Here is a 57,671-nt window from a genome sequence, read left to right as displayed (position 1 = left end):
CTTTAAACGGCTTCCTACCTGCTTCAGGTCAGTGGTGGCATCGTCCTGCCGATAGGCTACTTTAAAGCCGCTGCCAAAATCAAGGAATTCCAGGTCCTTAAAATCCTGGGCTGCATCAAACACAATCTGGGCGCCACGGAGAAATACTTCAGCATCCAGTATATCGGAGCCGGTATGAATGTGCAGGCCTTTTACCTTAATATTATTAGTTTCGACCACCCGCAGCAGGTGGCGCATCTGCAAAACAGAAATACCAAATTTGGAGTCGATATGGCCGGTCGAAATTTTAGTATTACCCCCTGCCATAATATGCGGATTCAGTCGGATGCAGCAGGGGACCGTATCGTGATACTCATGCCCGAACTGCTCCAGTATACTGATATTGTCGATATTGATGGTAACGCCCAGTTCCACGGCCATCTTTATTTCCTCAAAAGAAACACAGTTAGGAGTATACATAATATCCTTAGGCTCAAAACCGGCCTTTACCCCCAGCCAGGCCTCCTGTATTGATACCACATCCAGCCCTACCCCCTGCTTTTTCATCAGCTTCAGGATATTGATATTGGTAAGCGCCTTCGCGGCATATTTAAAGCGAACATTCAGCCCCTCAAATGCTTCCTGCAACTTATTCAGCTGAGTGGTAATTTTATCGGCATCATATAAGTAGAGTGGCGTACCATACTCTTCACAAATATCCAGCACCTTCAGGCCCTGAATGGTATAGGCGTTATCTTTAATTTCCATGTGTCTCCATTAAGAGGGTAAAGATAAGGGATGTTTCACAAAAAAAAGGAAGGTTTTCCCCTTCCTTTTATTACTGATCTTTTTTAAAGTGCCTTCAAATTACATGCCGGCCTATTTAAGCATAATTTTGCGGCTCAGCATTTGGCCATCCTGGATGATGTGAAGGATGTATATCCCGCTTTCCTGCCCCTCCAGTTCAATATTTTCCTCCAGCCTTCCGTTGGCAGGGGAACTGCTTTTTTCTAAAATGGTGCGGCCGGCGGTATCGGTAAGCCTTAGCTGCACCGGGCTGTTTTCAGGAGCCTCAAATTTTACCCTGAGCTGCCCGTCGGACGGGTTAGGGTAAAACTGCAGGTCTTCCAGCCTTAGCTCCTGCTTTTCCACATTCAGCTCTTCTGCTTCTTCCCTGCTCAGGTTTTCAATAACGATATACTGGCGCTCTTCCCTTAACTGGCGTCTTAACTCCTGCATCTGCTGGCGCATCTCTTGCATTTCTGCCCGCATTTCTTTCTGTGCGGTACGCATTTCCTGCAGGCGTCCATGGCGAAGGCTGTCACGCATTATTCTCATTTCAAAGCGTTTATGCATCATCCCTTCCATGAGCGAGTCCAGCTCTCCTCTGTGGTCCTGCATCCTGAAGAAAGCGACCGAGGGCATTTCCCCTAAAGAATCGCTAAAAACAAAATCTACACTATCCATGCGAATAATGTGGGGAGGTAAAGCGGGGTGAGGAGGAATGGCGGGAAAGGGAATGCTATCGGCAAAAAAGTTAGCTCCTGCACCGCTCTGGTATATAAACACATTTCCATTGCCTCCGCCGGAGTGTTGAGAAATCATTACTTTACTGTTGCCTTTGTTGTGTACCTGAATACGCCCGTCTTCGGCCTCCACTTCAATTCCCAGCTCTTTCAGCTCCGGGTCATTCTCCAGGGCCTCTTCGCTATTATAGGTTTTCTCGATAAGCTTTCCATTGTCCTCTATCCGGACTTTAATGGTGGTTTCTTTTTCCTGGGCATTTGCCTGCAACAGGGCAACAGCCATTAAGAGACTGGTGAGTAAAAAAATCTTTTTCATAGCAATAAAATCAGAATGGTGTATGCATACAAACATAAGCGATTAGCGGCCCGTAAGTTGTTAATGACCAGTTAATTAATGTTAAAGAACGTTAAAAGCGAATTATTCGCCTGTTTTCTACGTATTTTTAGGTCCATGAAGCGGCAAAAAATATATATCCTGATTGCACTGATGAGCCTTGCCCTGCTGGGTCTGATAGCCTTTCAGCTTTACTGGATTCGCAATGCCATTCAACTCAGCGAGCAGCAGTTCGAACAGGAAGTGCAGCAGGCCCTGACCGAAGTAGCCCAGCGACTGGAGAAACAGGAGGTTATTTCCTTATCTGTTGGCTCTTCCTACTCGTTTCGCTATAACAATCATGGAAAAGAAGCCACGGCTGCCCGCCGCGATAGAGAAAGAAAGGGAAGCCACCCAAGGGTACAGATATATAGCCGCCAGGGAAACCCTTACCTGGAACTGATGGAAGATAGCTTGGCCCTCCCTCCTCCTCCCATACCAGATACAGTCCCGGGAGAAAACTTTCCGGAAAGGCCGCCCGTACCGCTGGAGGAGTGGATGTCCTCCCGCCTGGAAAGCTTGCAGGACCGGAGACAGCAACTGGAAGAACAGCTCAGGAATATGGAGGAGAAGAAAAGGATTGCCCGCGACATACAGCAGCACCTGAGAGAGAAGCAGCAGTATGCCAACGTGGTAATCTCCCAGTTTTTCCAGGAAAATGAACCAATAGAGGAGCGAATAAACCAGCAGCAACTCGATACCCTGCTCCATAAAACCTTTCAGGAACATGGCGTGGGGGCTGCCTATGAATATGGCGTTATTAATATTCCGCAACGGAAGCTTGTCTACTATTCTGCAGAGGTGCCGCAGGAGTTAGTCGAAAGCCCCTATAAAGCAGCGCTTTTTCCTAATGACTTTTTTGGAAGCCAGAGCATTCTGGCAGTGAGCTTCCCGAATAAAACAGGCTACCTGCTAAAACAGGTAGGTTTTACCCTTGCTTCCTCCGCGTTGCTGATGCTGACGGTAATTGGCTGCTTTGCTTATGCCATCCATACCATTTTCAGGCAAAAGAAACTCAGCGAAATGAAGAACGACTTCATTAATAATATTACGCATGAGTTTAAAACGCCTATCGCTACCGTTAGTATGGCCTGCGAGGCCCTGAGTGATCCGGAGGTAAGCCAGCAGCCAAACATTCTGCAGCGCTACCTGGGTATTATTCGCGAGGAAAATGTACGCCTGGGCCACCAGGTCGAAAAGGTGCTGCAGATTGCCCGCCTTGACCGGCAGAGACTTGAACTTAAACCAGAGGCCCTCAACGTTCACGAGCTAATTGAACGCATGGCCGAAAAGCAGCAGTTACAGCTGGAGAGCCGGCCAACCGGGAATCGTGGAAGAATACACCTTCAGCTGGAGGCAGAAGATCCCATAATAGAGGCCGATGCTATGCACCTGAACAGCATCATCAGCAATTTACTCGACAATGCCATTAAGTATTCCCCGGGAGAGGTAGAGGTAAAAATCAGCACTACCAATATTCGCCATGGAGCCGGGGAGCCTGCTCTGCAGCTTATTGTGGAAGACAAAGGCATTGGCATCAGCAGGGAAAACCTTTCTAAAATATTTGAGAAATTTTACCGGGTGCCTACCGGAAATATTCACAATGTAAAAGGCTTTGGCCTGGGTCTTGCCTATGTTAAATTTAGCGTAGAAGCGCACAACGGCAGCATCAGGGCCGAAAGCAAACCCGGACAAGGCAGCCGTTTTATTGTTCAGCTCCCCAAAACTCAACCAAATGCAAAAAGCTAAACTGCTCGTGGTCGAAGACGACCCAAACCTGGGCCAGATCCTGCAGGAATATCTGGAAGTAAAGGGCTACGAAACCCGCCTGGCCACCGATGGTGAGGAAGGATTGAAGGCTTACCAGCAGGGGCAATATGATCTCTGCCTGCTGGATGTTATGCTTCCGCTGAAAGATGGCTTTACCCTGGCCGAAGAAATCAGGAAGCAGGACAAACAAACCCCTATAATTTTTTTAACGGCCAAATCGCTGAAAGAAGATACCCTGCATGGCCTCCGCCTGGGAGCCGACGATTACATAACCAAGCCTTTTAGTCTTGAGGAGCTTCTTTTACGCATCAATGCCATTCTCAAGCGGGCGCATCCGCAACCCAACAGGCAACCTGCCAATGCTCCCTTACAGGTAGGGAAATTCACTTTCTTACCCCAGCAGCAGGAGCTAAGGCTGGGCGAAAAACAAATCAGCCTTACGGCCAAAGAAGCAGCCCTGCTTAAAATGCTCATTGAGCACGAAGGACGCACCCTCGACCGGAGCACGGCCCTCAAATCTATCTGGCACGACGATAGTTATTTCAATGCCCGGAGCATGGACGTGTATATTACCAAGCTGAGAAAGATTTTAAAGGAAGACCCGGAGCTGCAGATCATGAGCATCAGGGGCGAAGGATTTAAGCTTGTAAAGCTCAGATAAAATTAGTATATTCCGACTCGAAAACAGGGATTTTTTAAAGTTTCAACAAAGACAACTGTTCCGATCGCTCTCCTGCTGTCAAGTAAGTGCCGTATAAGAAGGAAAGCGAAACCTTTTAGTTATTTTCATCGATAGCCTTTTATAATATTTTTGTTTTATGATAAAAATCATTCCTTCTATATCTGTCATGAAGGGGAAAGTAATACGTGTACAAAAAGCCGACTTTACCCGCGTAACAGAATACGATGTTAATCCGCTCGAGGTAGCCAAAAAATTTGAAGATCATGGTATCGACCAGATCCATATGGTCGACCTGGAAGGAGCCCGCCAGGGGCACCCGGTCAACTATGGCGTGCTCGAAACCATTGCCGGCTATACCAATTTAAAAATTGACTTTTCGGGAGGCATCACTACTGATGGCGATATCAGCAAGGCCTATGAGTATGGCGCCAGCTATATTACCGCTGCCAGTATTGCCGTTGCGCGCCGGGAGCTTTTCGCATCCTGGCTACTCTCTTACGGCCGCGAAAAAATAACTTTGGGAGCCGATGCGCTGGACCGCAAAATTGCCATCCGGGGCTGGCAGAAAGATACTGATATTGATGTAATGGACCATATCGGGTACTTCTACGACCGCGGTCTTAAATATGTAAAAACCACGGATATTGCAAAAGACGGCGAAATGCAGGGACCTTCCTTTGACCTTTATAAAGACTTACTGAATAAATACCCCAGCCTTTGTGTATTGGCCAGTGGAGGGGTTAGTTCAGTTGACGATATTGAACAACTCAACGAACTGGGCATTTGGGCTGTAATCTTCAACAAAGCCTATTACGAAGGAAAGATTAAGCTAAAAGATATCGAGCGTTTTACCCAGCATTACTCGGAGCCAAAATAGAGATTAAGGAAAAAGAAAACAGCAGGGCATGTTTCGGAGCGGAACATGCTTTTTTTATATCAACAAATCTATAGTAGCCGGATAGCCTTCACGGACAATTTGCAAGCCCGGATTATTTTGATATTTCATAAAGGATACAACTCCTTAGCCTTTCATTATTCTGCAGCTTCGGGTGAAGGAATGTCCCAATCTTTTCCATACCTAATTTTTTCATCACCCGTTCCGACCTTTCATTTACGATCGGAGCCATGGAATACACTTTCTTGATTTTTAAGTGATGAAAAGCAAAATGCAAACAAGCTCTGGCAGCCTCAGTAGCATAGCCTTTATTCCACTCAATTTCTTTAAGCCTCCAGCCAATGTCGATACAAGGGGTGAACTCTGCTTCAAAATCCTGCTCAGATAAACCGGTAAAACCTATGAGTTCCTGATTCTCCAGTTTCTCTACGGCAAAGTAACAGAAGCCTCTCTCAGTATACTGAGATTGCATTCTCCTGAGAAAGTTATGGGTTTCCTGTTCAGTAAGGAGGCATGGAAAGAATTCCATCACTTCTTTATCAGTATTGATTTCGGATAAACTCTGGATATCGCTTTCTTTCCAGGTGCGAAAGCCTAATCGCGGTGATTTAAAGAGGTATTCATTCATTTCATTCTGGCGCCTACACCAGCGGTCCTGTTAGACCTTATACAGGCTAAAACAAATTCATCAGAATAGCCCTGGCACCACCATTGTAGTCTGGCGTTTCAAAGAATTCGGTAACACTGAACTTATAGAAGAGATAGTAAAGGAAATTAAAAGACATACTGCTTGACTTCCCTTTTTCTTTCGGCAGATTTACGTTCTTTTTGGGCGCAACAACAGCTTCTGTCGCTTTTTCCGGCAGTACAGTAGCTTGTTCCTGCTTCTTGTTCTGCAGATAGGCGCTATCAGGATCTGTAAGACTAATGGCCTTTTTTTCTCCCTGAGCACCCTTATGTCCGTTATTGGCCTCTGCTAACTGCACGGCCCCAAACAATAAAAATGAGAAGGTGAAGAGGTATAAAAGTTTCATAACCGTACGCGACTTAGTTTCCTGAATCTATTTTAGGTAAAAATACAAAAGGTTCCCGACTTTTCCGATCACCCTGTAATATTTACATGTTAATTATTGTTAAAGATTCACCAAATAATTTTGATGGTATTTTGTCCCAGCCCTAATGAATTCTTTAAATTGAGGCTCACCTACTTATTTTAAAATTTATGGATGACCAATTCATCAGCTGGGAAGATTTTTCTAAAGTAGATTTGCGGGCGGGTACTATTATAAGGGCAGAGCCATTTGAAAAAGCACGAAAGCCTGCTTACAAGCTGTGGGTGGATTTTGGGCTGGAGCTGGGTGTCCGAAAGACAAGCGCCCAAATCACGCATCACTACCAGCCGGAAGTTCTTATCGGCAGGCAGGTGCTGGCCGTGGTTAACTTTCCTCCTAAGCAAATTGCAGATTTTATGTCGGAAGTGCTGGTTACGGGTTTTGCCGATGCAGAAGGACACATTATATTAGCAGAACCGTCGGCCAAAGTGCCAAATGGAAGTAAGCTTCATTAACTGAACCCTACAGCCGGTTGAGTTAATAGCCCGGAAAATTTAAGAAGGCAGAAACTTTTAATTTATTCGTTAGCCAACAATCACCCTCTTTACAACTGCATGATTCATTTTGCCGAGCTGGAAACGATTACCCGTGGAAAACTGCTTTCTGCAGGTGCCAATGCGCCTGTTCAGTTTCTGCTAACGGATAGCCGAAAGCTTATCTATGCCAGTGGCGCTGTGTTTTTTGCCATAAAAGGCGAACGTCACGACGGTCACGCATTTGCTGGCGAAGCATATAAAAGGGGAATCCGCTACTTTGTAGTGGAAGAGGGCGCTGACTTCATACCTGAGCAGTTACCGGAAGCCGGTATACTAGAGGTAAAAAGTGCTGTACATGCTCTTCAGCAGATCGCTGCCCATCACCGGCGCCAGTTCTCTCTCCCGCTGATTGCCATTACCGGAAGTAACGGAAAAACTATTGTAAAAGAATGGCTGGCAAACCTGCTGAGCCAGCACGAGCAGGTAGTCAGGAGCCCGAAGAGCTACAACTCCCAAATAGGGGTTCCGCTTTCTGTATGGCAAATTGCTGCTCCGCACAGTCTTGGCATATTTGAGGCAGGCATTTCCACCACCGGCGAAATGCAGAAGCTGGCTGTTATCCTCCAGCCTCAAACGGGTATCTTTACCAACCTTGGCACTGCCCACAGCGAAGGCTTTGCCTCCCAACAGCAAAAGGCTAAAGAAAAGGCCCTGCTGTTTGCCAGCTGCCAAAAAATTATTTACTGCCAGGACTACCCGCTCATTCACCAGACCCTACAGGCGCTTTACCCACATAAGCAACTAATTGGCTGGAGCCGCACAGATAGCTCAGCGCCAGTGTTTGTTGTGGAGACTCCAACGGCCAGTGGTGTGCAGCTGCAACTTTCAGGCGCGGTAGAGGGTCGGTTCGAGATCCCCTTTAAAGAATCCGCCTCAATTGAAAACTGTCTACACTGCCTGGTTTGCTACCTGGCATTAGGTTATCCGGCCGAAAGTCTCCCGCTTGCGCTCCGAAACCTGCATCGCCTGGCCATGCGCCTGGAACTGAAGCAGGGCATCAACCACAGTTATTTAATCGACGATACCTACAATAATGATTTGGCCGGCCTGCAGGTAGCCCTCGACTTTATGCAGCAGCAAAAGCAACTGTCGAGCAAAACCGTCATTCTCTCCGACCTGCTCCAGACGGGCGTAGCCGATGCACAACTGTACCGGCAGGTGGCCCTGCTACTAAATAACCATGGTATCGACCACCTGATAGGCATTGGACCGGCCATCAGCAAAGCAAAAGAGGCTTTTTCAGATGTTTCAATGAGCTCCTTTTTTTCCAAAACCGAAGATTTTTTACAAAGCAGGCCGGAGAGCAGCATCCGCCACCAGCTGATACTGGTAAAAGGTGCCCGCCCTTTTGGCTTTGAAAGGATTGTGCAAAGGCTACAGCAGAAAATTCATGGAACGGTACTGGAAATTAACCTCGACGCCCTCACCCATAACCTTAACTACTACCGCTCCAAACTCAGGCCCGGCATTAAAATAATGGTAATGGTCAAGGCATTTGGCTATGGCAGCGGGAGCCATGAAATTGCACAGCTGCTACAATACCAGAAAGTAGATTACCTGGCCGTAGCTTATACAGATGAAGGGGTAGGTCTCCGGCAGGCAGGTATTGATGTACCCATAATGGTAATGAACCCTTCGCCGGAAAGCTTCGATAAGCTGGTGGAATACCGGCTGGAGCCGGAGGTATTTAGTTTATCCTTCCTGCAGGAACTGCTGCTCTGGCTAAAGGCCCAGGGGAAAAGCCTGCAGGCACACCTTAAGCTGGACACTGGTATGCACCGCCTTGGTCTTGAAGAGGAAGATTTGGCCGAAACCCGCCAGCTGTTGATTGACAACAGCCAATACCTGCAGCTAAGTGGCATTTTCAGCCATCTGGCAGGAGCGGATAGTCCTGATTTTAATGATTTTTCGCACGAGCAGGCACAGCTTTTTCAACAATTTACGGAGCAGGTTTGCCATGAATTACCGGGGCAGCCCCTCCGCCACCTGGTAAATTCGGCTGGCATCTTACGCTTTCCGGAGTACCATTTCGACATGGTTCGGCTGGGCATAGGTCTTTATGGTGCAGAAGTTAACCGGCAGGAACAGGAGGCCCTGCAGGCGGTAAGTACCTTAAAAACTACTATTTCACAAATCAAAAAGGTAAAGAAAGGGGAAAGTGTAGGCTACAGCCGCAGCGAACGGGCCATGAGAGACACTCTGCTAGCTACTATTGCCATAGGATATGCCGATGGCTACGATCGCCGTTTTAGTAATGGCACCGGTCAGGTACTCATCAAAAACCAGCTGGCTCCCATCATTGGCAGGGTATGTATGGATATGTGTATGGTAGATATTACCGGCATCGACGCAGAGGAAGGTGATGAAGTGATCATTTTCGGGCCGGAAAGGCCGATCACACTCCTTTCCGACAGCATCGGCACTATTCCATACGAGATCCTCACCAGCGTAGGCGAAAGAGTCAAGCGGGTGTTTTATACAGCCTAATTCCCTTAAGCTGGAGGCTTATCCTCCGCAGCCCAGGTTCTTCTTAAAGTTATCGGCATTTAATCCACCAAAACGCTTTTCCTCATCTTCTTCCTTTGGAGGCAGACCATGCTTCTTATGCGGCTGTTCCTGCTTTTGAGCTCCTTTTTGCTGTTCCTGCTGTTGTTGCTCTTTATTTTCGTCGGTATTTCTTTTGTCTGTATTTTCCATACCAGAATCTACGACCGTGCTCCGGAAAGGTTTATGGAAAGCGTGTAAGTTTTACAGCCTAAACAGTGAGAAGCTTTTGAACTACAGTCCACCGCCGGGTGTTTAGTAAATTGTATACGAAGATTTTGATAAGTAACATCTTTCGCTGACATTTGCAGCGCCAAAGAAATGAACATAGTGAAAGCAAGAGGAAAAGGAAGAAGCGTGGCAGACCTTGAATTAGGTGAAAAAGGAATTATAAAGCAGCTTCGCCAGAACCGCTGGACGATTAAGCTCCTTGAAATGGGCTGTTTGCCGGGAACAGAAGTTAGCCTGAGGTTTAAAACCACCTCTGGCGGGCCACTTTGTATAGATGTGTGTGGCCATAGCCTTTCCCTGCGGACGGAAGAAGCCCAGGCACTTTCGCTGGTAGAGTAAACTGTATGTCTGTAAAGTCAAACCCAAAAATTGCTCTTATTGGCAACCCTAATGCTGGTAAATCCTCTTTATTTAACCAGTTAACAGGCCTGAGCCAGAAAGTAGGAAACTTTCCTGGCGTTACAGTAGAGAAGCGTTCGGGCCACTGCAGGCTCGATGAGTTTATGACGGCCAAAATTATCGACCTGCCCGGTGCTTACAGCATTTATGCCCGTTGTAATGATGAAAAGGTTGCAGTCGATATACTGGGCCACCCCCGACACGAATATTTTCCCGACATTTTAGTTTTTATTGCCGATGCCTCTAACCTTAACCGGAGCCTGCTTCTTTTTACGCAGGTAAAAGATCTTGGAGTACCGGTAGTGCTGGCACTAAACATGCTCGACCTTGCCGAACAGGCAGGCATTGAAGTGGACATTGCAAAACTGCGCGATGCCCTGCAGGTACAGGTAGTTCCCATTAATGCCCGCACAGGCGAAGGTCTTGACGACCTGAAGACCCTCCTGGCCAACCCGGTAAAGAAACTGTGCAGCCCGCTCTACGATACGGAACCACTGGCAAAGAAGAGCATTGCTGAAGTAAAGGAGAAATTTGATATTCAAAACTCCTACCAGGCCTACCAGCTCCTGCAACAGGGAGAGGCCTCCACTGTTCTTTCGACTGAAGAAAAAGAGTGGCTACAGCAGCTTAAAAATAAAAGCCGTTTTAGAAGTGCTGACCTGCAGGCCAAGGAAACTTTAGGCCGTCACCGCTTAATTCATCAGCTGGTTCGTAGTGTAACCACTCAAAAGCAGACGGGCTTTCGCCTGCTGTTCGGCAAAATAGACCGCTGGCTCACCCACCCCTCCTGGGGTTATCTTTTTTTTGTGGCCCTGCTGTTTGTGCTGTTCCAGCTCGTTTTTGCAATTGGTCATTACCCCATGCTCCGGCTCGATGCGGTCTTTGCCTGGCTTACCTCTGCAGTTCACGACCTGCTACCAAACGGATTTATCAACAGCCTTTTAACGAGAGGCATTTTACCGGCCCTGGCAGGCGTTTTCGTGTTTATCCCACACCTGCTGGTGTTTTATACCTTTGTAGCCCTTTTGGAAGAATCGGGCTATATGTCGCGTGTAATTATGCTGATGGATAAGCTGATGCGCTTCTTTGGCCTTACCGGCCGAAGTGCCGTACCATTGCTCTCTAATGCCGCCTGCGGTGTGCCGGCCATCCTGGCTAGCCGCGAATGCTCCAGCTGGCGCGAAAAACTGAGCGGCATCTTTATCACCCCGCTTGTTAATTGCTCCAACCGCCTGCCGGTATATATTATTCTTATTGCCCTTTTTGTTCCTTACGAAAACTATTTAGGCATCATTAACCTGCAGGGCCTGGTGCTGCTGGGCATGTACTTCTTTAGCTTTATCGCCGCTGTTTTATCTTCCTGGATTCTTAAGCTGCTGGTTAAAACCCGGGAAGAAGATTACCTGATGATGGAGCTGCCTTATTTTACCAGCCCTTACTGGAAAGATATCTGGAAAATTGTAAAAGACAGCCTCTATGGCTTCAGCCTGCAGGCAGTCCGTACAGTTATCCCTGTATCTGTTATCTTCTGGGCCTTACTCAATTTCAGCCCCACGATGCAGGAAGAAGTGGCCCTGGTTCATAAGAGCGACTTTTCCTTCGCGCCTGCCCTGGAAGATTCACTCTTTTCGCCCGATGCAAGCTATGCCCGCCAGTTGGGCAGCTTTATTGAGCCGGTGGTTAGCCCATTAGGCTTTGACTGGCAGATTGGCCTGGCCATTCTAAGCTCTTTTGCCGCCCGCGAAGCTTTTATCGGCAGTATGGCCACTATTTACAGCCAGGAAACTAATTTTCCTACCCACAGCATTATCGAGCGTATCGAATCAAATGTTAATCCGCATACCGAAGAAGGCTCCTACGCACTGGCCACTGTCTTTTCCCTGCTGGTGTTCTATGCCTTTGCCATGCAGTTCTTTAATATGCTGGGCCGGCTGATGCGCAATGGAAGCAGCTGGTGGGCACCACTTCTGCAACTGGTGTTTATGACAGGCCTGGCCTATATTTCGGCCTATATTGTTTTTCAGGTGTTCTCCTAAAAGGAGATGGGAGACAAGGGACGATGGACATAGGATGTAAGAACCAGAAATCAGGATAGGATAGACTCATAAACCGCTGTTATTTGAGCACTTCGCACACAGAAAATCGCACAACCAGAACCAGGTACGAGGCACCAGTCACTAAACACTTATCCCTACTCCCAAAAATCTAAGCCCCAGCCCCATGCAGATCCATTTTATTTTAGTAGAGCCAGCTGTACCGGAAAATGTTGGTGCCAGTGCCCGCGCCATGAACACCATGGGTTTTCAGTCTCTACGGCTGGTTAACCCCTGCGACCACCTGAGCACAAAAGCACGCATGCTGGCACACGGCTCCAACCACATTCTTGAATCTGCCAAAGTGTATACTAATCTTGAAGAGGCGGCATCCGGAATGGACCTACTCATCGGCACCACAGCGAACCAGCAGCGCACTACCAAGCAGGATTATCATTCCAGCACCGAACTGGCAACCATCTTACAAAGAAAGGCAGGCGGGCTGCAGCACGTGGGTCTGGTATTTGGTCGGGAGGAATCGGGCCTAACCAATGAAGAACTGCTCCTTTGCGATATGGCGACCAGTATACCGCTGGCCGCGCCCTACCCTTCTGTAAACCTGGGGCAGGCGGTAATGATTTTTGCGTATGCACTCTCGCAACTGCAGTCTTCTGATAGCAATGAAAAAGCTGCCAGCACTACCGATGAGGCTTCTTATGGTGCCCTGAAGCAAAAAGTAGAACGACTGCTTACGCTCACCGAAATTGACCAGAACCCCACAAAGGCGAACCGACTGCTGGAGCGGATGGCACTGATTGGGCAAACAGACCTCAACCTCCTTCATACGCTTAGCTCCGCTTTGCTGGAGAAACTAGAAAAACCACGGCAATAAAAACCTTTTTTCCGATCCCGACCTTATTTCATTTCTTCCGGTAGATTATAGATTTCCTTTTGGGGATTTCTGTTCTGGCTCCATTCTTCCGGAATATATAGCTTAGTTTAAAGGCATTTTGCTTATTTTTGGCCCGCTGAATAGCCCTGATACCTATGCAAACCAAGCCATCCGAAATTTTTAAGGAACAGGAAACAAGATTTACCGGCGAAGCCCAGCAACTCGACAAAAAGTACCGGCAGCTATCGCTTTTCCGAATCCTTTCCTTTGCCATCGCCCTTGTGCTCCTTTTTTACCTGGCCAACGAGCGTCTCGACTGGGCCGTGGTGGCATTGGTGGTCCTCTTCCCTCCCTTTTTCTTCTGGCTGATTATTCGCCATAAAAAAATAAAATTTGCCCGCGACATGAGCCGGCTGCAGGCCACTATCAATACCGAAGAGCTCCTCCGCCTGCAAAATAAGCTGAAAGAATTTCCGGATGGGTACCAGTACTTCAAGCCCCTTCACTCTTATCATCTCGACCTCGATATATTCGGCCCCCACTCTCTTTTTCAGCTCATTAACCGAACGGCGAGCCTCAGTGGCGAAAAACTGCTGGCCCGCTGGCTGAGCAAGGCCGCTCCCATAGAAGCCATAAAAGCAAGACAGGAAGCTGTACAGGAGTTGAGCCCAAAGCTTAGCTGGCGACAAACCTTCGAAGCAGCCGGCAGGCACTTTAAGGAGCCCGACAGCAACACGCTTCCGCTCCTGGAGTGGCTTAAGACACCACAGAAGGTTCGCAATAATACCTTTTATCGGGTCGCCTTCTATATTTTCCCAACCATCAGCATTTTGCTCCTCCTGGGTTTTATTTTCTTCGACCTGAATATTTATTTCTTCATCGGCTCTTTTGTACTTAATTTCCTCATAGTTAGCCGCATAATGCCCATAGCCAGTGAAACCCAGCAGGCGACTACTCACAGCGTAAAGGTACTAAAGGGGTATCAGGCCATGATAAAGCAGGTGGAAGACTCCACCTTTTCGGCCCCGCTTCTGCAGCAGCTGCAAAAAACGTTCAGGCATGAAGGAAGCAGCGCATCGGCCAAAATAAAGGAGCTCTCGCAAATACTCGATGGACTCGATGCCCGCACCAACCAGCTGTACTTCCTTCTCAATGGCATTTTTATGCTTGACATTTACTGGATGGTAAGAGCAGAGCGCTGGAAAGAAGAAATGCAGTCGGATATTGGCACCTGGTTCGCGGCCATCAGCGAACTTGATGTGCTTAACAGCATAGCAGGCTTTAGTTATGCCCAGCCACAATACAGCTTTCCGGAGCTACAGGAAGGGCCTCAATATCTGGATATTAAAGACCTGGGCCATCCGCTCCTCCCTGCCGAAAACAGGGTAACCAACGATTTTAAGATGGAGGGCGCAGGAGAAGTAATTCTAATCACCGGCTCTAACATGGCAGGAAAAAGTACTTTTCTGCGGACGGTAGGCGTCAATATCGTGCTGGCTCTAATGGGGGCCCCTGCCTGTGCCTCTCACATGCGGCTTAGTCCTATGCAGGTGTTTACCTCCATGCGAAGCACCGATTCGCTCGAAGAAAGCGTTTCTTCCTTCTATGCGGAATTGCAGCGTCTGCGCCAGCTCCTTAAGCTGGTAAATGCCGAAACTGCACAGCAACAACTTACAGAAGATATGCCCGATACAGCCCACGACCAGCTGTCAACACCCGATGTAGCCGATGAGCTTCCTGTTCTGTTTATGCTGGACGAAGTGCTGAAAGGCACCAACTCGGAAGACCGCCACCGTGGAGCCGAAGCCCTTATTAAGCAGCTGAGCCGCCTGGGTGCCTCCGGCTTTGTCTCTACCCACGACCTTAACCTGGGCCAGATGGCCGAGCATGGAGGCCTTCGCAACTTCAGCTTTAACAGCGACGTGGTAGGCGATAGTATTCGCTTCCGCTATAAGCTGGAACCCGGCATCTGTAAAAGTTTTAATGCCAGCAAACTGATGCAAAAAATGGGCATTGATATACAGTAAGGTACTGATGGGGAAATAAAAAATCTCAATACTCACTACTCAAGACTCATGACTAATCAAAAAGAGCAGTTCAACCAGAATATTCAGTTAGGTGTACTTGGCGGCGGACAGCTGGGGCGTATGCTCATCCAGTCAGCCATTAATTTCAATCTCGACATCCATATCCTCGATCCGGATGCTGAGGCTCCCTGTAAAGACATTGCCACCCACTTCAGCCAGGGTTCTCTTACTGATTATGATACCGTATACCGCTGGGGCCAAAAGCTCGATCTTATTACCATAGAAATTGAGAATGTAAATGTGGAGGCCCTGAAGGCGCTTCAGAAAGAAGGTAAAAAAGTATATCCTCAACCGGAGGTGATTGAGCTTATACAGGACAAGCGAAGCCAGAAGCAGTTTTACCAGGGAAATAATATCCCTACCTCCCCTTTTGTCCTGGTGGAAAATAAAGCCGACGTACAAAAGCACCTCGACTTCCTGCCAGCCATGAACAAGCTGGGCCGCGAAGGTTACGATGGCCGGGGTGTACAAAAGATTGCTTCAGCTGTCGATATCGACAAAGCATTTGATAAGCCGGGACTGCTGGAAAAGTTTGTTGACTTTGAGAAGGAGATCTCGGTGATTGTGGCCCGCAATGCGCAGGGAGAAACGAAGAGCTTTCCGGTAGTGGAGCTGGTATTCCATCCCGTTCAAAACCTGGTGGAGTACCTCTTCGCCCCTGCCTCCATTAGCGAAGCTATTGCCCGAAAAGCAGAATCTATCGCACAGGCAGTAATAGAAAAGCTGGACATGGTAGGCCTGCTGGCCGTAGAAATGTTTGTGACCAAAGAAGGAGAAGTGCTGGTAAATGAAGTAGCGCCCCGCACCCACAATAGCGGCCACCAAACGATTGAAGCCAATATTACTTCGCAGTTCGAGCAGCACCTGCGCGCTATCCTCAACCTGCCGCTGGGCGCTACGGATGCGAAAATACCCTCCGCCATGGTAAACCTGCTGGGTGAAGATGGCTATACCGGTATTGCCCGCTACCAGGGCATGGACGAGGTACTGGCAATTTCCGGCGTGGCGGTACACCTGTACGGCAAAAAGCTGACCAAGCCTTTCCGTAAAATGGGGCATATTACCATAGTGGACACTGAGCAGGAACGCTTAAAAGAAAAAGCAAAACAGGTAAAAGAACTTTTAAAAGTAATTGCATGAGCAAAGCACAGCAAGCAAAAGTAGGCATTATTATGGGCAGCCAGAGCGATATGCCTGTAATGATGGAGGCCGCCGAAGCCCTGGAGGAGTTAGGCGTGAGCTTCGAAATTACCATTGTTTCGGCCCACCGCACCCCCCACCGGATGTTCAAATATGCTGAAGAAGCAAGGGATAGGGGTCTGCAGGTAATTATTGCCGGTGCCGGCGGAGCGGCCCACCTGCCGGGAATGGTCGCCAGCCTCACCACACTGCCTGTCATTGGCGTGCCGGTAAAGAGCAGCAATTCCATCGATGGCTGGGATTCTATCCTGAGTATTTTACAAATGCCAGGCGGTGTGCCAGTGGCAACCGTTGCCCTTAATGGTGCTAAAAATGCCGGCATACTCGCCGCCCAGATTGTTGGGGCTACGGATAATGAGGTTGCCAAGAAGCTGGATGCCTTTAAGGTAAAGCTACGCGAGAAGGTAGAAGATTCTATCGAGAAAGTGGAGAAAATGGGGTACAAAGCGGGTCCAATAGGCTTTAGTTCTAAACGGTAAACAAGGTAGCTGCACCTTACCCTCACCGGCCAGCTTCATTTGAGGCGGGCGCGCAGTGGCAGCAGTTACTTTCCATGACTGAATGGCGCCTGCTCAAAACTTTCAGTGCTCGGTCAAACAAAAAAGCTGTAGCTCCATTAAGCAGGTAAACTGCCGGTGGAGCTACAGCTTTTTATAATTAAGCGCTTACTCCCTACTGCTGCTTTTATGGATGAGTCCTGTTGAAGCACAAGGCCAATGGCCAAAGCAGCTGCCAGTAGTGTCTTTATTTTTGTATCTTCAGTTTCTTTTTAAACGGTTTAAAAGCCTTAGTCTTTTTTATGGAGATTCCTTTATTAACTGATATTGTCATTATCCTTGGCCTGTCTGTAATCGTTATCCTGATTTTTCAACGATTTAAGATTCCAACCATCCTGGGCTTCCTCATTACCGGCTTTATCAGTGGTCCTTATGGTTTAAGTCTGGTGGAGGCTTCTCATGAGGTGGAAATTCTGGCAGAAATAGGAGTTATTCTTCTCCTCTTTATCATTGGGCTGGAGTTTTCACTAAAAAGCCTTTCGGCTATTAAAAAAGCTGTTTTTATTGGAGGCAGTTTACAGGTAGGGCTTACTATTCTGACCGTCGCTTTCCTGGCCGGGCAGTTAGGCTTTGCCTGGGGGCAGGCCATATTCCTGGGCTTTCTCTTCTCCCTGAGTAGTACCGCCATTGTCCTTAAAATTCTGCAGGAGAAAGGAGAAATCAGCACTCCACACGGTAAAATGATTGTGGCCGTTCTTATTTTCCAGGACATTATTGTGGTGCCCATGATGCTCTTTACGCCGCTCATTGCCGGGCAATCGGACAATGTGTTATGGGAGCTGCTGGTGCTGGCAGTTAAAGGGGTGTTCGTCATTATTTTTGTGCTCCTGAGCGCCCGTCTTGTCGTACCGAAGCTGCTGTACTGGGTGGCGAAAAGCCGAAAACCCGAGCTTTTTATTCTTACCATTGTGGTAATATGCTTTGCCGTTGCCTGGCTTTCTTCCTCCCTTGGCCTCTCCCTTGCCTTAGGGGCCTTCCTGGCAGGTTTAATTATCAGCGAGTCGGAGTACAGCCACCAGGCGACCAGTAACATCCTGCCCTTCCGCGAAATATTTACCAGCTTCTTTTTTGTCTCCATTGGCATGCTGCTCGACATGCAGTTCCTGTTTGAGCACTTCCTGGTAGTACTGGGACTCACGGCACTTACCTTCCTGGGAAAAGGGCTCATTGCTTCCTTTGCTGCCCTCGTACTGAGGTATCCGCTGCGTACGGTTATTCTGGTAGGCTTGTCCATCTTTCAGGTAGGAGAATTTGCCTTTATTCTTTCCAAAACCGGCCTTGAAAGCGGCCTGCTTGAGGACACCATCTACCAGTACTTCCTCTCCGTTTCCCTCATGACCATGGCCATTACACCCTTTGTGATTATGTTTGCTCACCACATTGTGGGCTATTTAAGCAAAACCAATGTATATGAAAGGATTAGCGGCCTTAGCTATAAAGGGGAGAAAAAACCCGATGCCCCGGAACTACACGAAGAGCTGGATGACCATATTGTGATCATTGGCTATGGCATCAATGGCCGTAATGTTTCGCTGGCGGCTAAAAATGCCGGCATCCCCTACCTCATTCTGGAGCTAAACCCGGATACGGTAAAAACAGAACGCAAAAAAGGAGAGCCCATCCTCTATGGCGATGCCGTGGAAGGCCCGGTCCTGAACCATGTGTACATTCATAAGGCGCGGGTGGTGGTTATTGCCATCTCGGACCCTACGGCCACCAAACGAATTATTGCCAATGTAAGACAGCTAAGCCCGAGAGTTCACATTATTGTGCGCACCCGCTTTGTACTGGAAATGGAGGAGAACTACCGGCTGGGTGCCGATGAAGTAATTCCGGAAGAGTTTGAAACCTCCATTGAAATATTTACAAGGGTGCTGACCAAATACCTGGTACCGCAGGACGAGATTGAAGCCTTTACCCGCAGCATCCGGGCAGGCAAATACGAAATGCTCCGGAGCCCTTCCTACTCCTCCAACATGGTCCGCAGCCTGGAAGCTTCGCTCCCCGACCTCAACGTAGCTACCTTAAAAGTACAATATGGTGGATCCTCCATTGTTGATGTTCCCCTGGAAGAGGCCCAGATTCGTAGCCGCTACGGCGTAAACCTTATTGCTATTAACCGAAACCGGGAGCTGCTTATGAATATTACCGGCGATACCCGCATTCAGCCCGATGATATTTTATACGTAATTGGCCGTCCGGAAGACCTGGCAACCTTTAACCAGAAAATAAAGCTGTAGGCAGGTGGTTTAGCTGAAGGCAGAATCTGCAAGCAAAAAAGTAGTGGTTATGATAAAGCTAAATTAAACCAAACCTACCCTGCTTGGGCCTACGGCAGGAGGCAGCTACTTTTTTATACTCGCAGCCAGTAATACCTGCTCCTCATACCCACAGATCCTTATAGCACATTTAAGCTGCTCTTTTAAAAAGGCAGCCTGATGAGTTCAACAGCCTCCGCTTACGGTAACCGGCATTTATTTTAGTAGACTAAATACATATTTTACTCAGAAATAAACAAAATCCAGTCTTTTCCTGAGTGTTCCGTCATTTACCTTATTACCTGATTTTGTATTTTTTTTCATCTTCTAAAAGATTTTTCTACTATTTCACCTGTTTACTAAATGATTTTTATTAATATTAAGAGATGATGCATGTGTAATCGGTTTTTATTGCATTTGTACCTATCACTAAATACTTTCTTTATTTTATTTAATAGTCACTGCTTTTTAAAAAGCATCTAAACTAAAATAGCACTACCTCATTTATGGCTAAGCTCAAGAACATTATAAAACAGCTATCCGAAGGGGATTATGAAAAAATTCATTCTTCACTCATGGAAAGCAGTGCTGAAAAATCAGCCTACCTGCTTAAGGCCATGCGGGAGAAGCATTTTTCAGACAACAAAATCATGGATGAGCTGGATGTAAACACCAATGCTTACTATACACTCCGCTCCCGACTGAACCAGAAGATTGAGGAATACCTTCTCCAGCAAATGGAGAACCCACGGACAGATATCCTGAAGAAGGTTGCCAACATCAATGAAGTAATCTTTACCAAAAAGAAAGCCATTGCGGTTGCTACCCTTAAGAAGCTCGAAAAGGAACTCCAGGATTATGACCTGGCCAATGAACTAACTGTTGTTTATAAAACGCTTAAAAAGCTCCACATCCATACCCCGGAGCACTTTAACTACTCGCAGCTCTATAACCAGCACGTGGCCTATATGCTGGCCGTAGATAAAGCCGAAGACCTGCTCGCCACCTACTTTAAAAAGTACGGAGAATACACCCTCACCGGTGGCGAAACAGAAAAACTGGAACTTACCCTTTTAAGCAACGAGATGCAGAATGTGTGCAAGCTCTACGACTCGCACCGACTGTATGTATACCAGAGCTGCCTGAGTGTGTTCCACCGCCTCTTCGTAATGCGCGATGAGACAATGGAACAGGAGCTGGAGCCGATTGAAGATGTGCTCGACCGCATGCAAACCATCTTCGAGATGTACCAGCTCGACACCATTTACTTCCACCTGCGGCTGGTATATGAATACCTGCGACTGGAGTATTATAACTACTATAAGGTATTTCGCAAGGCCGAGACTTATTTCGAGGAAATTAATGAGTCGGCCGCTAACCTGATGTCGAATTACAGCCTGTACACTTATCCGCCACAGTTCCTGCTAACCAAGATCGAACGCCACCTGCGGGCACAGGAAGCAGGACAGATGTACCAGGAAAATGAGGCTTTGTTCCAGGATTTTGATATTGACAAGGACGACCTGCCTAAGTATATTTCTTATGTATTGTACCGCTCCCTGAGCTGTTATTATGCAGAAAAATACGATGAGGCTGCCCGCTGGATCAATAACCTGCTGAATGAGCTCAGCCTCAAAAAGTACCCGTATGCCCAGCTGGAAATTAAAACTATTCTGGCCCTGCAGTACTGCCTGCAAAGCGATTATGATTTGTTCAACCAGCTCATCAACAGTATTCAGCGCCAGATTCGCCTGCTCGGAAAAGACAATTGCGAACATGTGCTGATATTTACGAAGATCATGAAGATCTCTATCAGCGAAAGTAAGCGTCATAAGTACGAGAAGATTAACCAGCTGGCTGATAAGTTTAAGGCCATCGATCCTCCTTACTTTGCACCCACTAAATATGTAAAGTTTGACGAAACACTACTACAAAAGCTGGCCGACCTGTAAGCCGGCAATCTAAAAAAGTACGGACATAAAAAGAGGCTGTTGAAAATTCATTCAACAGCCTCTTTTTTTTCGCCAGCCCCTAAGCCTTTTGCCAAAGTAGCCGAAGCGATAAGCCGGTTACACTAAATCAGACATTCAGCTTCTTCAGGTTTTCCTGTGTAAGTGGCTTATTGATATACTTTTTCACATAATCATATTTCTTGGAGCGGTTTACGTCCTGCGGGTTAATGGAAGAGGTAAGCATAATAATCCGGCACTTCTTTTTAGTCATGTCGGAAAGCTTATCAAACTCATCCAAAAACTGAAAACCATCCATCAGGGGCATATCAATATCCAGAAAGATAAGTTCCGGCAGAATACTTTCACCTGCACTATTGAGCTTTTCAATATTCTTCAAAAATTCAATGGCACTTTTGGCCCCTGTATGGGTAAATATTTTATCTGTAAGATTACTCGCTTCTATCATCTTATGATTAATGAGGTTATCAATCTCATTATCATCAATTAACATGACGGCATTATATTGCACTTGTTGTTTCTCTGCCATTTCCTGATAAATGGTTTATTTTTGTAAAAAATGTAAGATAGCCTAAGGTAGGCAAATTAAGCTATCTTACTTAAGTTAATAGTACAATAAATATAGCAGCAATAAAAAAATTTTACAAGAAAATTTATTTGCTGCCTTTAAATATTAAACTTTATTCCCTGGGCCAGTGGCAGGTCTTCGCCATAGTTAATAGTATTCGTCTGCCGGCGCATATAAACCTTCCAGGCATCTGAACCAGACTCTCTGCCTCCACCGGTTTCTTTTTCACCCCCGAACGCTCCGCCTATCTCAGCACCTGAAGTACCGATGTTAACATTGGCAATGCCACAGTCCGAACCGGCATGAGAAAGAAACAGTTCCGACTCGCGGAGGTTGTTTGTCATGATGGCCGAAGATAAGCCCTGCGGTACACCATTCTGAATGGCAATAGCCTCATTAATATCGGAGTATTTTAATAAGTATAAAACCGGAGCAAATGTTTCCTGCTGCACTACCTCAAAATGTTTTTCCACTTCATACACGGCAGGCTTTACATAACAACCCGACTCATAACCGGCACCTTCCAGTGCTCCGCCTTCCACCAGCACCTTTCCCCCTTCTTTTTCTACCTTCTGCAGGGTATTTTTATACATTTCCACCGCTTCCTTGTCGATGAGCGGTCCTACATGGTTCGATGGGTCGAGCGGATTACCGATGCTCAACTGCTTATAAGCATCTTTCAGCTTTTGCTTTACGGTATCGTAGATATCTTCGTGAATGATGAGGCGACGGGTAGAGGTACAACGCTGCCCTGCCGTACCTACGGCACCAAATACGGCACCAATAATAGCCAGCTTCAGGTCTGCATCTTTCGAAATAATCATGGCATTGTTACCTCCCAGCTCCAGCAGCGCTTTGCCGAGGCGGGCACCTACGGCAGCCCCTACTTTTTTACCCATACGGGTAGAGCCAGTGGCCGACACCAAAGGAACACGCTTGTCGTTCGACATCAGCTCACCAATACGGTAATCGCCCATTACCACACAGCTTACGCCTTCAGGTACTTCATTTTTACGGAACACTTCTTCCAGAATGTGCTGACAGGCAAGAGCCGTTAAAGGTGTTTTTTCAGACGGCTTCCAGATGGTGGTATCTCCACACACCCAGGCAAGGGCGGTATTCCAGCTCCAAACGGCAACCGGAAAGTTGAAGGCAGAAATAATACCGACAACGCCCAGCGGATGGTACTGCTCATACATACGGTGCTTGCTGCGCTCGGAGTGCATGGTAAGCCCGTGCAGCTGGCGCGACAGACCTACGGCAAAATCGCATATATCAATCATCTCCTGCACTTCGCCCAAACCTTCCTGGTAAGACTTACCCATTTCGTAGGACACCAGCTGACCGAGAGGTTCCTTGAACTTCCGAAGGGCCTCTGAATACTGCCGAACCACTTCGCCACGACGGGGAGCCGGCCATAAACGCCACTCCTGAAAAGCTTCCTGCGCTTTTTCAATAAGCTTGTTGTAGTCTGCTTCAGTGGCCAGGTATACCTTGGCAATTTCCTTTCCATCGACAGGCGAAAAAGAAGTCTTTACTTCTCCTTCACGGCCAAACCAGTTACTTCCGGTCGAAGCTGCTGCATTGGTTTCTTTAATGTTAAAGGTGCTGAAGATTTGCTGAAGATTAAAATTTGATTGAGCCATAAAAAATTATCAATTGTTCATTCTGTTTGTAAACCTAAAGATAAAGGAATCGGAAGAAATAACTTAATTTAAGCATAAAAAAAGGCACCCCAGCGGAGTGCCTTCTTTTACTATTGTTCTTCAAGTGGCTTACCAGGGCATACCATAGTAAACTTTTTCACCATTCGGGCTGATACCTTCTACAAGAGTACCCTCCCCACGCTTATTTTTAAGGATATAAAGTAGTTCTTCGGTGCTGGTTACTTTTTTATTATCGATGGCAGTAATGATGAAGCCTTCTGCTACACCTGCCTCAGCCCATTTTCCATTCCCAATCCTTTCCACTACTACACCACCTTCAATACCTAACTGGCGGCTTTCTTCAGGCGAAAGGTTAGCAAGAAGAGCACCGCTCAGCTCAAGCTGACCTTCACTTTTGGCAACTACCGCTGTGGTGCCCATGCTGTTCTTAAGGGTAGCCATTACACTGCTCAGCTCACCATTACGGTAAAACGTAACCTTTACCTTATCGCCGGGACGGTTCAGCGCAATGCTTTCCTGCAGTTGCGCTACTGTTCGAGTAGGGTGCTCATTTACCTCTACAATAACGTCGCCTTTTTCAATACCTGCCTCTGCGGCTGCACTTCCTGCGTTTACATCCGCCACATATACACCTTTGTTTACTTCAAGGCCTTCGGCTTTAGCCAGCTCTGCATTTACATTACCGATTCTTACCCCAAGGAGCGCACGCTGTACAGTTCCATACTCCTTAATATCCTCCACAATTTTAGAAACAAGCGATACCGGTACTGCAAAGCTATAGCCGGAATAAGAGCCTGTTGGAGAAGCGATGGCAGTATTCACACCAATCAGTTCACCCTTGAGGTTCACCAGTGCACCACCACTGTTACCTGGGTTAACGGCTGCATCGGTCTGGATAAAAGATTCGATACCGGTACCTGCTTCGTTAGCCAGTATCCCTATGCTACGGCTTTTGGCACTTACAATACCGGCAGTAACGGTAGAGTTAAGGTCGTAAGGGTTTCCAACCGCAAGCACCCACTCTCCAATTTTAATTTTGTCTGAATCTCCGTAAGATAAGAAAGGCAGGTTTTCCTCCTCAATTTTAAGAACGGCAATATCGGTAGTCGGGTCAGTACCTACCAGCTCGGCAGTATATTTACGGTTATCGCTCAGCACTACTTCAATGGTGCTGGCATTGTCAATTACGTGGTTATTGGTTACGATATAACCATCCTCAGAAACGATGACCCCTGAACCACTGGAGCCGCGCGGAACACCTGGGTGACCTTTTGGAATTTGCTGACCGGGATTGCCGAACAGATCAGGAAACATATCCTGGAAAGGATGCTGCTGCATTGGCCGTCCCTTTGCGGTAGCAGTATTACCACTGTAGGTAGAGCGGATGTGTACTACTGCGGGAGTGGCTAATTCTGCAGCATATACAAAATTTAAGCCTTCTGGCACTGTAAACTCAGAAGGGTCGATATAAGAGGAGAATCTGACATTCTGGCGGTCATTTAGCGGATTTAACTGCTGAGAACCATTATTGCGGGTCAGGTAAAAACCTGCTACAGCCACCAGTCCACCAATAAGGGCGGCCAGAATAATGCCGAAATAGAAGTGTTTTTTACTCATGTGCTTAAGATATTAAAATTCTAAATATTTTTTCGTTGCTTTCCTGATGTGTATCAAAAACCATACACTTAACGCTATAATTCCTGACTCCTTTTGTGTTTTAACATTATTTAACAAAAAAGCACTGTAAACTGCCGGCCTTTTCATTGCTGGCTGTTTTTGCCTGCCTCCCTCAAAAGAGCTTCACTATTTAAGGATGAACAAGAGATCTCTACCGGCTCATTTGCTGAATTTTTATCTTAAATCTGCTGCTACTTCGCCTGTTTTTAAAGGAGAACTGACTGCCACAATTTTTTCAAAAAAAGGCCCTCCTCAGTTGGAGAAAAGAAAATAAGCTGCTATAATTGCATTCCCGTTTGGCGGGTAAAATTCCTCAGTAGCTCAGCTGGTTAGAGCATCTGACTGTTAATCAGAGGGTCGTTGGTTCGAGCCCAACCTGAGGAGCTTAAATGAATGCTTGATTTAAATGCACTCCAGTTAGTCTGCAAAACTGGCTAAAGACCCAGGCTGCTCATCAGAGGGTCGTTGGCGGCAGCCGCGCGGTCCGAGCCCAATCTGAGAAGCTTAATGAAACGTTCATAATTTATTGCCAGCATTTTCCTCAGTAGCTCAGCTGGTTAGAGCATCTGACTGTTAATCAGAGGGTCGTTGGTTCGAGCCCAACCTGAGGAGCTTAAGCCTGATACAATCGTGTCAGGCTTTTTTTGTTCCTGGAGAAGTAGTCGCTTCTGTGCAGCTGGTTAGAGCATCTGACTGTTAATCAAAGGGTCGTTGCGGGGCCGCCCGTGCGGTTCGAGCCCTACCTGAGGAGCAAAGCCTGATAGTCCTATCAGGCTTTTTTGTTTTACACCAGCTGCCGCAGTCCCTTCTACATATTTCCCCTTTTAGCTGTAGTACTTTTAGCTACTTTTTTCTAATATTAAGTTAAACCTTCACAAGAGAGGTAGTTAACCTTTGCCGGTTGTGAGAAACATCAGGAGAAAAAGTATTCTACAGACTCTATAACCTGTAAAAGGATAATAAAACCAGCTAGTTTATGACCAAGCACGATCTTAATCTGGGCCGCACAGAATTCGGCGACCCTGCAAATACAGGCAATACGATGAGCAGGGAAGAAGCCCTTGCCCTTCTCGACGACTGGGTGAAAAATGACCGGCTGCAACTGCACATGAAGCAGGTGGGCCACCTGATGCAGTCCTGGGCCCGCGAAAAAGCCGGACTCAATGAGCAGGAACAGCATAAATGGTTCCTTGCCGGGCTGCTGCACGATGCCGACTGGGATCAGTGGCCGGAAGAACATTGCGCCCGCATTATAAATGAACTTGAAAACCGGAAGATAGATCCTTCCATCATCCGGGCCATTGCCTCCCACGGACCTAAATATTTTGGCGTGGAACCGGTTAGTGATATGGATAAAATGCTGTATGCCTTTGATGAGCTGTCCGGCCTCACCCATGCCTACTCCCTTATGCGGCCAGAAGGATACAATGGCATGGAAGTAAAAGGTGTAAAAAAACGGCTGAAAGATAAAGCCTTTGCCGCCCAGGTATCGCGCGAAGATATTAAGGATGCGTATGAGCGGGCGAATGTGCCTTTGGAAGAGCTAATTCAGTTCATTATTCAACACCAGCCACAGGCAGCTCAATAAGCAGGTTATGAAAATAAACATAACAGCTCAGTAAATTTCCGTAGCGTCAGAGGTTTGCCTCTGACCAGAAAGAAGTATTTAAAGAACTCTGCTGTATAAAATTCGGCAATATTGGGCCGCTGAGTTTCCCCAAATAAAACTTACTTTCGCTCTTAATTTCATCTTTTTACCACATTAAGTATGCTTTTTAGAATCCTGCCGGCTTTCAGCTCCATTCTTTTCTTCTTTTTATTTAATAGCTGCAATCCGGCTGCTAACACCGAAGCTGTCGAAGAACCCTTTGAGTTAGAGGAGGCTACCATAGCTGAAATCCACCAGGCTTTTGCAGCAGGAAATTGCAGTTGCGAGCAGCTGGTAAAGGCTTACCTGGAGCGAATAGAAACCTATGACCAGCCCACAAAGCTAAATGCCATTGTGCTTACCAATCCCGATGCACTGGAAAGAGCACGCCAACTCGATGAAGAGTATGCCCGCACAGGCCAGCTGAGAAAGCTACACTGCATCCCCCTGATAGTAAAAGACAACTACCAGACCGAAGGCTTACAGACTACCGCAGGCTCACTGGCGCTGAAAGGCTTCGAACCCGATGAAGATGCTTACCAGATAAAAGAACTGAAAGAAGCCGGAGCCATTGTACTGGCTAAATCCAATATGGCTGAATGGGCCTTCAGCCCTATGGTAAGCATCAGCTCCATTGCAGGAGAAACGCTGAACCCCTACAATTTAGAACATGTACCTGCCGGTTCCAGCGGAGGCACCGCCGCTGCTGTGGCAGCAAACTTCGGCACCCTGGGTCTTGGTACCGACACGGGTAACTCCATCCGGGGCCCATCTTCACATACTGCACTGGTAGGCTTTCGCTCCACACTTGGCCTCACCAGCCGGCACGGCATTGTTCCGCTCTACCTGCGCAATGATGTTGGCGGACCAATGGCGCGTACCGTAGAAGATGCCACCAAAGTGCTCGAAGTAATTGCCGGCTATGATCCGGCCGATCCCCTTACTAAATACAGCCAGGGCAAAGTGCCGGAGAACTACACCCGATTCCTGGACAAAGACGCCCTTAAAGGTGCACGGATTGGCGTGCTGAGAACCCTGAGCGAAGATAACCCCCACCCGAAGGTTAAAGCACTTTTTGAACAGGCCATTGCCGATTTAAGAAGCCTCGGAGCCATTGTGGTAGATTCTGTTGAAATCCATAACTTCGACAGTCTGAGCCGGAACCAGTGGTGCGATGTTTTTAAACACGACATCAACGAGTACCTTGCCACTTTAGGAGAAGAGGTGCCTGTTAAAAATTTAGAAGAAATTGTCGCCTCAGGAAAATACGCTCCCTACATAGAAGAGAACCTGAAATACTTTCTGGAAGCCAAGGACCAGACACCTACCGACAGCAGCATTCACGAATGCTCCGATGCCTTTACTGACCCACGCAGGATTGCCTTTAGAAATGCGGTAAGGGAGGCCATGGACAGACATCAGCTGGGCGCACTCATTTACCCCAGCTGGAATCACCCGCCTGCTAAAGTAGGAGATTTCGAAGGCTACAAAGGAGACAACAGCCAGCTCATTGCCCCACATACCGGGCAGCCTGCTTTCACCGTTCCCATGGGCTACACCGATGGGAGCCTGCCTGCCGGTCTTCAGTTCCTCGGCCGGATGTTCGACGAACCTACGCTCATTGGCTACACCTATGCTTACGAGCAGGGCACTCAGCACCGAAAGCCACCACGGCAGTTCTCCGAAAGCGCTGCTCCTGCAAAAGAAGACAGGTAATTTTAATTAGTTTTTGTATTTTGCCACCACATGAAAATTAAAAGACCTTACCTACTCCTGGCTGCCTCCCTGCTTGTAGTAGTGGTATGCAACCTTTTACTGGTGTATTTTGAAGCTCCTCATCCGGACAGCTCCATCAATACCCTCAGCAATGCCTTCTGGTATATGTTTGTTACGCTTACCACGGTTGGCTATGGCGATATGTTCCCGATAACCACAGGCGGAAAAATGATTGGCTACATCTATATTTTTGCCAGCCTCGGGGTTTTAGGCTTTCTGTTCAGTACCATCTCAAATAAAATTTACACGATGATAGAAAATAAAAAAATGGGCTTCCATGGCACTGACTTTAAAGACCATATTTTATTCGTCGGCTGGAACGATTTTAGCCGCCTGGTGGCCGATGAAGTGTACCATAGCCATAAGAAAATTGCCATTGTTACCAATAAAAAAGATGATATAGACCTCATCTATACCCAGTACAGCAAAGAGCAGGTTTTTGTGCTGTACAATGAGTTTAGCAACTTCGAAGCACTGGAAAAGGTCAATGCCAATAAGGCCACCACCCTCTTTATCAGCTTTGAGGATGATTCTGAAGCACTGCTGTATGTCATCAACTTTAAGAAGTATTACCCAAAGCCGGAGATTGTAGTAAACCTGCAAAAGTTACAACTCAAAGAGACATTTAAGGCTGCGGGGGTTACCTATGTGATTACTAAAAATGAAATTGCTTCTAAGTTAGTCGCAAGCTACATTTTTGAGCCGGATGTAGCCGACATGAACCTGGACCTGCTGAGCTCCTCCCGCTCGGAAGAGGACTTTGACATTCAGCAATATTGGGTAGCCCCCAGAAACCCTTTTGTGAATAAAGACACCGAGGATGTCTTTCATGAGCTGAAATCGGACTACAACAGCATACTGCTGGGAATAAGTAAAATGAAGGGCGGAAAAAGAATCATGGTTAAGAACCCGCCCGCCGGAACAGTTATTGATGAGGGGGATTACCTGATACTGATGAGCAATGGCAAGGCCAAGGCTGACTTACGCAGGATTTTCACGGCTGGCGAGGGCCGCATTTTTCAGTAAACGTCTTTTGATGAAGCTGCCGGATGGCTGAAACGGCTCTCCAGGAGGGACTGAAACTGCTCATTCTTTTTCGCATTGCAGCTGCTGAGCTCAATATAGCACAGCCCCTTTTCGGGAAAAGTATGAATAGCGAGGTGGCTTTCGCCCAGCAGCCAGAGGCAGGTATAGCCATGCGGACTGAAATAGTGCTCGGTAAAATTCAATACCTGAAACTGGCACCGCTCCAGGTACTCCGCCATCAGCGCTTTAAGGGTAGCGGGATCGGTTTCCTGCACCCAACTTTTAAAGTTGTCGATCAGTCCCTGATTTCCCGTTGCAGAATAGTCCATGTTAATAAAGGTCCCAGTTACCGTTTAAATAATAGCGATACAAAACAGGATCGTTTACTTTGTTTACCCGCACGCTATCTGTACCAATTGAATAGATATCTTTTCCAAAAGAGGTTATCAGCGACATGGCCTCATGGTTAATCCAGCGGGTTTCCACATCCTTAAACTCCAGGTTTACCAGGCTTTTCTTGATGCGCTCCCGCGAAGCTACCTCTTCTTTCATGCCTAAAATCCAGCCCCACTCGCCCAGTGTTACTACCTGGTTATGCAGCGGAACCGTGGAGAACCCTGCCGCCTGTACGGTAAGGTCGATACACCTGAAAGCCCTGGTGGCAAAATAAGGGCTGCCGGCCTGGGTAACCATCACCCCGTTTTTCTTCAGCCTCCTGTGTACCATCCGGTAAAATTCTTCGCTATATAGCCTTGCCAGTTCGGCATTATTCGGGTCGGGGAAATCAAGAATTATCACATCGTAATAAGCAGAATCCTGCTGGAGAAAGATAAAGCCGTCGGCATTAATAATCTCCACCTTTGGATTGAGGAGTGCGCCCTGGTTCAGTTCTTTAAGCACCGGATGGTTCATTCCTAAATCAGTCATCAGCGGGTCAAGGTCCACCAGCTTCACTTCTTCTACCGAAGAGTACTTTAAAATTTCCCGAACGGCACAACCATCTCCGCCGCCCAGTACCAGCACTCTCTTTGCCTGTTGCTGCAGCTTCATGGCAGGGTGCACCAGTGGCTCGTGGTACATGGCTTCGTCCAGTGTACTCAGCTGCTGATTGCCGTTGATAAACAGCCAGTAATCGTCCTGCCACTGGGTTATTACCACTTTCTGATATTTGCTCTGGGCAGAAAAAATGATTTTATCTTTGTAGCGCCGCTGTTCTCCATAGAGCACAATGGGCTGAGCCAGCAAAACACCCGCCAGTAAAAAGGCTGCAACTGCGCCTAACATTCCTCCATAGCGGAGGCGCACCCTTGGCACTACGCTTTTCCATACCAGCCCTACCATAGCCACGGTTACACTAAAATTGATAGCAGCCAGTACAAAGGGTGTATAGGTGAGGCCTAAGTAAGGCAGCCCTACAAAGGCAAAGAATACACCTCCCAGCAAACTGCCATAGTAGTCCTTCTCCAGTATGGAAGAGACATTCACTTTTAACACCTCAAACTCATCGTTGAGGCGAATAACCAGCGGAATCTCCATACCAATCAGCAGCCCGATAAGGATGCTCATGGCATAGATAATCAGGCCGACATACATGGTGTAGGCCGCTGCGGTAAAAGCCAGAAGAGAACAGATAGAGACAAAAATGGTAAGCAGCAGCTCAATAATGATAAACTTCTCCAGCAGGTTTTCTTCAAAATATTTCGACAGGCGGCTGCCAAAGCCCATGGAAAAGAGCATGGTGGAGATAATCAGCGCCCACTGAACGGTGGAGTCGCCAATAAAATAAGAGGCCAGGGTAGATAATACATACTCGGCCACCACCCCTGAGAGGCCTGTTGCAAAAAGGGCGGCTTTTAAAACAAATGAACTGACATTCTTCAATCTAACACTAATTTAGATACTCCACGTAATCAACACCGATCCTCCTACATAGGCAAAAGCCTCTACAAAAGCAGCCCCAATATTTGGCTTTTCCTGATTTACCAGTTCATCTGTTAAATTCTGGCCCGGCAGCAGCATTTTATCGGCCACCAGCCTTACCACAGGTAAAAATACCAGCCCGGCCGCTATTTCAATACCTACCGCCGTCAGGGTTTCCTGCCAGGTTTCGAACTCACCGGAAAGCCCGTAGCGGATAAGATTGGCCATGGCAATTAAGGCTCCGCCAAAAGCGATGCCAATCGCTACATTGGCACTGGCTAGCTGATCGTGCAGGTCGAAGCGGTTAATTACATTATAAAACAATGCAATAACAATCAGCAATACCTGCCCGATAGCCCAGAAAGCCAGGGCAGTTAATATAGAGCCGCCCTCTCCCGATACACTTCCCATCAGGATAAGGCCGGTTGCCACCGCAATGCCCGCCTCTGCGATACCTACAGCCACATTTTGCTTGCCCGAAATCTCCTCCCGAATAGAAAACCTTCGCAAAATGACTTTATCATTAATAATCAGCGAAAGGTTCAGCAGTAAAATAGCCAGTAAACCATAAATGCTGATATCGATTATGTCCTGCACCAGCCCGTGCGACGGCCCCACAATAGCACTGCCAATGGCTAACAGTATGCCTATAAAATAACCTACATGGGCAATGGCAAAGGCCAGGTTATCGTGCTCTACCAGCTCTTCGCGCACATTTACATCCCGGTGAAACAGGCGAAAGGCCAGCTTTCCAATGACGAATAATACAAAGCAGAGCGCCAGGTAAATAAGGGAGGTAATGATGGTATCCAGGAAATCCATGTTCTTTTACTAAATGGTTGAGGTCAGAGAGAAGAGAAAGACATTAGCCTGTGCTGCTTATTTTCCGAAGCCACCCCCGCGCGAACGCATACTGCCGGAGCTGTTGTAACGGCTGCCGGAGCGGGTAACACTATTGCGCACCCTGCTCTTAAAGGAGCTGCTTTTGCTGTTCCAGTTACTGCCGGCATTGGTCTGGCTGGTATAGCGACTGCCGGTTCCGAACATCCTGCTACCTGCTGTGCTCACCGGTCCGTAGTAAGGCCTTCTGCCGTAATAGTCTCTCCGGTAGGTGTCGTAATAGGCCCTGCGGGCAGGGAAAGTAGCCAGGTTAAAGAGCGAGTTCAGGAACATATACTGCCCGTAGAACTGCCAGAAAGAGCTGCCTCCACTCTGTACCCACTGCCCGTACTGCGGATTACCCACAAAATTGCTGTAGCCCGGAGGAGCCGCCACCTTACTCACCTCACCTTCTTCGCCCTTGCTGATAATTTCCATTCCAACATGGTCGATATGCTGTTCGAACACCCTCTCCGGCACCTGCACCCAGTCGGTTAGTGTTTTTTCAGCTTCTCCGTTTTTGTTGAGTTTTACAATCTGGTACTGGTGAAAGTAGTCTTCAAAGACAGTTCCTTCCACATTCATATCATATAAAATAACGGAATAAGCCGGCACACCTGAGAGCTCTCTAACGATATTATCCAGTGGGCTTTCTTCAAAACCATTGCCACAGGAGCTTAATATGAAAGCAAGGAGTGTGTACAGAAATAATTTTCGAATCATGATTACTTACTTACCGGCAGGAATAATATTACTAATCTCAAACTCTTTCAGAATCTTCCCCACAGAAGCTTCGAACTCCCGCTCTCCCCACTGCTCAATCCCAAGGGTGTACTTTTCGTCTTCATCATAGTAAGTCCAGGATATATGCTCCACCCATTGATCTTCCTTACCCTCTTCATTAAAATAGCCCGGGCTCTCACTTTCGAAATAATAATGAGTACCCTTATAATGAATCTTTTTGGGAGGGTGCCCATGCTTACCAATATAATCAGGTAAATCAGGGTCGATAGTGGCTGGTCGCACTTTTTCCGACAGCACCAGCTCCAGCTCGTCATCATCTTCTATATGCAGGTAGCGCACATCCTTACCGTTGGAAATCTTATACTCACGGCTGAAGAAGTTATCGCCCCAGTCGTAATTATATACTTCCTGTACCTCCCACGAAGCCAGGTCGTAATCGAGTATGTACCCTTTCTGCAGTTTTAAAAGGCTAATGTTGAGCGGATCTACCTCCTCTTCCTTTCTCCTCTTTTTGCCGAATAATCCATCCAGAAAACCCATGGATCAACTGTTTTTATCCTGTGCCATTTTCGCCTTCAGTGCCGCCAGGGCATCGGACTGGGTGCTTTTGTCTGGCGCCAGGGCAGCATCTATTTCATCATCCACACTTTTAGCTTCATTGGCAATAGATGCATAAGACTCGGAAAGTGCCTCGTCGCGATCGACTTTTTCTTTCATACGCTCCAGCATGCTTATAGTACCGGAGGTATCTACCTGTGCCAGTTGCTTATTTAGGTTCGTTGTGGCTTTATTCACACGGTCGCGGGCTTTCAGGGTCTTCAGCTCATTTTCATAAGTGCTGATGGTGCTCCGCAGCTGCCTTGTTTTCACTTCTATCTGGCTCACCGAACGGTCGAACTGCTCCTTTTCCTTTACAGAGCGATTATAGCTTTCTTCGCTTTCGGCTTTTCTCTGCAGGGCCTCATTGGCCAGCCTGTCTGCCTCGGCTGCTTCTATCTCTCCCTTTTCGGCTTTCTGTAGCAGGCGAATGGCCTTTTGCTCATAATCAGCAGCCTGGTTCCTGTATTTGGCCATGTCGTTATTGGCCCTAATCGCCATTGCCTTTACCTCAGCCAAAGCTTCGAGGCTCCTGTTGAGGTCAGCCTTCAGGTCTTTAATACCCTGTTCTGTTAATTTTATCGGGTCTTCCAGCCTGTCGATAGCAGCATTTGCTTCTGACTGTCCTACCTTAAATAATCTTGAAAATATTCCCATATTTTTGCTTTTTAACTTTTTGGAAATTCCAGTAACTGCTCGGAGTATTCGTTCAACAGCAACTCCAACGACTTAAAGGAGCCGTCGAGTTCATTCAGGTCCAGGTTCTCCAGTTGCAGTGTATCTCTAAAGATAACCTTTTTTCCTGAATCATCCAGCGCAAAGGCGCCATGCACAATGTCCCGGTTCTTCTTCAGGAGAGATTCGAACAGGCGGACAGATGGTTCCTTTACTTCAAATATGGCCTGTTCCATAATAAGGATAGGGTCTGTGATGACCAGCACCATATTTCTGATACCTGCCTCTTCCTGGTCTACCACCATCATGTTCTCATCGGGCAGTTCCCGGATAATAGAGATATTTAAATCGAGTAGATACTCCCGCACTTTAGAATAATATGCATCCATAATGATTGATTTCGTGTTGGACTGATGAAAGTGCTAAAGCTACTAAAGTCTGCGGCTTAAAGCCATTCAAACCTTAATAAATTGACATTCGGCAGATGGGAAGGGCCGACGGCCTGAGAGGTCTGCGGGTGGAGTGATGGTTGCGAAGGAATTAATTCTCTCGCTGCAAGAGGGAGTAATCCGGATTCAGGACATAGAAAAAAGATAAAGACTGCCATGGCCTTTTGATTCCAGAACGATTTTCTGAATGAAGGACAAGACTGCAGCCTTTATTTAAACAGAAAGTAGTCTTACTTTTTTTCCACTTTGTGGCCACCGAACTCATTACGGAGAGCCGCCACTACTTTTCCGGAGAAGGTATCGTTCTCCTGAGAGCGGTAGCGCATCATTTGCGAAAGGGCGATAACAGGGGTAGGCACACCCAAATCAAGAGCGGTTTCGATGGTCCATTTTCCTTCTCCGGAAGAGTGCATTACGCCACGGATGCTCTCCAGCTGCTCATCTTTGCGGAAGGCGCTTTCGGTCAGCTCCATCAGCCAGCTACGCACCACGGATCCATGGTTCCACACCCGGGCCACTTCTTTATAGTCGATATCGTACTCGCTTTTATTTAGTACCTCAAAGCCTTCGGCAATGGCCTGCATCATGCCATACTCAATGCCATTGTGTACCATCTTTACATAATGGCCGCTTCCGGCCTGCCCGGTATACAGATAGCCTTTTTCAATAGATACATCTTTAAAAACAGGCTCGCAATACTCGAATACCTCTTTATCGCCGCCTATCATGGTACAGGCACCATTAAGCGCCCCGGTTAAGCCGCCGCTTGTGCCGCAATCCAGGAAGTCAATACCCTCCTCCTTTAGCATTTTATGACGAGCAACAGAGTCTTTATAATTGGAATTACCACCATCGATAATAATATCGTGCTGATTCAGGAAGGGCTTCAGCTCGGCAATTACCTGGTCGACCGGCGAGCCGGAAGGCACCATTACCCAAATTACTTTCCGGCCGCTGAGTTTGCTGCACAGCTCCTCGAGGGAATAGGCTCCTTCAATGCCTTCTTTGGAAATTTTATCAACATTTTCGCGGGCAATATCAAAGGCTGCTACCTTATGCTGATGGTTCTTCAGGTTCAGGGCCAGGTTGTAGCCCATTTTTCCAAGTCCTACTAATCCTATATCCATACCACTTCTATTTTTAAACTGTCAGTATCTTTTCTGCCGGCACTGTGTACAACCAAAATTTATGCTCGCCCCGGTGCCTTTTTATATATAACTCCCTGAATAAATTAGGTTTAAATTATTTTTCATTTAAAATGGCTGCTTTGATTAAAACTCGTCTTTCAGCTTCTGGTAAAGCCTTTCGAAGGTAGCGAAGCGTTGCTGGTATACTGCCTGCTTTTCGGGGTCGGGTATATATTCTTTTATGGTGGGAACAAAATTTGCCACCTCCTCTACTGATTGTAAAATACCCAGAGATTCGAGCCCCACTACTGCAGCACCAAGGGCCGTTGTTTCGTGGCTTTCACTTACCCGCACCTTTTTATTGAAAATATCGGCCAGCATTTGCACCCATTGCTCCGAACGGGCAAAGCCGCCATTCGCATAAATAACATTAATAGGGCCGGCCGTTTCCTCCAGCGCTTTGCCCACACTACAAAGGCCATAGATTATCCCCTCCATTACCGCACGCGTAAAATGGTTACGGGTATGGCGAATGTCGACTCCAAAAAACATTCCCCGGGCATCTGCATTCCAGTAAGGTGCGCGTTCGCCTAAAAGGTAGGGAAGGAACACCAGCCCTTCGGCCCCTGCAGGTATATCAGCAGCCTTTTTAAGCAGTAATTCATAAGGGTCGGCATTTTGCTCCATGGCCTGCTGCATTTCCTGGCTGGCAAAATTGTCCCTGAACCAGCGTAATATTATACCGCCGCTGTTTACGGCCCCTCCTAAAATAAAATGCTTACTGTTCAGCACATAACTAAACAGCCTTTCCCCGGAATCGCTGAGTGGCTCCTGCGCCATTACCCGTATGGCACCGCTGGTGCCGATAGTAACCGCTGCATTGCCCGGCAAAATGGCATTGGCCCCAACATTCGCCAGGCAGCCATCGCTCGCTCCTACAATAAAGGGCACCTGCGCATCTACGCCCATTACCACCGCATGAGCATCGGGTAAACCTTTGAGCTGGTGGGTAGGCGGAACGAGTGCACTTAATTGTTTGGCGGTAACTCCCGCCACTTCCAGCGCCTGGGGGCACCAGTCCAGCCGATGGATATCGAACAAGCCTGTGGCCGAAGCAATGGAATAATCAACAACATACTGCCCGAACAGCCGGTACAAAACATATTCTTTGATGGAGATAAAGCGCTCGCTTCCGGCAAAAACATCCGGCTGGTGCTTTTTAAGCCAGGCCAGCTTGCAGAGGGGCGACATCGGGTGAATGGGCGTACCGGTTTTCATATAGATCTCGTGCCCCAGCGGCGTACCTCGAAGCGCTTCCGCAATATTTTTACTCCGGGTATCGGCCCATGTTATGCTGTGGGTGAGCGCCTTCCCCTCCTTATCCATGGCAATAAGGCTGTGCATGGCGCTGCTGAAGCTCACCCCCAGCAATTCATATTCTTTGCTATTTAGCTTTTGAGTAATGAAGCGGATACCCTGTAAGACGGCATTGAAAATCACGTCCGGGTCCTGCTCGCAAAAGTCCGGCTGAGGGGTAAGAATGGGATAGCCAACCTGGTTTTCGACCAACAGCTTACCTGCTACATCAAAGGCAATGGCTTTTGTACTGGTCGTTCCTATGTCCAATCCGATGATATACTCCATAGTATACTAAATGCATAAAACCGGAAAGAGTTAGAAAACACACCAAAAGCCGAATGAAAAATTATTTTATCAACAGGCATCCCAGTACCGGCACGGAGGGATAACCTCAAAAGTGGAGACTGAGGGAGAAAATGAAGTTGCGGCCCGGCGCCACTATGCCCGAGCTGTAGGGACGGTAACGCTGGTCGGTCAGGTTTTCGACTCCGGCACCAAGGGTAAACTGCTCATTTAATAGATACAAGACTTTAAAATTGAGGGTATACCAGGCCGGGGAATAAGGATTGCCATTATCGTCTATTGCATAAATGTAATCTTTCCCCTGCTCTTCCAGCGGCAGTTCCTCAAAACTCTTTTCGCCGCTGTACAGGGCATACAGGTCGAGCGTGAGTGGTTCAGTTTTAAAGGTGAAGTGTGATACGCCAAAAAGGGGCGCGGCATGGCGGGATGGGCTGGTGCTCCCATCATCCAGCTCTTCTTCACCCTTCTGGTAGCTCAGCTGCGAGCTAAAGCCAAAGTGGCCGGGCAGGTTTAGCTCAACTCCCGCCTGTACACCATATACCCTTGCCACAGCGGCATTCTGCACGGCCTGCACCTGGCTTAATTCTCCATCATACACGATGCTATCCTGCCCGTTGAGGCTGAAATTTCGCCGCACCAGCGCATCATTTAAAATGGTATAGTATGCGGTGGCATCCAGCTTCGCCACATTTCCCCATACTTTGGCGGCCCCTACTTCAGCATTCCATGCATACTCTGCCCCAAGGTTCGGGTTCGGCACCACCACAGAGCCTGGCTCGGAGTCAAACACCTTCCCTACATCATCGACATTAGGCGAGCGGAAACCGGTGGAAATATTGGCATTGAGCGAAAGCGTTGCCGTTGGGTTATATACAAAGCCCTGGCTGCCGGTGAGGGCTCCATTATTAATATTAGCTGTTTCGAAGGGGAATGGGTAAAAGCGGGTATCGAAAACGGCATCCAGCTTAAAGTGGTTGTAGCGAGCCCCTGTCTGCAGCAATAAATCTTCCGACACCTCATACTGGTACGTCAGGTAGGCACCATAAGAAGCCCAGGAAGACTCCGGATAGCGCGACGGCCCCGCCACTACGACCCCTGTCGAGATATCTTCGTCAGTTCCGATAGAATGCACATCATCATAAACAGCTTCCAATCCATAAAAAAGCTGGTGGCGCTCTCCTATTCCTTTCAGGAAATCGAGATTGGCAGAGTAGGCATTTACTTCTTCTACCCTGCTTCTTCGTTCCACCTCATTAAAGTCACGGTCAATGCGGCTCTCTTCGAAAAACTGGTGAGCCAGCCGGAGACTTAACTCATCGTAAAAGCTGCTTCCCTGCTCATGAGAAACTTCCAGCAGGTTCATCATCCATACCTGCGGACCGTAATACCATTCAGCACTTCGAGGAAGCCCGTCGTGCAGGCGGATGTGGCGGTCGTAGCGCGGGAAATCACTGGTAGCAGAGTAATGGAAGCCATATTGCAGCTCCCATGCCTCATTTGGCTGGAAGCGCACCTTTTGCATAAGGTTGGCCTGCGAATAGCCGGTCGGGCGCTGCAGCCGGGGGTTTTCGTTGGTCACCAGCACATCTTCTCCCTCTATCCGCTGCACAAAAAAGGGGCGCAGGTACTCGTCCGGTCCATGGCTGCCCATGAGTAAGTCGTCGTAATCGGTAAAGGTAAAGCTGCTGATAAAGGCCCACTTCTGCCAGCCTACATTTACATCGAAATGGCCGGTTAGTTCATTACTGGCAGAAGAGAAACGAGCTGTCGCATTACCGGATATTAGTAAATCATCGCTAAGCGAAAACCGGGGGGTAAGTGTTTGAAAGCTCATGACGCCCCCGATGGCATCGCTGCCATACATCACCGAACCGGGACCAAAAAGCACTTCGGCACTTTCAATGGCAAAAGGGTCGAGCGAAATTACATTCTGCAAATTACCACTCCGGAAGATGGCGGTATTCATGCGCACCCCGTCGACCGTCAACAACAAGCGATTAGTGGAAAAGCCCCTGATAACTGGACTGCCACCACCCAGCTGGCTCTTCTGGATAAACACTTCTCCCGAAGCCCCTAAGAGGTCCGCAGCTGTCTGGGGCTGCTGGAGGGCAATTTCTGCCGGTGTAATGGAATTAATTCTGGCGGGTACCTCGCGGGCCGACTGATTCCAGCGGGTGGCCGATACCACCACCTGCTCCAGGGATATATCTGCCGGCTCCAGTAAAATAGTATCGTGCTCAGCTAAATAAGTATAGGATCGGATGAGCGGCTCATAACCCAGCAAATGCGCCCGAATTACTTCCGCACCCTTAAAAGCCGAAATATCTGCCTGTCCCACTTTATTAGTAGTGGCAAAAGCAGCCGGATTTTCGCTTACCAGCGCTACCTGCTCCAGTGGCTGACCGGTAAGCTGGTCTTTAACGGTAATAATCTGGGCCTGGGCGAGAGAGCATATGAGCAGAAGGCAAAGCAGCAGGATGATTACTTTTCCCTTTCCGGCTACTGTAAAAGAAAGCTTCCCTTGCTGGAATTTATGAATGGCTGATGAGCGAACTTTATACATGGCTTCTCCCTAAGGCGAATGAGGCTTCTCCTGATATACTTTCGAAAATTACCTGTCAGTACAGGCAGAAAGCGCAATTTACTAATGCAGCGGAAGGAAGCCACACCCAAACAGAAAAAACAGCGCTTCTATTTCCCTTCAGGACGGGTAACAGTGATGAACAGGCAGTAAAACGTCTGTAAAAAGGGAGTTTGAAAATGAAAAAGGCCCGGGTTTAGCCGGACCTTTTACCTTATGTCTATTATTTCGGGCTTAGCCTTACTTTCTTATTTTACTTCTACTGCGCCCTCTGTGGCTACAGTATCGCTGCTTACTTCAGCTTCTACCGCTTCAGTTGCTTCTTCTACAGGAGCAACATTCGCTTCTTGTACAACAGCAGTTGAATCTGTTGCTACTTCTTCTGATTGGTTGTTGTTGGTGCAGCTGAAAAGCATCCCGCTTACCAGCATTGCAAATAAAACTTTTTTCATCTTGGTTTAGAATGGTCTTATAAAAACCGTTGCGAAGGTAAATGAAATTCCAGATATTAAAATAAGATTAAAAAAATTATTTTTTGCCGGACAACCAGCTTTCTCCGGCTGTAAATAAGCTTATCAGTACTTTTCCTGCATAGCCAAAAACCAGCCTTCTAAAAGTCTCAGCAACTCCCGCAGGAACAGCCGCTTAGCCTCCAGCAAAAACCAGGCTCAGCTTTCCGCTATAACATTTCCGGGATTCTCTTTAATTCAGAAAATTTCCTGAACGAAAAGCTTCGCAAAGCTTTTTAATTCTAAGCAAAAATTAAAATATTACCTGTCTGGTCCATCAACCCGAGCATATCATGATGATGAAGTCATTCCTTTTTGCCACTCTCTCTTTTCTTTCCTGCCTGACTGCGTTCAGCCAGACCTACGTCAGCACCAGTAAGGAGTACAGCGGAAAAGTACCCTATGAGTTTTCGCCCGACTGGCAGTACCTGAGCATGAACCTGCTGCTGCTTAACGAAGATAAGTTTAACAACCTCCTGAACGACCTGGACCAACCGAAAAAAAATATATTCGGCCGTATCAAAGACAGGGACCGCCTGATTGAGTCCCTGGACCTGAGGGTGGTCCTGAAAGGCCTGAAGTACTTCAACAATACCACCATTGAGTTTCCTTTCTTCCGCCTGAAGGTAGATTATGAAAACGGAACCCAGCAATATAGCAGCTCAGAGGTGCGGCAAACAGAGGTGCTGACCATACTGGAAGATTTTCCGCTGGGCACCGTTCCTTCGCAAATTATTGAGCTGGAATACAAGGCCCAGGCGATTACCCGCGAAAAGCAGCCAAAATCTCTGCACTTCATTTCCCGGCAGCTCAAAAACATTGCCCAGCTCACGGCTCCCGATAAGTTTATCCTTTCGATGGTGGGCCAGTTTGGCGATTATTTAAATGCCGAGGCAGAAGGCAAAAAGGTTCACTGGGGCACCACCCTCCGTGCTTTTGAGAACAAGAATAAGAACAGGCGCATCCACTCCATCCATATATATTCCATGCGACCCTCCAACAGTCGGCTGGACAAGGGAGGTGAATTCCCGACAGAAGAGATTGATACTTTTATGCAGGAGCTCACGGTCAATCAGAATTTAAGCCTTGATAAAAGTAAACTGCAGGAGCTGATTGAATTTGAGCGCTACCCGGTATTTGTGATTGTTAACTACCTTTCGAAGTATATACCCGAAGGCGTGCCGGACAATGTTACCCACGACGAAATACTGGCCCTGCAGGAGGAAATACGGGAGGATTATGAAGAAGGAAATGATGTGAAAGAAGTGAACAGGCAGAGAGAGTACTTTGCAGGCTTTCTGAAACACCTGGCCGATCTCCGATTAGCGGTAGAACCCTTCTCCGAAAAGTACGACGGCAAATTCGATTATAATGAGGCACATGCCACTTTCCAGGTGCTGATTGCTTACAAAAAGCTCCTGCTGGCCTATGAACGGACTGTAGAGCAGAATAAAGAACTACCGGAGTTTAAAGCTTTTTATCCGCATTATGAGGAGGTACGGACAAAGGCAGCCGATGAGCTGAATTTATACCCACCCCTGAAAAATGTAGCCCAGGTGGTAAACCTCAATATGGAACTGAACAGCATCTCTCCCGACAGTCTGGATGCCGATGAGCTGGAGCTATATATCTCCCTGCTTAAGGGCGTAGAGCTACCTGTCAAATTTAGTGAGTATGATGAGTACAAAAGCCTGAGCCGGCAGCTCACCAGCCTGGAAAACAGACTTTATGAACAGCGCTACAAAAGCAGAAAAGCGTACTTTAAAAATTGTGCGCCTACGGAAGAAAACTACCAGCAGTACCTTGCTGCCAGCAGCATGCTAAAAAAGACCAAATGTACCCTTTGCGTGGAGCAGGTAAAGGAAGGGCTGGAAGTATTTAAGCAGACCTGGAGCCGGAAGACCTTTCAGGATGCACTTACCCTTGCAAAGAAAAAGCAGGCCCAGGCTGTTGACAGCCTCACCTTCTATCTTTCAGATACCCTGGCCATCGCCAGAAATCGCGACAGCCTCCTGGTGGAGCAGCCACAACTCGAAATTAAATTTCGCTACCTTCAAAACAACCTTTTGAAGGAAGTACAGGAACTTGTACAGCTGAGCAGGCAGGACACTCTGGAGCAGCTAACGGAAACCGACCTGCTCAATTATGCCTTTAAAGCCGATAAGTTGATGGCCAGCATATCCGGAGAAATTGAAGATGTACACACCAATTATCCTGACTTTCTGCAGGGCTGCCGCCATCCCTTCCACCCACTGCCTGCACCGCCTGCCCCCAAACAGGTACTGTCGCCGAATGAGACCGCCACCCCCATACCCGGGAAAGAAAAAGCAACGGCAGGGGAGCCTGACAAATAAAACAGAAAAGCCTCAGCAGAGATATTCCGCTGAGGCTTTTTTTAAGCTATTCGCTATTTTATTTTATCAAAAGCCGTCGGCAGAGATTTCTTTTTCTGTAAGCTCGCCATATTTCTTCACCTCATCCTTAATCTCCTCTGCTTTTCCTATCAGTACAAACTGCAGGTTCTCGGCCGGAAAGTATTCTTTCGCTACGGCATTGGCAGTTTCCACATCGAGGGCATCCACTTTTTCCTGGAAATTATTGATAAAGCTTTCATCGAAATCATAGAAGTACATGGAGGTTAGCAGCGAAGCCAGTTCGCCGGCCGTTTCGTAGCGGGGCGGGTATTGCCCTTTTACGTAATTCTTCGCCGATTCCAGCGTTTTGGCATCTATCCCCTGTTCGTGCAGGCGGTGGTAGGTTTTTAGCGCCAGGTCTATGGCCTCTTCGGTACTTTCATTTTTGGTAAATGTGCTGATAACGAATTTACCATCCTTTTTATACGCATCGAAAGCGGAGCGGGCACCATAGGTAAGGCCGGAATTCACCCGCAGCTCATCGTTTAGCCAGGAGGTAAAACGCCCGCCTAGAATGGTGTTCACCACCTGAGCCGGCACAAAGTCTTCGTTATTGCGGGATATACCGGGCCCGCCAATCAGAAAGGTGGTTTCCCGGGCGTCGGGCTTATTCACCAGCAGTACACGGGGCTTTTCCGGCTCAGGCACTTCGGCTATGTTTATCGACTCTGGCTTTCCTTTTCCTTTCCAATCCTTAAAAAGCTTTTGCAGCTTCTTTTTCATTTCGGCTTTTTTAAAATCGCCTACTACAGCAATGGCAGAGGCTGCCGGGTGGTAGTTCTCTTCATAAAAAGAACGAATATCCTCCACCTCAATATTCTTTACAGAAGCTTTTGTGCCACTATCGGTATTACCATACGGGTGCTCATCAAAAACAAAGCTGTCGTAGTAATCATGGATTACGGCCCGGGGACTTTCTTTTTGCTGGTCGAGCTGTGCCAGCAGGCGGGTTTGGGCCTTCTCCCATTCCTCCTCCGGAAAGGCGGGCTTTACCAGTACTTCTTTTATCAGCTCCAATGCTTTTTCGCTGTCTTTTGCAGCAAAAGTTGCCGAAAGGCCTGCTGTTTCTTTTCCTGCAGAAGTGTACAGGGAGGCTCCCATAAAATCGATGGCTTCTTCAAGCTGGGCTTTGGTATAGTTTTCGGTGCCATATCGCAGGGCATCGGCAGTTATATCGGCCAGGCCTGGCTGTTCTCCATTCCGCACAGCTCCTGCCGGAGTAACAACCGATACGCTAATAAGCGGCACCTCGTGCTGCTCCATCAGGTATACGGTAAGGCCATTTTTTAGCTGAAACTTTTCGTAAGCAGGAAGCTTAAACTCTTCCTGTGCCATTACCTGCAGGCACATGAGCAGCAGGCAGCAAAATATACTTAGTTTTTTCATTGGGCAGTCTCCTCTTCTTCTGGTAGATCTTTTAAAACACCAACTGTACGATTTTCTCTTTTAAGGTATTTATTCGCCACACGCTGTATATCGGCGGCTGTTACCTTCTGGTATTGCTCTGGTGCAGTAAACATTTTTTTGTAGTCACCAAAAAACAACTCATAGGTACCGAGGGTATTGGCTTTGCCATTGATGGTTTCAAGGGTGCGGTAAAGCTCCATCAGTTTCTGGTTCTTTACTTTTTCAAGTTCCTTTTCACTTACGCCTTCTGTCTTTATTTTTTCCAGCTCAGCGGTAATGGCCTCCTCCAGCGCAGTTTCCTCTACGCCCTTGCCAGCAACGGCATAAATATAGAGGAGGTTAGGGTCGAAGCTCTCGGGCACATAGGAAAACACAGAGGTGGCCAGCTGCTGCTGGTCAACCAGGCTATTGTACAGGCGGCTGGAGTTTCCATTGCTTAAAATGGCATTCATCAGCTCAAGGGCATAATAATCTTCAGAGCCTGTTTCCGGCACATGGTAGGCCATCATCAGGTTAGGGGTACTTACGCTTTTATCTACCACCAGCCTCTTCTCTCCCAGCTGCGGAGGCTCCACCGTGTGCACTTCGCGCGGAGGTTCCTGTGCAGGAATAGGACCAAAATACTCTTCGGCCAGTTTTTTCACATTTTCATAATCAACATCGCCCGTTATCACTACCACGGCATTATTAGGCGCATAATAGGTTTCGAAATAGCGCTGCAGATCTTCCTTCGTCCAGTTCTTAATATCGCTCTCATAGCCGATTACAGGCCAGCGGTAGGGGTGCGCCATAAAAGCCACTGCCTTTACCTGCTCGTTTAAGAAGCGATAATTGCTATTCTCAAGACCTGTGCTGCGTTCGCTCAGCACCACACCCCGCTCACTCTCCACCATGGCACTATCAAGAGCAAGATTAGCGATGCGGTCGGCCTCCAGGTCGAAAATGGTTTCAATGGAGCTGCTCGGAAACCAGTCGGTATAGACGGTTACATTCTCGGTAGTGTAGGCATTGTTGCTACCCCCGGCAGCTTCCATGGTACGGTCGAACATTTTAGGCCCGTACTTCTCGGAGCCATTAAACATCATGTGCTCGAAAAAGTGAGAAAGACCGGTTATACCAGGATACTCATTGCGCGACCCAACTTTCCAGAACAGGTACATATTAGCATTGGGAATGGAGTGGTCTTCCAGCACCAGCACTTTCATGCCATTGTCGAGTGTAAAAGACTTTACATCCTCCACCTCTGTTTGCCCGAATGCAGCCGAGCTACACAGGAGAAAAGCTAAAAGGAATCGTTTCATATATAAATAAAATTAGACGTGGCAATATAACAGAATGCTTCAACAAAGTGGCAACTTTTACATGAAAGGCCGCTTAAGTTTCTCAACGGGTGGTGGTTAGCTTTGCTCATCGGCCGTAACCTGCGGCTCTTTACCTTTACGGGCATAGTGGAAACGGACAAAAGTAAATATGGCAATAAATACCGCCAGGCAGGCCCCGCCGGCTGCGAAACCCGCCAGCACGTCGCTTGGGTAATGCACCCCCAGGTATACCCTGCTCAGACCTATTGATAAAATAAGGATACTTAAAAGGATGCTTAAAGTCCAGCGAAGCCAGGTGGTATCGACCAGTCGCCAGACCAGGTAAATCAAAAATCCGTAAAAGGCAATTGCACTCATGGAGTGTCCGCTCGGGAAGCTCATGTTCCCGGCCTCAGCCAGGTGCTCTGCCGCGGGCCGGGGCCGGTTAATCCAGCTTTTTAACCAGCGGTTGAGGCCGCCGGCCACCAGCAGCACCATGCTGGTTTGTAAAGGGAAGATAAAGCTCCGGTAGCGGAGGTAAAAAATTATGAACAGCAGCACACCGAAAATAATATAAGCCGTGCGGTCGCCCATCCAGGTCACCACCAGCATAATATTCGTGAGCCCGTCGGAGCGAAGGGCATGAACAGGGCCGGCCACGGAAGTATCAAAACGAACCAGCTCTTTGTCCCTTAACTCTTCCAGCAGTTCCCCGAAAGCATTGACCAGGAAAGCGCCCATTAACAGGCTCAGTAAAATTCCCAGGAGCAGCCCGAGGTAGGAATGGTAAGACTCATAGAAGTCGGCATAGAGCTTTCGGAGACTTCTTGCCAAATCATTAAAATTTACCTGCATTACGCTATTTTTTAGGTTTTTATATATCCTTTTTGACAATATTATTAGTAACTTTATGAATTGAAAATTGATTGACGACAGAGGAAAAACGCATGAATTTAAAAGGAACCATCAAAGAAATTTTCGACACTCAGCAAATCTCCGACCGCTTTAGCAAGCGCGAATTTGTGGTAGAATATGTCGATAATCCGCAATATCCGCAGTACGTAAAATTTGAGATGACGCAGGATAAATGCGATCTGCTCGACCAGTACAAAGTAGGCGATGAGGTGGATGTGCAGTTTAACGTTCGCGGCCGCGCCTGGACTAACCCACAGGGCCAGACGCAATATTTTAATACTTTGCAGGCCTGGCGGCTCGATGTAGCCTCCTCGTCAGACGGTGCTCCTGCACCTGCTGCCGCAGGAATATCTGCCGCCTCTGCCAACAGCGCTCCCGCTCAGCCTTCCTGGATGACAGCTGAAGATAAAGACCGTGCCGGAGGCAGCAGCTTTAGCTCAGAGGAAGAAGATGACCTGCCTTTTTAAGGGCTTAGGCAATAATAATTAGATGCTAAAAGGCGCCAGTGGATACTCCGCTGGCGCCTTTGTTTTTTGTTTATCTGGCCTGGATGAATAGCTCTTGCCGTGGGTGGCCCTCCATTCAAAACTTTACACGTCTGGAAAGCGAAACCATTATGTGGACTAAGCGATGAAAAGACACTTACTGTATATTGTTGAAAGCTAAAGGATGTACTGTTTCAGCGAAGATAAAAGTTGATTTGTTTTAGAACAAAACCTACTTTTACTTATATTTATGCATCCTCAACAAGCACAGTCATTCATCAGGCATGAAATCCTTCTATTTTCTTCTCTTCCTTCTTTTCTGCACAGGAACCTCCTGTACAGATGATTTTGAAACAATAGTTTTAGAAGATCCTTCCCCGGCCATAACGGCACCTTTTGAGCACGCCACCTTCTTTCTACATATCCGGGAAGAATATATTCAGCTGGAGAAAAAGGAAGTTGAAAAAATTGATGCCAACTGGATAAAATCAGTCGAAGTATGGGAAGCCCGTAAAGCCGCCGAGAAGTTCGGCACTTCCGGCCAATACGAAGCAGTGGCTTTTGAGGTATACCCTGAAAGAGAGGATCAGGTGCTGGCGATAATTGGAGAGGAATAAACAGCTCATTCAGCAACAAAAAAGCCGCTACCCATACAGGCAGCGGCTTTCTCTATTGTCTATTCGCTAACTTCTAACCTCTAAATTCTACTCATCTTTGCCCATGAAAGGGTAGCGGTAGTCGTAAGGTGGCACGAAAGTTTCCTTGATGGTACGGGCAGATACCCAGCGCATCAGGTTTTGCATCGCTCCTGCCTTATCATTTGTTCCGGAAGCACGGGCACCACCAAATGGCTGCTGTCCAACCACGGCACCGGTTGGCTTATCGTTAATGTAGAAGTTACCGGCTGCATGACGCAGCTTCTGCACGGCCAGCTCTATAGCGTAGCGATCCTGCGAAAGAATAGCTCCGGTAAGCGCATAAGGCGAAGTGCTGTCGACCAGCTCGAGGGTTTCTTCAAAGCGCTCCGGCTGATACACATAAATAGTAACGACCGGACCAAAAATTTCTTCGCACATGGTGGCGTAAGATGGATCTTTAGAAAGAAGTACGGTCGGTTCAATAAAGTAGCCCTTCGACTTATCGTAATTACCACCGGCAATTACCTCTACCAAATCAGACTGCTTCGCCTCATCGATATACTTGCTGATTTTATCGAATGACTTTTCATCGATTACCGCATTGATGAAGTTTTCGAAATCTTCCGGTCCACCCATTTTCATGGACTTCAAGTCATCGACCACATACTGGCGTACTTCGTCCCACATATTGGCAGGAATATATACCCTCGAAGCGGCAGAACATTTCTGGCCCTGGAATTCGAAGGCACCCCTTACTATAGCGGTTGCTACGGCACGAGCATCGGCCGATTTATGGGCCAGGATAAAGTCCTTACCACCGGTTTCGCCCACAATGCGCGGATAGCTCTTATAGATATCGATGTTTTCGCCAATGGTTTTCCAGATGGTTTTAAATACCTTGGTGCTACCGGTGAAATGGATGCCTGCAAATTCAGGGTGCTTGAAGATAACATCGCCGGCGGTAGGGCCATCGACGAACACAAGGTTAATTACACCATCGGGCACCCCGGCTTCGCGGAATACCTGCATAAGTACGTAGGTAGAATAAACCTGTGTTTCGGCTGGCTTCCACACTACGGTGTTGCCCAGCATAGCCGGTGCCGTTGGCAGGTTACCGGCTATGGCTGTAAAGTTGAATGGCGTGAGGGCAAACACAAAACCTTCGAGCGGGCGGTGCTCCAGGCGGTTCCACATACCAGGTGCAGAATTTGGCTGCTGCTGGTATATCTCCGTCATGTAATATACATTAAAGCGAAGGAAATCCGCTATTTCGCAGGCAGAGTCAATTTCGGCCTGAAAGGCATTTTTGGACTGGCCCAACATGGTGGCCGCATTCATTTTAGCCCGGTAAGGGCCGGCAATCAGGTCGGCGGCTTTCAAAAAAATGGAAGCCCGCATTTCCCAGCTCATATTTTCCCATTGCTCTTTGGCACCCAAGGCGGCATTAATAGCATCCTCTACATGGGAGGCATCGCCATAGTGGTAGTGGCCTAAAATGTGCTGGTGGTCGTGCGGGGGGCTCATGGGTCTTTTGTTGCCGGTGCGCACTTCTTCAGCACCAATATACATGGGCACATCTACCTGAGTATTGCGCAGCTCTTCAATTGCTGCTTTTAATTTTTTCCGCTCAGGTGAACCCGGTGCATAATCAAGGATAGGTTCATTCTTTGGAGCAGGAACTTTAAAAAATCCGTTGGCCATAACTATATCTTTTTATTGCTTTTGAGATGAGCAAAGTTAAAAAAAAATAAAGCCGGGCAAAATTTATCTTCCCGGCACTGATTAGAATACATTTAAGGCAGCAAATTGTTTACCGAAGGCTGCAGCCCAGGATTAAGATATCATCAAGCTGTTCGTAGCCCTGCATCCATTTTTCAAGCTTTTCTTTTATCATCATCCGCTGCCGGGTCATGGGCAAATCATGAATCCGGAGGAGGAGTTCGTTCAACTGCTTTTCGCTGAACTTCTTATCATTTTCGCCCCCGAACTGGTCGCGAATTCCATCAGTATACAAATAAATTCTGGTAGGCCGGTGAAAGCTAATGGTGTGGCAGGTAAAATGCTTCAGGGACTCGGGGTGCTGACCGCCTATATGTAGCCGATCGCCTTTTATTTTGTAGAACCGCTCATTTTGCACATAAAATAAATGGTTGCGTGCTCCTGCAAAACGAAGCTCTTTTTTCCCGAGGTCTACCACACAGAGGGCCACCTCCATACCATCGGCATTGTCTGTCATTTCCTGGTTAAGCACCTGCCGAACATAGGTATCGAGCCTGCTGAGGATGCGATCCGGCTCATAAATACCTTCCAGCTTTACAATCTGGCTCAGGTAGCCATCGCCAATCAGCGACATAAAGGCTCCGGGCACACCATGGCCGGTACAGTCGATGGCGGCAATAAACAGCTTGTTATCCTGCTCCTCGAACCAGAAGAAGTCGCCACTCACGATATCGCGCGGCTGCAGCCATGCAAAAGCATCCGGAATTTTACCTTTCAGTTGCTCAGCCTGTGGCAGCATGGCATACTGTATATTTCGCGCATACAACAGGCTGTCTTCATTATCCTTATTCTTCTGCGCAATGGTTCGGCTTTGTTTACTGATTTGCTCATTGGCCAGTTTTAAGCTCCGGGCCTGTACAAACATGGCCTTTTTCTGCTCCTCCAGCCTGCTGTTTTTCCGGATAATGGCCTTGCTTTTCTCCTCAATCTCCTCCTTTTGCTTCAGTAGAATTTTATTGACTTTGCGCTTCTGGCTATTATTTCGGAATAAAACGGCTGCAAAAGCCAGCAGGCCCAGAAAAAGACCAATTAAGCCATTTCGGATGAGCAGCTGGCGTTCCAGCTCATCTTCTTTAATGATTTTATCCTTCCCCAGCAGGTTCAGTCTGGCTTCTTGGCTTTCCAGCTCAAACTCATTTTGCAATTGCTGCAGACTCAGGGAGTTTTGCTGGTTGTAGAGCGAATCGTGCAGCTGGTAAAACAGCTGGTGGTAACGGTAAGCCTGCTCGTAATCTGCTACTGCGGCAAACCTCTCCGACAGGTATTGATAACAGTTTTTGATGATGGTACGGAGGTTATTCTTTTGCGCCTGTTCCAGGGTACTGTTCAGAAAAACATCTGCCCGGGCATAATCCTTTAGCTGAATATAGAGGTAGCCAATCTGGGACTGGCACTCCTGCAGGGTTTCCATTTCGGTATTGGGGCTGCTCAGATACATTTCCCTCGCCTGCAAATGATACCTGAGTGCCTGCGAAGCATTTTTCCCCGACTCCCATGCAATGCTGCCCAGGTTAAAAAACACATCGCCAAGGCCGGCCGAATCTTTTTTGGCCTTATAAATTTCGTACGATTTTAGGGTGTAAAAGCGGGCACTGTCGTATTGCTGCTGTTTCAGGTAATAGTAGCCCAAATTGCTCCAGCTGACGGCAGCGGCATTGATTCCGTAAAGCCCCTGCTCCAGCTCAGCCGCCTCTCTGGTATATTCTATTGCTTTTTGGTAATTTTTTTGGGTGCTGTAATAATAGCCTAAACTCAGGAAGCAGCGGGCAAGGTAATCATCATTCTTTTGCTCCCGCGCCAGTTCAATGGCAGTTCTGTAGTGCTTCAGGGCCTGGTAATAATGCCCCTGCATATCATGGCCCATCGCCAGACTGAGGGCACTGATGGCCCTGCCCCGCTCGAACTGCAGGCTATCGGCCAGCGCCATCGCTCGTTTGGCATATACTAAAGGATTCTTTTCCCCCGTTGATGCATAATGGTCGAAGAGCCAGTTGAGACGAATAACAGTGGTGGTATCGAATGGGGACTGTTCCGTCGTTTGTTCGAGGCTATCCCAGAATGACAAGGCTTCCTGCGAATAAGCAGTGAAAGCCTGCAGCAGCAAGACAATCAGAACAAAAGAGGTACACGCTTTCCTCATACAATTCAACTCACCAAACAAACATTTAACAAACTTAGCAAATATAACAGGCCGAAGGCAATTATAGGAAAAAATTAATTTTTTTTAGAACAGGAGATTTACAGCAAAGAACTTCTGCTGCTGCTTCCGCAGAAAAGCTACAGGAGGTTTTTAAGTTCCGAGAGGCAGCGGATTTCATGCTGAACATGCATAAAATAATCACGACCCAGCGGGTTGTAATAGATATGGTCGATACCCGCATTCTGCGCTCCCAGTATGTCGGTTTTAAGGTTATCACCTATCATGAGGCACTCCTCCGGCCGGGCTTCAATCTGCTGCAGAAAGGTTGAGAAATAAGCTTTTTGCGGCTTTTTAAGCCCCAGTGCCTCGCCGGTAAAAACAGCCTCAAAGAAATGAAGGATACCGGCTGAATTTAGTTTTACAGCCTGCACATCGTCAAAACCATTGGTAAGGATAAACAGGGGGTACTTTTTCCGCAGAAATTCCAGCATATCCAGCGCATAGGGAAGGAGCGCCTTTTTAGTAGGACAAAGTGTTACATAATCCTCTCCGAGCCTGGCGGCCAGGACTTCATTTCTTACGCCCAGTGCTTCGCACACCAGCTGAAAGCGGCGGACCCGCAGCAGGTTCCGATCCATTTTTCCCTCATCACTTTGCGCCCAAAGTTCCCCGTTTACCTGTTTAAAGGTTTCCTTAAAGCTATTTTCACAGCTCACCCCAAGTCTTGCCAGCTCATACTTTTCATAAAGATCCGAAAGAGTGTCGGCCGAATTCTGCTCAAAGTCCCAGAGGGTATGGTCAAGGTCGAACAGTATATATTTGTATTTTTTAGCGGGTAATGACATTTTAATCGGTTTTAGCGGCTGTGGTTATGGCGCCTGTTTTAAGTTTATTAGCAGCTAGCTCGCGGTTAGAGTATAGAATCTGGTACACTTCCAGGTCTTTTTTCAGCTGCTGGTCCTTCTCCAGAAATTTAATTACCTGTTTTACAATTTCGTATACCTCCTCCTTAATAAAGTAGATAACGTACAAATCTTGTCGGCGATAGCTAAGCAGGCCGGAGTTTTTAAGATAGGTAATATGCCGGGAGGTTTTCGTTTGGGTAAAGTCGAGCGTATGCTCCAAATCCGATATGCACATTTCCTTATTCTGGTACAGGAGGTGCATGATTCGTACCCGTGCCTCATCAGAAAAAGCCTTGAAAATTTGGGTGCCCAGCGAAAGACTAAAATTTTTAAGCCGCATCAGCAGTAAAACTTATGGTATAAAGGTAGACGGTTGGGAACCAATTTAGCGTTAAAATATTATTAATATTGACAAACATACTTTAATTTAGAACTCTAATTACTGCTATCTTGAACAAGCAATTTATCAAATCTATTTTTTCTTCCCTCCTCTTTTCCCTGATTTTATTGCTGTCGGCCAGCAACTTACAGGCGCAGCGTAAGCCGCCGGTCGTGCAGTTTTCAGGAATTGTGCTGGCGGCGGAAGATAGCAGTTCTGTTCTTCCCGGTGTCCATGTGTATGTTCCTAAAGCGGGCAGAGGAACCAGTACCAATGCGCTTGGCTACTTCAGTATGCCCGTACTGGTAGGCGATAGTGTGGTGGTAAGCGCCGTAGGTTATCAGAAACAGTACTTTAAAATACCCAACGATAAGGGCGACCAGATTACGGTCATTATTGAAATGAGTGAGGATACCACTTACCTGCCCGAAATAGCCGTTTTTCCTTATCCTACCGAAGAAATGTTTAAAGAGGCCATTCTGGCTATGGAGCTGCCCGACCAGGAAAACAGAGATTTTCTGGCAGAAAATATGAACCCCGATTTACTGGCCCTGATGCTGGAAACCACTCCTATGGATGGAAGTGAGAACTTTAAGATGTACCAGCAGCAACAGTTCCAGCAAATGCATAACCGCTATTTCGTACCCTCTAACCCTTTCTTTAACCCGCTCAACTGGGCCAACTTTATAAAGTCCATTAAGAGAGGAGATTTTAAGAATAATAAGTAAAGACTAAACAAAGCAGAACAATTTTATATTTTTGCAGAAGATACGCAAACTATAAAATTGATTCATGGATACATCAGCCTGGTTTGCTGAGCTCTCGCCTGTGGTACAGGCTTTGCTGGCAACACTTTTTACCTGGGCCGTAACGGCAGCAGGTGCTTCTGTTGTTTTTCTTTTCCGCTCTTTTAAACAAACGGTACTGGATACCATGTTGGGCTTTGCCGCCGGTGTAATGATAGCAGCAAGCTTCTGGTCTTTACTTGCCCCTGCCATTGAGCTGGCCGAAGAAGTAAACGGAGTAGCTGCCTGGGTACCTGCTGCTGTTGGTTTTCTGGCAGGTGGACTTTCTTTATGGCTGCTGAATAAGTACCTCCCACACATCCACCCTACCCTTGCCCACGGCAAAAAAGAAGGGGTAAAAAGTAACCTCCACAGAAGCATCCTGCTGGTGCTGGCCATTACTATTCACAATGTGCCGGAAGGCCTGGCAGTTGGGGTATCTTTCGGAGCTGCCTCACTCGATATACCAGGTGCTACGCTGGGAGCTGCCATTGCCCTGGCCATTGGTATAGGCCTGCAAAACTTTCCGGAAGGGACATCTGTGTCTGTTCCCCTGCGCCGCGAAGGCTATTCCCGGAGGAAAAGCTTCTGGTACGGACAGTTATCGGGCATCGTTGAACCGGTGGGTGGCGTTATAGGTGCGCTACTGGTGAGCCAGGTTCGCCCGATATTACCCTACGCCCTCTCCTATGCCGCCGGTGCCATGATTTTTGTGGTGGTTGAAGAGCTGATTCCCGAATCGCAAATGGATAGGCACCGCAACTGGGCCACTCTCGGCGTTTTGGGAGGCTTTACCATTATGATGATACTGGACGTGGCTTTAGGCTAGCGTGGAGAGACAGGAGATTTTAAAGTTTCAGATATAAAAACTTTAACAGAATGGCCCTGCTCTTGAAGCAGGGCCATTCTATTGCCGTTGGCTGTCGGCCGTACTCTTCTCCCTTTTTCTCTTCTGCCACTCATCCTTTTTTACCATCCTTTCATCCGGCCATTTCACCACTTTTGCACAATTTCATAAATTAATTTTACCGGATATTTGAAAATAACAATTCTAATTTTACATTTGTAGTGTACTACTTCACTAATACACTAAAATCAAAAGGATGGTGGAATTAAAAAATATCCATTTCAGCTATAAAAAGAAGAAGAAGGTGCTCTTTAACGGGCTTAATCTGCAGCTGAAAGGCGGCTACATCTATGGGCTGCTGGGCAAAAACGGAGCGGGAAAAACATCTCTCCTCAAACATATGGCAGGCCTGCTCTACCCAAAAATGGGCGAATGTCTTATTAAGGGGCAACAGGTAAAGGAGCGCCAGCCGGAGGTAATGCAGGAGCTCTGCATTATTCCGGAAGAATTTGCCCTTCCCGCTGTCAGCATTAACGCTTATGTTGCAGCTACAGCTCCCTTTTACCCCCGTTTCAGCAGAGAGCAGTTTAGCCTATACCTCCGGGAATTTGAACTGACGGCAGAAGAAAAGCTTTCTGCCATGTCGTACGGACAGAAGAAGAAGTTTATGATAGCCTTTGGCCTGGCTACCAACGCACGCCTGCTCCTTCTCGATGAACCCACCAACGGGCTCGACATTCCTTCGAAGAGTCAGTTCCGCAAAATTATTGCCTCAGCCCTTGAGGAGGAGAAAATAATTGTAATCTCTACCCACCAGGTACGCGACCTTGAAAACCTTATAGATGTGGTAGTGGTACTGGAGCAGGGCCAGATTGCATTCCAGCACAATATCGCCAACATATCAGAAAAACTGCGCTTTGTGCAGGACACCAAAGGCTTTTCGGCAGATGAAGTGCTTTACCAGGACGCAGCGGGTGGCCGGCAGCCCGGCATTGTAAAAAACCTGCAGGGAGCAGAATCCCGGGTGGACCTGGAATTACTCTTTAATGGAATTATGAAAAACCCGGCAGCCCTGGAGGCCGTCCTAAACAAACAGCAAGATTATGTTTACTAACAGCTATAATCCACAGCGACAGCTACTATTAATAAAAAGGCAGCTGACTGTTTTTCAGCAGCCACTACTGACAGTGGTTAAGTTCGGCCTTATTGCCCTCCTTACCCCCGTTATAATAAGAGCCTTCATTGAACCTGATGATTTGGCTGGGCTTCAGGCTTACTTCCTGTTTGCCTATTTATTCGGAGGCTTTATACTCACCAGCCATGTTTTTAAGGAATTGCATTCTCCCCACCAGAGTTATTTTTTCCTTACCCTTCCTGCCTCTGCACTGGAAAAGCTGCTGGGAGCATGGCTTCTTACAGTTCCACTTTATAGTCTGGTTTATATAGTGGCAAGCTTTATCGTTTTCTTTACAGGTCATCTTATTACCGGAGAAACTTTTGCTTTTGCTTCCTTCTTTAATGGATTTGGTGAAGCAGTCCTGGGATACCTGGCCATACAACCCATCTTTCTTTGGGGAGCGGCTTATTTCAGGAAGAACAACTTTCTAAAAACCGTGGGGAGTGTTTTTGCATTGGGTATCTGCCTTACCATTTTCACTACCATACTAATCCGGTTAATTATTGGTTACACCATGATTACGTTTACTGCTCATGGCGAAGGAAGCTCTCTTCCTTCAGGCATGTTTGAAAATTATGTAGAGATTTTCTTTTGGGCACTTGGGCCATACATGCTGCTGACCACTTACTTCACCTTAAAGGAAAGGCAGTTATGATGGAGTTTAAGGAGAACCAGGCGATTTATTTACAGATTGCCGACCACTTCGTGGAGAATATACTCCAGGAGAAGTGGAAGAGCGGAGAGAAGATACCCTCAGTACGAGACACTGCCGTAGAATTCGAGGTAAACCCCAACACGACGATGCGCACCTTCAGCTATCTGCAGGATAAAGGCATCATCTTTAATAAGCGCGGTCTGGGCTATTTCATTTCCGACGATGGCTATGACAAAACCATGGCACTTAAAAAGGAGCAGTTTATTCAGGAAGAGCTACCAACCCTCTTCCGCAGCATGGAATTGTTAGGCATTACCTTCGCCGACTTAAAAATCTATTACGAAAAATTCAACCAAAACGGACACTCCCATGAAAACCAGCAATAAACTTCTGACAGGTCTTTTAATAGTCCTTTTCCTGACTGCTATAGGATTTGTGCTAATTATAAAGAAATCTTTGAACGAAGAAAAAAGGCCCCTTCCGGAATTAAAAGAAGAATCCTCTCTGAACTTCTATGAGAAGAAAGCAGACGCTGGCCGTCTCCTGCACTTCCCCATTGCCCTCCTGCAGCATAGTTTGTTAAAGGGGGGGCGGTAAGGTGAAAAGGAAACCTTTAGCTAACCTGCTATTATTTACTGCTTCCTACCTTCCTTTGTCAGTTTGAAAACTATGAATTTAAATAAGGCAAAAATTTCAGGACAAACAGAAACTTTGTAATATCAGGATCATTAGCTGGCTTCAACATGCGCATCTTTTTTACCCTCAGCCTTTTACTGCTCCTGCAAGGCACCGTTTACTGCCAACAGTGGCCCGACAGCCTGAACAGAAGGAAGCTTTATACTGCCATTGCCACTGAGGCGGCTTTCTATACTGCCGGCATTAGCTATCTTCAATTTATTTGGTACCGCGACAAGGAGCGGGTACCTTTTCACTTTTATAATGATGGAGCCGGTTACAAGCAGATAGATAAGTTTGGCCATGCCTATGGTGCCTACATAGAAAGTTATATTGGCTACCATTGGCTTCGGGCTGCCGGGGTAAAGCGCAACAAGGCGCTAATCTATGGCGGAGGCTTAGGCTTTGTACTGCAGGCGCCTATTGAAGTTTTTGATGGTTTATATGAAGGCTGGGGCTTTTCTGCATGGGATATACTGGCGAATGCGGCAGGCTCCGGAATTGTTATTGGCAATGAGCTGCTGTTCGGGGAGCAGCTGGTAAAGTAGGTAATGATGCCAAAAATAGTTGGTGACATTTACCTGTAAATTGTATTTATTTAAGAATGTAAATCTGAAGAG

General features: G+C 47.4%; 52 protein-coding genes and 2 tRNA genes (1 of these 54 running past the window's edge). 28 read left to right on the top strand and 26 right to left on the bottom strand.

Features of this window, described 5'->3' with window-relative positions; translation table 11 throughout:
• Together lysA and F752_RS0117865 are read right to left on the bottom strand one after the other, a co-directional pair.
• On the bottom strand, positions 1-747 hold the 5' portion of the coding sequence (lysA, locus tag F752_RS0117870; RefSeq protein WP_017733119.1) for a diaminopimelate decarboxylase. The gene continues 486 nt to the left of window position 1, outside the view; 747 of the gene's 1,233 nt are visible here — the first part of the coding sequence; the start codon lies at positions 745-747; the stop codon falls past the left edge of the window.
• 111 nt (positions 748-858) lie between these two features.
• Entirely contained in the window at positions 859-1,821 is a 963-nt protein-coding gene (locus F752_RS0117865; RefSeq protein WP_160164133.1) for a T9SS type A sorting domain-containing protein, read from the bottom strand.
• A 135-nt stretch (positions 1,822-1,956) separates the two neighbouring features.
• Between F752_RS0117865 and F752_RS0117860 the strand changes: the two genes are divergently transcribed.
• The 3 genes from F752_RS0117860 to F752_RS0117850 all read left to right on the top strand — a co-directional run bounded on the left by F752_RS0117860 (position 1,957) and on the right by F752_RS0117850 (position 5,207).
• A complete protein-coding gene (locus tag F752_RS0117860; RefSeq protein ID WP_017733117.1) occupies positions 1,957-3,627 on the top strand; it encodes a sensor histidine kinase in 1,671 nt (556 codons plus the stop codon).
• The gene (locus F752_RS0117855; RefSeq protein WP_017733116.1) at positions 3,614-4,309 is read left to right on the top strand and encodes a response regulator transcription factor; all 696 of its coding nucleotides are present in this window, start codon (positions 3,614-3,616) and stop codon (positions 4,307-4,309) included. The genes F752_RS0117860 and F752_RS0117855 overlap by 14 nt, the downstream gene beginning before the upstream one ends.
• A 157-nt stretch (positions 4,310-4,466) precedes the next feature.
• Positions 4,467-5,207, top strand: coding sequence for a 1-(5-phosphoribosyl)-5-[(5-phosphoribosylamino)methylideneamino]imidazole-4-carboxamide isomerase (locus F752_RS0117850; protein ID WP_040664840.1), 741 nt, complete (start codon positions 4,467-4,469; stop codon positions 5,205-5,207).
• 112 nt (positions 5,208-5,319) lie between these two features.
• Here the strand turns inward: F752_RS0117850 and F752_RS0117845 are convergent, their stop codons facing one another.
• On the bottom strand, positions 5,320-5,853 hold the full coding sequence (locus F752_RS0117845; protein WP_017733114.1) for a GNAT family N-acetyltransferase: 534 nt from the start codon (positions 5,851-5,853) through the stop codon (positions 5,320-5,322).
• Between the two features lie 46 nt (positions 5,854-5,899).
• Complete coding sequence (locus F752_RS0117840; RefSeq protein WP_017733113.1) at positions 5,900-6,259, bottom strand: hypothetical protein; 360 nt, start codon at positions 6,257-6,259, stop codon at positions 5,900-5,902.
• A 188-nt stretch (positions 6,260-6,447) separates the two neighbouring features.
• Here F752_RS0117840 and F752_RS0117835 point away from each other — a divergent pair, with 188 nt between their 5' ends.
• Both F752_RS0117835 and F752_RS0117830 read left to right on the top strand, forming a co-directional pair.
• Positions 6,448-6,792, top strand: a complete 345-nt coding sequence (locus tag F752_RS0117835; protein WP_017733112.1) for a tRNA-binding protein — start codon at positions 6,448-6,450, stop codon at positions 6,790-6,792.
• A gap of 99 nt (positions 6,793-6,891) precedes the next feature.
• A complete protein-coding gene (locus F752_RS0117830; protein WP_017733111.1) occupies positions 6,892-9,360 on the top strand; it encodes a bifunctional UDP-N-acetylmuramoyl-tripeptide:D-alanyl-D-alanine ligase/alanine racemase in 2,469 nt (822 codons plus the stop codon).
• Positions 9,361-9,378: 18 nt separating this feature from the next.
• Here the strand turns inward: F752_RS0117830 and F752_RS0117825 are convergent, their stop codons facing one another.
• Complete coding sequence (locus F752_RS0117825) at positions 9,379-9,570, bottom strand: hypothetical protein (protein ID WP_017733110.1); 192 nt, start codon at positions 9,568-9,570, stop codon at positions 9,379-9,381.
• A gap of 168 nt (positions 9,571-9,738) precedes the next feature.
• Between F752_RS0117825 and F752_RS0117820 the strand changes: the two genes are divergently transcribed.
• The 8 genes from F752_RS0117820 (at position 9,739) to F752_RS0117785 (ending at position 21,026) form a co-directional block, all read left to right on the top strand.
• Complete coding sequence (locus F752_RS0117820; protein WP_017733109.1) at positions 9,739-9,987, top strand: FeoA family protein; 249 nt, start codon at positions 9,739-9,741, stop codon at positions 9,985-9,987.
• A 5-nt stretch (positions 9,988-9,992) separates the two neighbouring features.
• Positions 9,993-12,083: a ferrous iron transport protein B gene (gene feoB, locus F752_RS0117815; RefSeq protein WP_017733108.1), complete on the top strand. Its 2,091-nt coding sequence runs from the start codon at positions 9,993-9,995 to the stop codon at positions 12,081-12,083.
• A 184-nt stretch (positions 12,084-12,267) separates the two neighbouring features.
• Positions 12,268-12,972 (top strand): tRNA/rRNA methyltransferase, encoded by a 705-nt coding sequence (locus F752_RS0117810; RefSeq protein ID WP_017733107.1) that lies wholly within the window; start codon positions 12,268-12,270, stop codon positions 12,970-12,972.
• 155 nt (positions 12,973-13,127) lie between these two features.
• Positions 13,128-14,999, top strand: coding sequence for a MutS-related protein (locus F752_RS0117805; protein ID WP_017733106.1), 1,872 nt, complete (start codon positions 13,128-13,130; stop codon positions 14,997-14,999).
• Between the two features lie 48 nt (positions 15,000-15,047).
• The gene (locus F752_RS0117800; RefSeq protein WP_017733105.1) at positions 15,048-16,199 is read left to right on the top strand and encodes a 5-(carboxyamino)imidazole ribonucleotide synthase; all 1,152 of its coding nucleotides are present in this window, start codon (positions 15,048-15,050) and stop codon (positions 16,197-16,199) included.
• Positions 16,196-16,738, top strand: a complete 543-nt coding sequence (gene purE, locus F752_RS0117795) for a 5-(carboxyamino)imidazole ribonucleotide mutase (RefSeq protein WP_017733104.1) — start codon at positions 16,196-16,198, stop codon at positions 16,736-16,738. Before F752_RS0117800 ends, purE begins: the two co-directional genes overlap by 4 nt.
• A gap of 320 nt (positions 16,739-17,058) precedes the next feature.
• A complete protein-coding gene (locus F752_RS0117790; protein WP_017733103.1) occupies positions 17,059-19,056 on the top strand; it encodes a cation:proton antiporter domain-containing protein in 1,998 nt (665 codons plus the stop codon).
• Between the two features lie 524 nt (positions 19,057-19,580).
• Positions 19,581-21,026, top strand: a complete 1,446-nt coding sequence (locus F752_RS0117785) for a hypothetical protein (RefSeq protein WP_017733102.1) — start codon at positions 19,581-19,583, stop codon at positions 21,024-21,026.
• A 127-nt stretch (positions 21,027-21,153) separates the two neighbouring features.
• Here F752_RS0117785 and F752_RS0117780 read toward each other — a convergent pair whose 3' ends face one another.
• From F752_RS0117780 to F752_RS0117770, 3 genes are all read right to left on the bottom strand, one after another.
• Positions 21,154-21,573 carry a response regulator gene (locus F752_RS0117780; protein WP_017733101.1) on the bottom strand — a complete coding sequence of 140 codons (420 nt, stop codon included), beginning with the start codon at positions 21,571-21,573 and terminating at the stop codon, positions 21,154-21,156.
• A gap of 137 nt (positions 21,574-21,710) precedes the next feature.
• Positions 21,711-23,258 carry an L-piperidine-6-carboxylate dehydrogenase gene (gene amaB, locus F752_RS0117775; protein WP_017733100.1) on the bottom strand — a complete coding sequence of 516 codons (1,548 nt, stop codon included), beginning with the start codon at positions 23,256-23,258 and terminating at the stop codon, positions 21,711-21,713.
• A gap of 129 nt (positions 23,259-23,387) precedes the next feature.
• A complete protein-coding gene (locus F752_RS0117770) occupies positions 23,388-24,896 on the bottom strand; it encodes a Do family serine endopeptidase (RefSeq protein WP_017733099.1) in 1,509 nt (502 codons plus the stop codon).
• Between the two features lie 370 nt (positions 24,897-25,266).
• On the opposite strand from F752_RS0117770, the gene F752_RS0117755 reads away from it, so the two are divergent.
• The 5 genes from F752_RS0117755 (at position 25,267) to F752_RS0117735 (ending at position 29,406) form a co-directional block, all read left to right on the top strand.
• Positions 25,267-25,340, top strand: a tRNA-Asn gene (locus F752_RS0117755).
• A 154-nt stretch (positions 25,341-25,494) separates the two neighbouring features.
• Positions 25,495-25,568, top strand: a tRNA-Asn gene (locus tag F752_RS0117750).
• A gap of 364 nt (positions 25,569-25,932) precedes the next feature.
• Positions 25,933-26,544: a hypothetical protein gene (locus F752_RS0117745; protein ID WP_017733097.1), complete on the top strand. Its 612-nt coding sequence runs from the start codon at positions 25,933-25,935 to the stop codon at positions 26,542-26,544.
• A gap of 180 nt (positions 26,545-26,724) precedes the next feature.
• Positions 26,725-28,320 carry an amidase family protein gene (locus F752_RS0117740; protein ID WP_017733096.1) on the top strand — a complete coding sequence of 532 codons (1,596 nt, stop codon included), beginning with the start codon at positions 26,725-26,727 and terminating at the stop codon, positions 28,318-28,320.
• A 30-nt stretch (positions 28,321-28,350) separates the two neighbouring features.
• Positions 28,351-29,406, top strand: a complete 1,056-nt coding sequence (locus tag F752_RS0117735) for a potassium channel family protein (protein WP_017733095.1) — start codon at positions 28,351-28,353, stop codon at positions 29,404-29,406.
• On the opposite strand, the gene F752_RS24540 is transcribed toward F752_RS0117735, so the two are convergent.
• From F752_RS24540 to F752_RS24530, 11 genes are all read right to left on the bottom strand, one after another.
• Complete coding sequence (locus tag F752_RS24540) at positions 29,400-29,735, bottom strand: S-adenosylmethionine decarboxylase family protein (protein ID WP_017733094.1); 336 nt, start codon at positions 29,733-29,735, stop codon at positions 29,400-29,402. The genes F752_RS0117735 and F752_RS24540 overlap by 7 nt on opposite strands.
• 1 nt (position 29,736) lies before the next feature.
• Positions 29,737-31,287, bottom strand: a complete 1,551-nt coding sequence (locus tag F752_RS0117725) for a polyamine aminopropyltransferase (RefSeq protein WP_017733093.1) — start codon at positions 31,285-31,287, stop codon at positions 29,737-29,739.
• A 12-nt stretch (positions 31,288-31,299) separates the two neighbouring features.
• Entirely contained in the window at positions 31,300-32,148 is an 849-nt protein-coding gene (locus F752_RS0117720; protein ID WP_017733092.1) for a DUF350 domain-containing protein, read from the bottom strand.
• Positions 32,149-32,205: 57 nt separating this feature from the next.
• Positions 32,206-32,928, bottom strand: a complete 723-nt coding sequence (locus F752_RS24535; protein ID WP_017733091.1) for a hypothetical protein — start codon at positions 32,926-32,928, stop codon at positions 32,206-32,208.
• Between the two features lie 6 nt (positions 32,929-32,934).
• Positions 32,935-33,489 (bottom strand): DUF4178 domain-containing protein, encoded by a 555-nt coding sequence (locus F752_RS0117710; RefSeq protein WP_017733090.1) that lies wholly within the window; start codon positions 33,487-33,489, stop codon positions 32,935-32,937.
• Positions 33,490-33,492: 3 nt separating this feature from the next.
• Positions 33,493-34,203 carry a PspA/IM30 family protein gene (locus F752_RS0117705; RefSeq protein WP_017733089.1) on the bottom strand — a complete coding sequence of 237 codons (711 nt, stop codon included), beginning with the start codon at positions 34,201-34,203 and terminating at the stop codon, positions 33,493-33,495.
• Positions 34,204-34,214: 11 nt separating this feature from the next.
• Positions 34,215-34,610: a type III secretion system chaperone family protein gene (locus F752_RS0117700; RefSeq protein ID WP_017733088.1), complete on the bottom strand. Its 396-nt coding sequence runs from the start codon at positions 34,608-34,610 to the stop codon at positions 34,215-34,217.
• Positions 34,611-34,900: 290 nt separating this feature from the next.
• Entirely contained in the window at positions 34,901-35,797 is an 897-nt protein-coding gene (gene gnd / locus F752_RS0117695; RefSeq protein WP_017733087.1) for a phosphogluconate dehydrogenase (NAD(+)-dependent, decarboxylating), read from the bottom strand.
• A gap of 144 nt (positions 35,798-35,941) precedes the next feature.
• A complete protein-coding gene (locus F752_RS0117690; protein WP_017733086.1) occupies positions 35,942-37,441 on the bottom strand; it encodes a gluconokinase in 1,500 nt (499 codons plus the stop codon).
• Between the two features lie 106 nt (positions 37,442-37,547).
• Entirely contained in the window at positions 37,548-40,022 is a 2,475-nt protein-coding gene (locus tag F752_RS0117685; protein ID WP_017733085.1) for a TonB-dependent receptor, read from the bottom strand.
• Positions 40,023-40,288: 266 nt separating this feature from the next.
• Positions 40,289-40,492: a hypothetical protein gene (locus tag F752_RS24530; RefSeq protein WP_017733083.1), complete on the bottom strand. Its 204-nt coding sequence runs from the start codon at positions 40,490-40,492 to the stop codon at positions 40,289-40,291.
• Between the two features lie 350 nt (positions 40,493-40,842).
• Between F752_RS24530 and F752_RS0117665 the strand changes: the two genes are divergently transcribed.
• A complete protein-coding gene (locus F752_RS0117665; protein WP_017733082.1) occupies positions 40,843-42,903 on the top strand; it encodes a hypothetical protein in 2,061 nt (686 codons plus the stop codon).
• A 66-nt stretch (positions 42,904-42,969) separates the two neighbouring features.
• On the opposite strand, the gene F752_RS0117660 is transcribed toward F752_RS0117665, so the two are convergent.
• The 3 genes from F752_RS0117660 to F752_RS24525 form a co-directional block, all read right to left on the bottom strand.
• Positions 42,970-44,349, bottom strand: a complete 1,380-nt coding sequence (locus F752_RS0117660; protein WP_017733081.1) for a M16 family metallopeptidase — start codon at positions 44,347-44,349, stop codon at positions 42,970-42,972.
• Positions 44,346-45,671, bottom strand: coding sequence for a M16 family metallopeptidase (locus tag F752_RS0117655; protein WP_026135820.1), 1,326 nt, complete (start codon positions 45,669-45,671; stop codon positions 44,346-44,348). The genes F752_RS0117660 and F752_RS0117655 overlap by 4 nt, the downstream gene beginning before the upstream one ends.
• A 96-nt stretch (positions 45,672-45,767) precedes the next feature.
• On the bottom strand, positions 45,768-46,526 hold the full coding sequence (locus F752_RS24525; protein ID WP_017733079.1) for a phosphatase PAP2 family protein: 759 nt from the start codon (positions 46,524-46,526) through the stop codon (positions 45,768-45,770).
• Positions 46,527-46,618: 92 nt separating this feature from the next.
• Between F752_RS24525 and F752_RS0117645 the strand changes: the two genes are divergently transcribed.
• Positions 46,619-47,053 (top strand): DUF3127 domain-containing protein, encoded by a 435-nt coding sequence (locus tag F752_RS0117645; RefSeq protein ID WP_017733078.1) that lies wholly within the window; start codon positions 46,619-46,621, stop codon positions 47,051-47,053.
• Positions 47,054-47,355: 302 nt separating this feature from the next.
• On the top strand, positions 47,356-47,688 hold the full coding sequence (locus tag F752_RS0117640; protein ID WP_017733077.1) for a hypothetical protein: 333 nt from the start codon (positions 47,356-47,358) through the stop codon (positions 47,686-47,688).
• A gap of 87 nt (positions 47,689-47,775) precedes the next feature.
• On the opposite strand, the gene pruA is transcribed toward F752_RS0117640, so the two are convergent.
• The 4 genes from pruA to F752_RS0117620 all read right to left on the bottom strand — a co-directional run bounded on the left by pruA (position 47,776) and on the right by F752_RS0117620 (position 52,873).
• Positions 47,776-49,410: an L-glutamate gamma-semialdehyde dehydrogenase gene (gene pruA, locus F752_RS0117635; RefSeq protein ID WP_017733076.1), complete on the bottom strand. Its 1,635-nt coding sequence runs from the start codon at positions 49,408-49,410 to the stop codon at positions 47,776-47,778.
• 109 nt (positions 49,411-49,519) lie between these two features.
• Positions 49,520-51,628: a SpoIIE family protein phosphatase gene (locus tag F752_RS0117630; protein WP_081604600.1), complete on the bottom strand. Its 2,109-nt coding sequence runs from the start codon at positions 51,626-51,628 to the stop codon at positions 49,520-49,522.
• Positions 51,629-51,765: 137 nt separating this feature from the next.
• A complete protein-coding gene (locus tag F752_RS0117625; protein ID WP_017733074.1) occupies positions 51,766-52,473 on the bottom strand; it encodes a YjjG family noncanonical pyrimidine nucleotidase in 708 nt (235 codons plus the stop codon).
• Between the two features lies 1 nt (position 52,474).
• Positions 52,475-52,873, bottom strand: a complete 399-nt coding sequence (locus tag F752_RS0117620) for an ArsR/SmtB family transcription factor (protein WP_017733073.1) — start codon at positions 52,871-52,873, stop codon at positions 52,475-52,477.
• A 110-nt stretch (positions 52,874-52,983) separates the two neighbouring features.
• Between F752_RS0117620 and F752_RS0117615 the strand changes: the two genes are divergently transcribed.
• The 7 genes from F752_RS0117615 to F752_RS24515 all read left to right on the top strand — a co-directional run bounded on the left by F752_RS0117615 (position 52,984) and on the right by F752_RS24515 (position 57,599).
• A complete protein-coding gene (locus tag F752_RS0117615; protein WP_017733072.1) occupies positions 52,984-53,640 on the top strand; it encodes a carboxypeptidase-like regulatory domain-containing protein in 657 nt (218 codons plus the stop codon).
• A gap of 64 nt (positions 53,641-53,704) precedes the next feature.
• Complete coding sequence (locus F752_RS0117610) at positions 53,705-54,526, top strand: ZIP family metal transporter (protein ID WP_017733071.1); 822 nt, start codon at positions 53,705-53,707, stop codon at positions 54,524-54,526.
• 274 nt (positions 54,527-54,800) lie between these two features.
• A complete protein-coding gene (locus F752_RS0117605) occupies positions 54,801-55,658 on the top strand; it encodes an ABC transporter ATP-binding protein (protein WP_017733070.1) in 858 nt (285 codons plus the stop codon).
• Entirely contained in the window at positions 55,648-56,376 is a 729-nt protein-coding gene (locus F752_RS25540; RefSeq protein WP_017733069.1) for a hypothetical protein, read from the top strand. Before F752_RS0117605 ends, F752_RS25540 begins: the two co-directional genes overlap by 11 nt.
• On the top strand, positions 56,373-56,762 hold the full coding sequence (locus F752_RS0117595) for a GntR family transcriptional regulator (protein ID WP_017733068.1): 390 nt from the start codon (positions 56,373-56,375) through the stop codon (positions 56,760-56,762). Before F752_RS25540 ends, F752_RS0117595 begins: the two co-directional genes overlap by 4 nt.
• Positions 56,746-56,973 (top strand): hypothetical protein, encoded by a 228-nt coding sequence (locus F752_RS0117590; RefSeq protein ID WP_017733067.1) that lies wholly within the window; start codon positions 56,746-56,748, stop codon positions 56,971-56,973. The genes F752_RS0117595 and F752_RS0117590 overlap by 17 nt, the downstream gene beginning before the upstream one ends.
• A 146-nt stretch (positions 56,974-57,119) precedes the next feature.
• Entirely contained in the window at positions 57,120-57,599 is a 480-nt protein-coding gene (locus F752_RS24515; RefSeq protein WP_017733066.1) for a DUF2279 domain-containing protein, read from the top strand.
• Positions 57,600-57,671: the final 72 nt, after the last annotated feature.

The sequence above is a fragment of the Nafulsella turpanensis ZLM-10 genome, assembly GCF_000346615.1.
GTDB classification, from domain to species: Bacteria; Bacteroidota; Bacteroidia; order Cytophagales; family Cyclobacteriaceae; genus Nafulsella; species Nafulsella turpanensis.
This window is presented reverse-complemented; position numbering and strand designations above follow the sequence as displayed.

What these genes read in the sequence shown, in the direction of transcription:
- F752_RS0117865 (WP_160164133.1), bottom strand. Translation starts at nt 1,821, where the DNA reads ATGAAAAAGATTTTTTTACTCACCAGTCTCTTAATGGCTGTTGCCCTG.
- F752_RS0117860 (WP_017733117.1), top strand. Translation starts at nt 1,957, where the DNA reads ATGAAGCGGCAAAAAATATATATCCTGATTGCACTGATGAGCCTTGCC.
- F752_RS0117855 (WP_017733116.1), top strand. Translation starts at nt 3,614, where the DNA reads ATGCAAAAAGCTAAACTGCTCGTGGTCGAAGACGACCCAAACCTGGGC.
- F752_RS0117850 (WP_040664840.1), top strand. Translation starts at nt 4,467, where the DNA reads ATGATAAAAATCATTCCTTCTATATCTGTCATGAAGGGGAAAGTAATA.
- F752_RS0117845 (WP_017733114.1), bottom strand. Translation starts at nt 5,853, where the DNA reads ATGAATGAATACCTCTTTAAATCACCGCGATTAGGCTTTCGCACCTGG.
- F752_RS0117840 (WP_017733113.1), bottom strand. Translation starts at nt 6,259, where the DNA reads ATGAAACTTTTATACCTCTTCACCTTCTCATTTTTATTGTTTGGGGCC.
- F752_RS0117835 (WP_017733112.1), top strand. Translation starts at nt 6,448, where the DNA reads ATGGATGACCAATTCATCAGCTGGGAAGATTTTTCTAAAGTAGATTTG.
- F752_RS0117830 (WP_017733111.1), top strand. Translation starts at nt 6,892, where the DNA reads ATGATTCATTTTGCCGAGCTGGAAACGATTACCCGTGGAAAACTGCTT.
- F752_RS0117825 (WP_017733110.1), bottom strand. Translation starts at nt 9,570, where the DNA reads ATGGAAAATACAGACAAAAGAAATACCGACGAAAATAAAGAGCAACAA.
- F752_RS0117820 (WP_017733109.1), top strand. Translation starts at nt 9,739, where the DNA reads ATGAACATAGTGAAAGCAAGAGGAAAAGGAAGAAGCGTGGCAGACCTT.
- feoB (WP_017733108.1), top strand. Translation starts at nt 9,993, where the DNA reads ATGTCTGTAAAGTCAAACCCAAAAATTGCTCTTATTGGCAACCCTAAT.
- F752_RS0117810 (WP_017733107.1), top strand. Translation starts at nt 12,268, where the DNA reads ATGCAGATCCATTTTATTTTAGTAGAGCCAGCTGTACCGGAAAATGTT.
- F752_RS0117805 (WP_017733106.1), top strand. Translation starts at nt 13,128, where the DNA reads ATGCAAACCAAGCCATCCGAAATTTTTAAGGAACAGGAAACAAGATTT.
- F752_RS0117800 (WP_017733105.1), top strand. Translation starts at nt 15,048, where the DNA reads ATGACTAATCAAAAAGAGCAGTTCAACCAGAATATTCAGTTAGGTGTA.
- purE (WP_017733104.1), top strand. Translation starts at nt 16,196, where the DNA reads ATGAGCAAAGCACAGCAAGCAAAAGTAGGCATTATTATGGGCAGCCAG.
- F752_RS0117790 (WP_017733103.1), top strand. Translation starts at nt 17,059, where the DNA reads ATGGAGATTCCTTTATTAACTGATATTGTCATTATCCTTGGCCTGTCT.
- F752_RS0117785 (WP_017733102.1), top strand. Translation starts at nt 19,581, where the DNA reads ATGGCTAAGCTCAAGAACATTATAAAACAGCTATCCGAAGGGGATTAT.
- F752_RS0117780 (WP_017733101.1), bottom strand. Translation starts at nt 21,573, where the DNA reads ATGGCAGAGAAACAACAAGTGCAATATAATGCCGTCATGTTAATTGAT.
- amaB (WP_017733100.1), bottom strand. Translation starts at nt 23,258, where the DNA reads ATGGCTCAATCAAATTTTAATCTTCAGCAAATCTTCAGCACCTTTAAC.
- F752_RS0117770 (WP_017733099.1), bottom strand. Translation starts at nt 24,896, where the DNA reads ATGAGTAAAAAACACTTCTATTTCGGCATTATTCTGGCCGCCCTTATT.
- F752_RS0117745 (WP_017733097.1), top strand. Translation starts at nt 25,933, where the DNA reads ATGACCAAGCACGATCTTAATCTGGGCCGCACAGAATTCGGCGACCCT.
- F752_RS0117740 (WP_017733096.1), top strand. Translation starts at nt 26,725, where the DNA reads ATGCTTTTTAGAATCCTGCCGGCTTTCAGCTCCATTCTTTTCTTCTTT.
- F752_RS0117735 (WP_017733095.1), top strand. Translation starts at nt 28,351, where the DNA reads ATGAAAATTAAAAGACCTTACCTACTCCTGGCTGCCTCCCTGCTTGTA.
- F752_RS24540 (WP_017733094.1), bottom strand. Translation starts at nt 29,735, where the DNA reads ATGGACTATTCTGCAACGGGAAATCAGGGACTGATCGACAACTTTAAA.
- F752_RS0117720 (WP_017733092.1), bottom strand. Translation starts at nt 32,148, where the DNA reads ATGGATTTCCTGGATACCATCATTACCTCCCTTATTTACCTGGCGCTC.
- F752_RS24535 (WP_017733091.1), bottom strand. Translation starts at nt 32,928, where the DNA reads ATGATTCGAAAATTATTTCTGTACACACTCCTTGCTTTCATATTAAGC.
- F752_RS0117710 (WP_017733090.1), bottom strand. Translation starts at nt 33,489, where the DNA reads ATGGGTTTTCTGGATGGATTATTCGGCAAAAAGAGGAGAAAGGAAGAG.
- F752_RS0117705 (WP_017733089.1), bottom strand. Translation starts at nt 34,203, where the DNA reads ATGGGAATATTTTCAAGATTATTTAAGGTAGGACAGTCAGAAGCAAAT.
- F752_RS0117700 (WP_017733088.1), bottom strand. Translation starts at nt 34,610, where the DNA reads ATGGATGCATATTATTCTAAAGTGCGGGAGTATCTACTCGATTTAAAT.
- gnd (WP_017733087.1), bottom strand. Translation starts at nt 35,797, where the DNA reads ATGGATATAGGATTAGTAGGACTTGGAAAAATGGGCTACAACCTGGCC.
- F752_RS0117690 (WP_017733086.1), bottom strand. Translation starts at nt 37,441, where the DNA reads ATGGAGTATATCATCGGATTGGACATAGGAACGACCAGTACAAAAGCC.
- F752_RS0117685 (WP_017733085.1), bottom strand. Translation starts at nt 40,022, where the DNA reads ATGTATAAAGTTCGCTCATCAGCCATTCATAAATTCCAGCAAGGGAAG.
- F752_RS24530 (WP_017733083.1), bottom strand. Translation starts at nt 40,492, where the DNA reads ATGAAAAAAGTTTTATTTGCAATGCTGGTAAGCGGGATGCTTTTCAGC.
- F752_RS0117665 (WP_017733082.1), top strand. Translation starts at nt 40,843, where the DNA reads ATGATGATGAAGTCATTCCTTTTTGCCACTCTCTCTTTTCTTTCCTGC.
- F752_RS0117660 (WP_017733081.1), bottom strand. Translation starts at nt 44,349, where the DNA reads ATGAAAAAACTAAGTATATTTTGCTGCCTGCTGCTCATGTGCCTGCAG.
- F752_RS0117655 (WP_026135820.1), bottom strand. Translation starts at nt 45,671, where the DNA reads ATGAAACGATTCCTTTTAGCTTTTCTCCTGTGTAGCTCGGCTGCATTC.
- F752_RS24525 (WP_017733079.1), bottom strand. Translation starts at nt 46,526, where the DNA reads ATGCAGGTAAATTTTAATGATTTGGCAAGAAGTCTCCGAAAGCTCTAT.
- F752_RS0117645 (WP_017733078.1), top strand. Translation starts at nt 46,619, where the DNA reads ATGAATTTAAAAGGAACCATCAAAGAAATTTTCGACACTCAGCAAATC.
- F752_RS0117640 (WP_017733077.1), top strand. Translation starts at nt 47,356, where the DNA reads ATGAAATCCTTCTATTTTCTTCTCTTCCTTCTTTTCTGCACAGGAACC.
- pruA (WP_017733076.1), bottom strand. Translation starts at nt 49,410, where the DNA reads ATGGCCAACGGATTTTTTAAAGTTCCTGCTCCAAAGAATGAACCTATC.
- F752_RS0117630 (WP_081604600.1), bottom strand. Translation starts at nt 51,628, where the DNA reads ATGAGGAAAGCGTGTACCTCTTTTGTTCTGATTGTCTTGCTGCTGCAG.
- F752_RS0117625 (WP_017733074.1), bottom strand. Translation starts at nt 52,473, where the DNA reads ATGTCATTACCCGCTAAAAAATACAAATATATACTGTTCGACCTTGAC.
- F752_RS0117620 (WP_017733073.1), bottom strand. Translation starts at nt 52,873, where the DNA reads ATGCGGCTTAAAAATTTTAGTCTTTCGCTGGGCACCCAAATTTTCAAG.
- F752_RS0117610 (WP_017733071.1), top strand. Translation starts at nt 53,705, where the DNA reads ATGGATACATCAGCCTGGTTTGCTGAGCTCTCGCCTGTGGTACAGGCT.
- F752_RS0117605 (WP_017733070.1), top strand. Translation starts at nt 54,801, where the DNA reads ATGGTGGAATTAAAAAATATCCATTTCAGCTATAAAAAGAAGAAGAAG.
- F752_RS25540 (WP_017733069.1), top strand. Translation starts at nt 55,648, where the DNA reads ATGTTTACTAACAGCTATAATCCACAGCGACAGCTACTATTAATAAAA.
- F752_RS0117595 (WP_017733068.1), top strand. Translation starts at nt 56,373, where the DNA reads ATGATGGAGTTTAAGGAGAACCAGGCGATTTATTTACAGATTGCCGAC.
- F752_RS0117590 (WP_017733067.1), top strand. Translation starts at nt 56,746, where the DNA reads ATGAAAACCAGCAATAAACTTCTGACAGGTCTTTTAATAGTCCTTTTC.
- F752_RS24515 (WP_017733066.1), top strand. Translation starts at nt 57,120, where the DNA reads ATGCGCATCTTTTTTACCCTCAGCCTTTTACTGCTCCTGCAAGGCACC.